The organism is Streptomyces sp. NPDC001781 (assembly GCF_053596035.1).
The window spans coordinates 57167-114230 of the sequence record NZ_JBSFFI010000016.1 but is presented as its reverse complement, the minus strand read 5'-3'; the positions used below and the strand labels follow the sequence as shown (position 1 = coordinate 114230).

At 72.4% G+C, this 57064-nt stretch carries 49 protein-coding genes, 1 tRNA gene and 1 riboswitch (1 of these 51 only partly in view); of the genes, 35 read left to right on the top strand and 15 right to left on the bottom strand.

All coding sequences use genetic code 11. The features are described 5' to 3' along the window. Together ACWCV3_RS17185 and ACWCV3_RS17180 are read left to right on the top strand one after the other, a co-directional pair. On the top strand, nt 1-448 hold the 3' portion of the coding sequence (locus ACWCV3_RS17185) for a cysteine hydrolase family protein (protein ID WP_451224098.1). It extends 218 nt beyond the left edge of the window; only the last 448 of its 666 coding nucleotides appear in the window; its start codon lies off the left edge, out of view; the stop codon is at nt 446-448. Further along, entirely contained in the window at nt 433-1314 is an 882-nt protein-coding gene (locus tag ACWCV3_RS17180) for an SAM-dependent methyltransferase (protein WP_451224095.1), read from the top strand. Before ACWCV3_RS17185 ends, ACWCV3_RS17180 begins: the two co-directional genes overlap by 16 nt. Here ACWCV3_RS17180 and ACWCV3_RS17175 read toward each other — a convergent pair. Both ACWCV3_RS17175 and ACWCV3_RS17170 read right to left on the bottom strand, forming a co-directional pair. Next, nucleotides 1301-1834, bottom strand: coding sequence for an SUKH-3 domain-containing protein (locus tag ACWCV3_RS17175; RefSeq protein ID WP_451224092.1), 534 nt, complete (start codon nt 1832-1834; stop codon nt 1301-1303). The genes ACWCV3_RS17180 and ACWCV3_RS17175 overlap by 14 nt on opposite strands. Before the next feature lie 62 nt (nt 1835-1896). After that, entirely contained in the window at nt 1897-2412 is a 516-nt protein-coding gene (locus ACWCV3_RS17170) for a YwqJ-related putative deaminase (protein ID WP_451224089.1), read from the bottom strand. A gap of 333 nt (nt 2413-2745) precedes the next feature. Between ACWCV3_RS17170 and ACWCV3_RS17165 the strand changes: the two genes are divergently transcribed. The 6 genes from ACWCV3_RS17165 (at nt 2746) to mfd (ending at nt 14702) form a co-directional block, all read left to right on the top strand. Next, nucleotides 2746-3747 carry an SMI1/KNR4 family protein gene (locus tag ACWCV3_RS17165; RefSeq protein ID WP_451224087.1) on the top strand — a complete coding sequence of 334 codons (1002 nt, stop codon included), beginning with the start codon at nt 2746-2748 and terminating at the stop codon, nt 3745-3747. A 10-nt stretch (nt 3748-3757) separates the two neighbouring features. Beyond that, the gene (locus ACWCV3_RS17160) at nt 3758-6130 is read left to right on the top strand and encodes an SUKH-4 family immunity protein (protein ID WP_451224084.1); all 2373 of its coding nucleotides are present in this window, start codon (nt 3758-3760) and stop codon (nt 6128-6130) included. A gap of 183 nt (nt 6131-6313) precedes the next feature. Further along, nucleotides 6314-7177, top strand: coding sequence for a cellulose-binding protein (locus tag ACWCV3_RS17155; RefSeq protein ID WP_451224082.1), 864 nt, complete (start codon nt 6314-6316; stop codon nt 7175-7177). A gap of 404 nt (nt 7178-7581) precedes the next feature. Then, a complete protein-coding gene (locus ACWCV3_RS17150; protein ID WP_451224079.1) occupies nt 7582-8370 on the top strand; it encodes an ABC transporter ATP-binding protein in 789 nt (262 codons plus the stop codon). Further along, nucleotides 8367-10946, top strand: a complete 2580-nt coding sequence (locus ACWCV3_RS17145) for an ABC transporter permease (RefSeq protein ID WP_451224076.1) — start codon at nt 8367-8369, stop codon at nt 10944-10946. Before ACWCV3_RS17150 ends, ACWCV3_RS17145 begins: the two co-directional genes overlap by 4 nt. A gap of 222 nt (nt 10947-11168) precedes the next feature. After that, complete coding sequence (mfd, locus tag ACWCV3_RS17140) at nt 11169-14702, top strand: transcription-repair coupling factor (protein WP_451224073.1); 3534 nt, start codon at nt 11169-11171, stop codon at nt 14700-14702. 66 nt (nt 14703-14768) lie between these two features. Here mfd and ACWCV3_RS17135 read toward each other — a convergent pair whose 3' ends face one another. Further along, nucleotides 14769-15362, bottom strand: coding sequence for a TetR/AcrR family transcriptional regulator (locus tag ACWCV3_RS17135; protein ID WP_451224070.1), 594 nt, complete (start codon nt 15360-15362; stop codon nt 14769-14771). A gap of 114 nt (nt 15363-15476) precedes the next feature. Between ACWCV3_RS17135 and ACWCV3_RS17130 the strand changes: the two genes are divergently transcribed. Continuing rightward, on the top strand, nt 15477-16361 hold the full coding sequence (locus ACWCV3_RS17130; RefSeq protein WP_451224067.1) for an SCO6745 family protein: 885 nt from the start codon (nt 15477-15479) through the stop codon (nt 16359-16361). 153 nt (nt 16362-16514) lie between these two features. Then, nucleotides 16515-17231, top strand: a complete 717-nt coding sequence (locus tag ACWCV3_RS17125; RefSeq protein ID WP_451224064.1) for an HNH endonuclease family protein — start codon at nt 16515-16517, stop codon at nt 17229-17231. A 34-nt stretch (nt 17232-17265) separates the two neighbouring features. On the opposite strand, the gene ACWCV3_RS17120 is transcribed toward ACWCV3_RS17125, so the two are convergent. Continuing rightward, nucleotides 17266-17982 carry a hypothetical protein gene (locus ACWCV3_RS17120; protein WP_451224062.1) on the bottom strand — a complete coding sequence of 239 codons (717 nt, stop codon included), beginning with the start codon at nt 17980-17982 and terminating at the stop codon, nt 17266-17268. A 132-nt stretch (nt 17983-18114) separates the two neighbouring features. Beyond that, nucleotides 18115-18543, bottom strand: coding sequence for a hypothetical protein (locus ACWCV3_RS17115; protein ID WP_451224174.1), 429 nt, complete (start codon nt 18541-18543; stop codon nt 18115-18117). A 199-nt stretch (nt 18544-18742) separates the two neighbouring features. Here ACWCV3_RS17115 and ACWCV3_RS17110 point away from each other — a divergent pair, with 199 nt between their 5' ends. The 3 genes from ACWCV3_RS17110 (at nt 18743) to ACWCV3_RS17100 (ending at nt 23061) form a co-directional block, all read left to right on the top strand. Next, a complete protein-coding gene (locus ACWCV3_RS17110; protein ID WP_451224059.1) occupies nt 18743-20845 on the top strand; it encodes an N-6 DNA methylase in 2103 nt (700 codons plus the stop codon). Between the two features lie 96 nt (nt 20846-20941). Continuing rightward, the gene (locus ACWCV3_RS17105) at nt 20942-21532 is read left to right on the top strand and encodes a hypothetical protein (protein ID WP_451224056.1); all 591 of its coding nucleotides are present in this window, start codon (nt 20942-20944) and stop codon (nt 21530-21532) included. A gap of 38 nt (nt 21533-21570) precedes the next feature. Beyond that, complete coding sequence (locus ACWCV3_RS17100) at nt 21571-23061, top strand: protein kinase domain-containing protein (protein ID WP_451224171.1); 1491 nt, start codon at nt 21571-21573, stop codon at nt 23059-23061. Between the two features lie 5 nt (nt 23062-23066). On the opposite strand, the gene ACWCV3_RS17095 is transcribed toward ACWCV3_RS17100, so the two are convergent. Continuing rightward, a complete protein-coding gene (locus ACWCV3_RS17095) occupies nt 23067-23510 on the bottom strand; it encodes a hypothetical protein (protein ID WP_451224053.1) in 444 nt (147 codons plus the stop codon). A 133-nt stretch (nt 23511-23643) separates the two neighbouring features. Between ACWCV3_RS17095 and ACWCV3_RS17090 the strand changes: the two genes are divergently transcribed. From ACWCV3_RS17090 to ACWCV3_RS17030, 13 genes are all read left to right on the top strand, one after another. Beyond that, complete coding sequence (locus ACWCV3_RS17090; RefSeq protein ID WP_451224050.1) at nt 23644-24600, top strand: hypothetical protein; 957 nt, start codon at nt 23644-23646, stop codon at nt 24598-24600. Between the two features lie 25 nt (nt 24601-24625). After that, on the top strand, nt 24626-26365 hold the full coding sequence (locus ACWCV3_RS17085; RefSeq protein ID WP_451224047.1) for a M16 family metallopeptidase: 1740 nt from the start codon (nt 24626-24628) through the stop codon (nt 26363-26365). A 163-nt stretch (nt 26366-26528) separates the two neighbouring features. Then, nucleotides 26529-27164, top strand: coding sequence for a SurA N-terminal domain-containing protein (locus ACWCV3_RS17080; protein ID WP_451224044.1), 636 nt, complete (start codon nt 26529-26531; stop codon nt 27162-27164). Between the two features lie 138 nt (nt 27165-27302). Next, nucleotides 27303-28298: a nucleoside triphosphate pyrophosphohydrolase gene (locus ACWCV3_RS17075; RefSeq protein ID WP_451224041.1), complete on the top strand. Its 996-nt coding sequence runs from the start codon at nt 27303-27305 to the stop codon at nt 28296-28298. Nucleotides 28299-28417: 119 nt separating this feature from the next. Then, nucleotides 28418-29761 (top strand): cytochrome P450 family protein, encoded by a 1344-nt coding sequence (locus tag ACWCV3_RS17070; protein WP_451224038.1) that lies wholly within the window; start codon nt 28418-28420, stop codon nt 29759-29761. Nucleotides 29762-29884: 123 nt separating this feature from the next. Beyond that, on the top strand, nt 29885-30922 hold the full coding sequence (locus ACWCV3_RS17065) for a transglycosylase family protein (RefSeq protein ID WP_451224035.1): 1038 nt from the start codon (nt 29885-29887) through the stop codon (nt 30920-30922). Between the two features lie 182 nt (nt 30923-31104). After that, a riboswitch (cyclic di-AMP (ydaO/yuaA leader) is annotated at nt 31105-31283 on the top strand. 4 nt (nt 31284-31287) lie between these two features. After that, a complete protein-coding gene (locus ACWCV3_RS17060) occupies nt 31288-31989 on the top strand; it encodes a transglycosylase family protein (RefSeq protein WP_451224032.1) in 702 nt (233 codons plus the stop codon). A gap of 329 nt (nt 31990-32318) precedes the next feature. Further along, nucleotides 32319-33605, top strand: a complete 1287-nt coding sequence (gene eno / locus ACWCV3_RS17055; protein ID WP_451224168.1) for a phosphopyruvate hydratase — start codon at nt 32319-32321, stop codon at nt 33603-33605. 151 nt (nt 33606-33756) lie between these two features. Continuing rightward, a complete protein-coding gene (locus ACWCV3_RS17050; RefSeq protein ID WP_130338602.1) occupies nt 33757-34233 on the top strand; it encodes an FtsB family cell division protein in 477 nt (158 codons plus the stop codon). Between the two features lie 46 nt (nt 34234-34279). Further along, nucleotides 34280-34837, top strand: a complete 558-nt coding sequence (locus ACWCV3_RS17045) for a DUF501 domain-containing protein (protein WP_451224029.1) — start codon at nt 34280-34282, stop codon at nt 34835-34837. Then, nucleotides 34834-35775 carry a Ppx/GppA phosphatase family protein gene (locus ACWCV3_RS17040; RefSeq protein ID WP_451224026.1) on the top strand — a complete coding sequence of 314 codons (942 nt, stop codon included), beginning with the start codon at nt 34834-34836 and terminating at the stop codon, nt 35773-35775. Before ACWCV3_RS17045 ends, ACWCV3_RS17040 begins: the two co-directional genes overlap by 4 nt. Nucleotides 35776-36250: 475 nt before the next feature. After that, nucleotides 36251-37633: an NAD(P)/FAD-dependent oxidoreductase gene (locus tag ACWCV3_RS17035; RefSeq protein ID WP_078858577.1), complete on the top strand. Its 1383-nt coding sequence runs from the start codon at nt 36251-36253 to the stop codon at nt 37631-37633. A 208-nt stretch (nt 37634-37841) separates the two neighbouring features. After that, the gene (locus tag ACWCV3_RS17030; protein ID WP_451224022.1) at nt 37842-39146 is read left to right on the top strand and encodes a class I SAM-dependent methyltransferase; all 1305 of its coding nucleotides are present in this window, start codon (nt 37842-37844) and stop codon (nt 39144-39146) included. 57 nt (nt 39147-39203) lie between these two features. On the opposite strand, the gene ACWCV3_RS17025 is transcribed toward ACWCV3_RS17030, so the two are convergent. Together ACWCV3_RS17025 and ACWCV3_RS17020 are read right to left on the bottom strand one after the other, a co-directional pair. After that, nucleotides 39204-41732 carry an ABC transporter permease gene (locus ACWCV3_RS17025; protein WP_451224019.1) on the bottom strand — a complete coding sequence of 843 codons (2529 nt, stop codon included), beginning with the start codon at nt 41730-41732 and terminating at the stop codon, nt 39204-39206. Beyond that, a complete protein-coding gene (locus tag ACWCV3_RS17020) occupies nt 41732-42502 on the bottom strand; it encodes an ABC transporter ATP-binding protein (protein WP_451224016.1) in 771 nt (256 codons plus the stop codon). Before ACWCV3_RS17020 ends, ACWCV3_RS17025 begins: the two co-directional genes overlap by 1 nt. Before the next feature lie 389 nt (nt 42503-42891). Here ACWCV3_RS17020 and ACWCV3_RS17015 point away from each other — a divergent pair. Further along, nucleotides 42892-42975, top strand: a tRNA-Leu gene (locus ACWCV3_RS17015). A gap of 95 nt (nt 42976-43070) precedes the next feature. Here the strand turns inward: ACWCV3_RS17015 and ACWCV3_RS17010 are convergent. After that, nucleotides 43071-43322: a hypothetical protein gene (locus ACWCV3_RS17010; RefSeq protein ID WP_451224013.1), complete on the bottom strand. Its 252-nt coding sequence runs from the start codon at nt 43320-43322 to the stop codon at nt 43071-43073. Between the two features lie 178 nt (nt 43323-43500). Then, complete coding sequence (locus ACWCV3_RS17005) at nt 43501-43908, bottom strand: helix-turn-helix transcriptional regulator (RefSeq protein ID WP_451224010.1); 408 nt, start codon at nt 43906-43908, stop codon at nt 43501-43503. Nucleotides 43909-44146: 238 nt separating this feature from the next. Between ACWCV3_RS17005 and ACWCV3_RS17000 the strand changes: the two genes are divergently transcribed. From ACWCV3_RS17000 to ACWCV3_RS16980, 5 genes are all read left to right on the top strand, one after another. Beyond that, on the top strand, nt 44147-44362 hold the full coding sequence (locus ACWCV3_RS17000) for a hypothetical protein (protein WP_451224007.1): 216 nt from the start codon (nt 44147-44149) through the stop codon (nt 44360-44362). A gap of 56 nt (nt 44363-44418) precedes the next feature. Further along, a complete protein-coding gene (locus ACWCV3_RS16995; RefSeq protein WP_451224004.1) occupies nt 44419-44637 on the top strand; it encodes a hypothetical protein in 219 nt (72 codons plus the stop codon). 144 nt (nt 44638-44781) lie between these two features. Then, nucleotides 44782-46725 carry a hypothetical protein gene (locus ACWCV3_RS16990; RefSeq protein ID WP_451224001.1) on the top strand — a complete coding sequence of 648 codons (1944 nt, stop codon included), beginning with the start codon at nt 44782-44784 and terminating at the stop codon, nt 46723-46725. 103 nt (nt 46726-46828) lie between these two features. Beyond that, the gene (locus ACWCV3_RS16985) at nt 46829-47500 is read left to right on the top strand and encodes a hypothetical protein (protein ID WP_451223998.1); all 672 of its coding nucleotides are present in this window, start codon (nt 46829-46831) and stop codon (nt 47498-47500) included. Nucleotides 47501-47765: 265 nt separating this feature from the next. Continuing rightward, complete coding sequence (locus ACWCV3_RS16980; protein WP_451223995.1) at nt 47766-48626, top strand: Bax inhibitor-1/YccA family protein; 861 nt, start codon at nt 47766-47768, stop codon at nt 48624-48626. 71 nt (nt 48627-48697) lie between these two features. Here the strand turns inward: ACWCV3_RS16980 and ACWCV3_RS16975 are convergent, their stop codons facing one another. Beyond that, nucleotides 48698-48928, bottom strand: a complete 231-nt coding sequence (locus ACWCV3_RS16975) for a DUF4287 domain-containing protein (protein ID WP_451223992.1) — start codon at nt 48926-48928, stop codon at nt 48698-48700. Nucleotides 48929-49026: 98 nt separating this feature from the next. Between ACWCV3_RS16975 and ACWCV3_RS16970 the strand changes: the two genes are divergently transcribed. Then, complete coding sequence (locus ACWCV3_RS16970; RefSeq protein WP_451223989.1) at nt 49027-49338, top strand: hypothetical protein; 312 nt, start codon at nt 49027-49029, stop codon at nt 49336-49338. Between the two features lie 17 nt (nt 49339-49355). On the opposite strand, the gene ACWCV3_RS16965 is transcribed toward ACWCV3_RS16970, so the two are convergent. From ACWCV3_RS16965 to ACWCV3_RS16955, 3 genes are all read right to left on the bottom strand, one after another. Then, complete coding sequence (locus ACWCV3_RS16965; RefSeq protein ID WP_451223986.1) at nt 49356-50138, bottom strand: hypothetical protein; 783 nt, start codon at nt 50136-50138, stop codon at nt 49356-49358. Between the two features lie 295 nt (nt 50139-50433). After that, on the bottom strand, nt 50434-51654 hold the full coding sequence (locus tag ACWCV3_RS16960) for an acetyl-CoA C-acetyltransferase (protein WP_366569122.1): 1221 nt from the start codon (nt 51652-51654) through the stop codon (nt 50434-50436). A 155-nt stretch (nt 51655-51809) separates the two neighbouring features. After that, nucleotides 51810-52829, bottom strand: a complete 1020-nt coding sequence (locus tag ACWCV3_RS16955; RefSeq protein ID WP_451223983.1) for an SGNH/GDSL hydrolase family protein — start codon at nt 52827-52829, stop codon at nt 51810-51812. 161 nt (nt 52830-52990) lie between these two features. Between ACWCV3_RS16955 and ACWCV3_RS16950 the strand changes: the two genes are divergently transcribed. Next, on the top strand, nt 52991-54382 hold the full coding sequence (locus ACWCV3_RS16950; protein ID WP_451223980.1) for a cystathionine beta-synthase: 1392 nt from the start codon (nt 52991-52993) through the stop codon (nt 54380-54382). A gap of 319 nt (nt 54383-54701) precedes the next feature. Here ACWCV3_RS16950 and ACWCV3_RS16945 read toward each other — a convergent pair whose 3' ends face one another. Continuing rightward, nucleotides 54702-55352, bottom strand: a complete 651-nt coding sequence (locus ACWCV3_RS16945; RefSeq protein ID WP_451223977.1) for a LysE family translocator — start codon at nt 55350-55352, stop codon at nt 54702-54704. A 114-nt stretch (nt 55353-55466) separates the two neighbouring features. On the opposite strand from ACWCV3_RS16945, the gene ACWCV3_RS16940 reads away from it, so the two are divergent. Beyond that, nucleotides 55467-56807 carry an aminotransferase-like domain-containing protein gene (locus ACWCV3_RS16940; protein ID WP_451223974.1) on the top strand — a complete coding sequence of 447 codons (1341 nt, stop codon included), beginning with the start codon at nt 55467-55469 and terminating at the stop codon, nt 56805-56807. The last annotated feature ends 257 nt before the right edge of the window (nt 56808-57064 follow it).

The following is a 57064-nucleotide window of genomic DNA, read 5'->3' as shown; positions in this document are numbered from 1 at the left end:
GGCGCTGGGCAAGCGGGCGAAGTGTGTGTCGGGCAGTGGGGGCGCCGAGTTCCACGGGGTGGTGCCGGCCGCGGGGGAGCGGGTGTTCACCAAGTACGCGTGTTTCGACGCGTTCCTGGCGGAGGGGTTCGAGGGGTATTTGAGGGAGCGGGGGGTGGTGCGGCTGGTGTTCGCGGGGGTGTTCACCGATGTGTGTGTGGATTCGACGGCGCGGACGGCGTTCCAGAAGGGGTTCGAGGTGTCGGTGCTGACCGACTGCACGACGCCGTTGCATCTGCCGGAGCCGGTGGTTCTCTCCTTCATGCGGCGCGTGTACGGGGCCCGGCTGACGACGCGTGCGGACCCGGAGTTGTGGGCCGCGTATCCCTCGACCGAGGAGGAATCATCACGACCGTCGGTTCGGCCGGCCGTTCCGGTGCCGGTGACTTCGGGGTGGACGCGGGGGTAGGGGTGACCGCGCTGCTGGTGGCGGCGGCGCGGGCGATCGAGGCGCGCCGTCCGGACGCGCTGGCGCGTGATCCGTACGCGGAGTGTTTCGTGCGGGCGGCGCCGGTGTCGGCGCGGTGGCCGGTGTCCTTGGAGGAGGTGCCGCGGGGGGACGCCGATCCGGTGTGGGGGCGTTTGGCGCGGTACTTCGGTTTGCGGACGCGGGTGCTGGACGATGCGCTGCGGTCGGCGGGGCGGGCCGGGACCCGGCAGTTCGTGCTGCTGGGGGCGGGTCTGGACACGCGGGCGTTCCGTCTGGCCTGGCCGCCGGGCAGCACGGTGTGGGAGGTGGACCGTGCCGGTGTGCTCGGCTTCAAGGACCGGGTGCTGGCGGAGGCGGGTGCGGTGCCGTCGGCCGGCCGGGTCCCGGTGCCGGTGGATCTGCGGGGCGACTGGGCGGGGGCGCTGCTGGGTGCCGGTCTGCGGCCGGGGCTGCCGACGGCGTGGCTGGCGGAGGGGCTGCTGCTGTATCTCCCCGCGGCCGTGGAACGCCGCCTCGTGGCGGTCGTGGACGGGTTGAGCGCGCCCGGCAGCATGCTCGGTTACGAGGTGAAGCTGCTGCGGGAGGCCCGTGCGGTGCGGGAGAGCCCGGTGTACGCGGAGGCGCGGGAGCGGCTCGGGGTGGATCTGCCGGCGTTGTTCGACGGTGATCCGCGTCCGGATTCGGCGGCGGATCTGGCGGGCCGGGGGTGGCGGACCGAGGTGGGGACGCCGTACGACCATGTCCGCCGGTACGGGCGGGGGCCGCGGCCGGAGCCGGTCGACGCGCTGGCGGCCAACCGGTGGGTGTTCGCGGTGAAGGGTGCGGCGGGGGTCAGCCGGTGGTGAGGCGGACGGGCTGGGTGCCGGCGACGAGTGCGGTCAGCGCGTGGTCGATGTCGGGGCCGAGGTACCAGTCGCCGGTGTGGTCGAGGGTGTAGACGCGGCCCTGGGTGTCGATGGCGAGGAGGGCGGCGGTGTCGGTCTCCTCGCCCAGCGGGCTGAGCTCGGTGCCGAGGGCGCGGCCGAGGTCGCCGAGGGTGCGGGCGAGGTGCAGGCCCTGGAGCGGGTCGAGGTGGAGGTTGGCGGGGGCGATCTGGCGGCCGGTGCCGGTGGGGGTGACGCGGAGTGCGCCGAACTCGGCCCAGGCTTCGACGGCGGCGGGGAAGACGGCGTGCCGGTGGCCCGCGGGGGAGAGGTGTTCGCGCAGGGTGTCCGCCCAGATCTCGGCCTGCTTCATGTCCCAGCGGCCGGGGTGCCAGCCCGCGGTGCGCAGCGCGTTGTCTACGGCGCCGGGGAAGCGGGGTGTGGTGCCGCCGGGCCCGTGGGGTGCGGTGAGCCTGGGGGATGAGGTGCGGTCTGGGTGCATCTGCCCTGTCGATATCGGTCGTCGTGCTGGTGAGCTTGGCTTCGGGGCCCGGCGGGGCGGGGTCAGCCGCCGGTGGTGGCCGGGTCGACGACGCGGACGCCGAAGTGGGCGCTGAGGGCGGCGCAGGCGCGGCAGGGGGTGGCGAAGCTGCCGTGCAGCGGGTCGCCGTCCTCGCGTATGCGGCGGGCGGTGAGCTTGGCGTGCTTCAGGGACCTGCGGGCTTCGCCGTTGGTCATGGGGCGGCGGGCGGAGCGCCTGCTGCGGGCGGCGTCGACGGCGGTGAGGTGCCGGGAGATGAGGATGGTCTCGGCGCACCGGCCGGTGAAGCGGTCGCGCTGGCCGCTGGTGAGGGTGTCGAGGAAGTCCTGCACGAGGTGGTGCAGGGGGGTGGGCTGGTCGCCGCGGGCGGCGGTGCCGGTGAGGGTGGTGCCGCGTACGGAGAGGGCGGCGGCCACGGCGGGCAGGATGCCGTCGCGGCGGTGCAGCAGGACGGGGGCGGGAGGTTCGGTGCTGTCGCTCCAGCCGATGCGGGGGTCGCCGGCCCGCACGTCGGTACCTCCGGTCGGCATCGTGTTCATGATCGTCTTCCCTCCCCCTGGGCCCTCGCCCGGAGGACACAGAGTGCCAAATGCCGTGGCGGCTGCGGAAGCTGGGGCGGTGCGACACGCCAGGGCAGGGTTGCGCCGTCACGTGCGGTGACGATTGGTCACACACCTGACGCTCTCTCGCGGGAGCGTTCGAGGGGGCGGGGCGGAGGGCCGGGGTCCGGTGGGCCGGTGACCGCCACACGTGTACCGCATAGGCTGTCGGCACCGCGCCGGGCGCGGACAAGGGCGTCGGTGACGTTGAAGACAGTCGGATACGGGTCGGGGCGTCCCGGCTCGTACAGAGTGCCGCAGGGGGCAACCGCCATGACGACAGGTCGGCTCGGGCAGGAAGCCGCGCCGCCGAACGCGGCCTATGCCGGGCAGGTCGTGCACTTCCCGGACCCGGTGCGGGCGGCCCGCCATCCGCGCGGGGTGCGGATCGACGAGCACGGTCATCCCGACTTCGCGCCGTACGCGCGCGCGGCGGCCGAGATCGCGGAGCCTCCGGAGGGGTTCGGCGTCGACGAGCTGCGGCTCACGGACTACGTGTCGGCGAACGCGGTGCTCGCGGCGTCCGGGCACGAGCTGTGGGACACGGTGCCGGAGGTGGCGACGCCGCACGGCTGGACGTGGCACCACGTGGCGAACTCCCGGCGGCTGGAGCTGATCCCGGTCGAGGTGAAGGCGCTGCTGCGGCACCACGGCGGGGTGGCGACGGCGGTGGTGGACCACGCCAAGCGCGGCACCCGCCCGCTGAACGAGACGCGCCCGGCGCACTTCGCGCTCCCCAAGTCCGGGATCGCGGTGACGGAGTCGCAGGTCCAGGGCATCGAGGAGGACCTCGGCTACCGGCTGCCGGGCGCCTACCGCTCGTTCCTGAAGGCGGCCGGCGGCTGTGCCCCGGTGGGTGCCGCGCTCGACGCGGAGCTGGGCCTGCTGCTGGACCAGCCGTTCTTCACCGTCCGCGACGAGGCCGCGGTCAACGACCTCGTGTACGTGAACAAGTGCCTGCGCGACCACCTGACCAAGGACTACCTGGGCGTCGTGTTCGTCCAGGGCGGTCTGGTCGCGGTGAAGGTGAAGGGCGAGCGGGCCGGTTCGGTGTGGTTCTGCGCCTACGACGACGTGCGGGACACCGACCCGTCGTGGTCGGCGGCGGAGCGCGTGGAGCGGCTGCTGCTGCCCTGCGGAGACGACTTCGACGCGTTCCTGTCCCGGCTGGCCGGTGATCCGCCGGAGCTGGACGCGGTGGCGAGTCTGATGGTGGACGGCGGTTTCGCGCACGCCGTCCCGGTGTCCGCGGCGTCGGCGCCGGCGGGGGAGTGAGGTCCGGGTCATGGTGACGTTTGCGCGCGCGCAGGAGCGCGGCGAGGAGTGGATCAACGGGGACGTCCCGGCGTACCAGCACCGTGAGGTGCGGGTGCGGGAGTTCGACCTCGGGTTCGTGGTGTGGGGCGAGGACCGGGCCGACGGCCCGCGTTCCGACGCGGGCGGGCAGCGGCTGGTCATCGCGCGCGACAGCGGAGAGGCCACGCTGTGGCCCGCGCTGCCGGTCGGCGAGGTCATCCGCCGGTACGAGGAGCTGTACGGCCGCCCCGACGACGTCGAGGACGCGGCACCGGTGCCGCCCGCCGCCCGGGTGGACCTCAACCAGACCTCGTTCCTGCTGAGTCCGCCGGAGTGGCTGCAGGAGGCCGCGGACAAGCTGGGCATCCCGGACCGGCGTCAGGGTGCGGACACGGAAGCCGGCCAGGGTGCGTCCCCGGTGCCGGCTCAGGGTTCTTCCCCGGGGCTCGCCCGGACGCAGGCCGGCATGCCCGCCGCCCCGGACAGCGGGGCCGCCTGGCCCGCCGCCAAGGGCGAGGCGGAGGAGGAACGCCGCGACGGGGACACCCCGTGGTCCGGTACGGACACCAACGCCGACGGCGAGGACCGCTCGGTGCCGCTGCCCGCGACGGTGTTCGCACCGCCGGTGCACGACCGCACCCCCCCTCCGCCCGCGGCCGCGCCGGACGCCAAGACGGCGCTGATGTCGGGCGGCAGCCAACTCCCGCCCACGGCCGTCGCACCCGCGGTGGACGACACCAGGAAGCCCGCCCCGGGCCCCGGTGCGCCCCCGGCCCGGCCGCTGCCGCCGCACGCCGGGGACATCGCCGACGCCGCGACCAGCAAGGCCGCCCCGCCGCCCCGCAGGCCGCGCGGTGGTTCTGGTGCCCTCCCGCACCCGCCGGGCGCCCCCGGCACTCCGGGCGCGGGCGCCCAGCCGGGCGGGGCCGCCGAGGGGTACGTACCGACGCAGTTGGTGTCCTCGCTCGACGACCTCCCCGGCCCCCAGGCGGCACCGCAGCCGCCGGGCGCCCCGGCTCCGCCCCGGCCCGCCCGCGCGCCCGGTGCCGTGCACCACGCGGAGACCGTGCTGTCCCCGCCCTCGCCCGGCGGGCCCGGTGTTCCCCCGCCGCCGTCCGCCCCCGGTACGCCCTCCGCGCCCGGTACCCAGCCGAAGGCCGGGATGCCGCCGGTACCCGGTATGCCGCCCGGCCCGCCGCCCGCGCCGCAGCCGCTTCCGCACGCGGGCCGGCCGCCGCAGGGCGTGCCGGCGCCGCCGCCCGGTGCCATGCCGCCGCCGGGAGCGATGCCGCCCCCGGCCGGTGCCGTGCCTCCCCCCGGCGCGATGCCTCCGCCCGCCGCGCCGGTGCCGGGGCAGCCGGGCGCGTACGGGTATCCGCCGCAGGGACAGCCCATGGTGGGCCCCGGCTACCAGGCGGTGCTGCGCTACCGCGCCCACGACGGCTCGGAACAGCAGCTCATCCGGCGCTCCGCACCCGGCACCCCGCACCCGGAATGGCAGATCTTCCACGAGCTGCGCGCGATGAACGTGCCGCCGGACCAGGTGCTGGAGCTGCATACCGAGCTGGAGTCCTGCGAACTGCCGGGCGCCTACTGCGCGCGGATGATCCGGGAGCAGTGGCCGCAGGCGCGGATCGCGTCCATCGCGCCCTACGGCACGGACCACGCGAGCCGGCAGGAGGGCATGCAGGAGCTGCTGGCTCACCAGGGTGAGCTGCACCAGGTCGCGGACGGTCCCGCGCGGCCCGGGCCGGTGCGGGCGCCGCTGCCTCAGGTGCAGCCCGTGCAGCCGATCCCGCCCGAGGGCGTGGCGCAGGAGCTCGCGGCGGTGTTCGGTCCGGGCGTGTACCGGTTCGAGCAGCAGGCGGTGGCCCGGCAGGGCGTGCCGCCGGTCGTCGCGCACACCTTGGTGGTGGCCGGACTCCCGCTGGACATGGGCCCGTTCTTCTGGGCGCAGGCACAGCCGGGCCGTCCGGTACCGACGCTGGCGGAACTGGCGGCCGAGCGCGGGGTGGCCCCGGCCTCGGACGCGGGTTCCTACCTGGTGATGGGCACCGACTTCGGCAAGGCGATCTGCGTGCAGTACGGCACCGCGAACATCGTGGCCGTGCCCGTGGAGAGCGGGCCGGGCGGGGCGCCGGTGCCGCCGCAGTTCGTCAACTCCGGGCTGCCGGAGTTCGCCCGCTGCCTGGCGCTGCTGGGCCGCATGTGGCGGCTGCGGTACGGACTGAACCAGGAGCAGGCGGCCCGCTGGACCGTCGACTTCCAGGCCCAGCTGGCAGCCCTGGACCCGGCCGCGCTGGCGTCGCCGGAGAGCTGGTGGTCGGTGCTGCTGGAGCAGATGTGGGACGGCCTGCTCTAGTGGACGCCGCCTGACGGACAAGGGGCCCTTCACCGGTTCGGGTGAAGGGCTTCTTGGCGTTTCCCGTTCGTATCCGCCCAAGCGATGTCCGCGGAGTGTCACGTTATGAGCAGGTGTGATGCGACTGGCAAGATATGCGGGAAATCGTCCTGTCGGGCAGGTCCGGCGGAGAGGGGTCCGAAGGTGAGCGGCACAGCGAGGACACCGCGCGGCTACCGCCCCGACCAGGTCGACGCGTTCCTGGCGGCGCTCTCCTGCGACCGGGACGCCGCCTGGGAGCGCGTGGCCCGGCTGACCGTCCTGGCCGCACGGATGGAGACCGACACCGCGCGGCTCCGGGAGACGGCCGCGGGACTCGCCCCGCAGGAGTACGGCACCCTCGGCGAACGCGCCCGGTACGCCTTCGGGCTGCTGCGCGAGGAGGCCCGCGCGGTGCGCGAGGCGGCGCACGAGGGGGCCCGGCACGAGGTGGCGCGGGCCGAGCAGGACGCGGCCGCCGCCGTACGGGCCGTGCGGGAGGCCGCGCGGGCGCGCTGCGCGCAGGCGGAGGACGAGGCCGCAGGGCTGCTGCTCGAAGCGCGTGCCGAGGCCGACCGGGTGCGGGTGGGCGCCCGGCGCGAGGTGCGGGAACTGCGCGGGCAGGCCCTCGCGCTCCTGCGCGAGGCGCGCGCCCGCGCCGCCGCGCTGCCCGCCGTGCTGGAGGCCGAACAGGCGGAGCGCCGGGCGGCGGCCGAACACGCTCGCGCAAAGCGGGAGTCGGCCGCCGAGGCCCGCCTCGCCCGGCGGACCGCCCGCGCGGAGGCCGGACTCGCGGCCGCCGGACGGGCGCTGGAGGAGGCGGCCGTCCGGACGCGGCACCGCCAGGACGAGGCACGCGCGCGTGCCGCCGAGATCGTCGCCGGGGCCCGCCTCCGCGCGGAGTGCATCGCCCGCGAGACCGAGTGCGTCCTGCGCGAACACAGCGACACCTGGGACGACGTGCAGGACCAGACGAGCCGGGTGCGCGACCGGCTGACCGAGCTGACGGGGCGTGCCGCCGCGCAGTGACGTGGGTGGTGCCTAGGGGCCGGCAGGGAGGCCTGACGCGGCGTCAAGGGTGGAGGCCGGCCGGGGCCGGGGGTGGACACGACCCTGAGAAGGACTCCACCCGTCGGTGGAGCACCCCTAGGGGTACCTCCGTAGAAGGGCTCGGGGAGGGTTCGTCCCCGCGGAGGACGAGGGCGGGCGCACCCCGTCCTTAGTCTTTTCTTACGGCGCCAGGGGGGGGCGGCCGGCCGACGCCGGGGGTAGGGATTTCCCCCCGGGAAACGGGGGCTCGCACCAGCGTGCGGAACCCCCCGCCACGGCCAGACTTCAGGCGTAGCGCACGGACGTACCGGCCCGCACCACTCCACTCACGCATCGCACCGCGATCCGGGGTGCCCGCGATCGACCCGCATAGGAGACATACCGTGACATCGGCTGTGACCATTCCCAGGCACGGGGGCACTGGAGGGCCTACGGCCGTCGCCGCACGAGCGCGGCAGGTCGTGAAGGCCTACGGGGCCGGGGAGACCCGCGTCCTCGCCCTCGACCACGTCGACGTGGACATCGCCCGCGGCCAGTTCACCGCGATCATGGGCCCCTCCGGGTCCGGCAAGTCCACCCTGATGCACTGCCTCGCCGGTCTGGACACCGTGACCAGCGGTCAGATCCACCTGGACGAGACCGAGATCACCGGCCTCAAGGACAAGAAGCTCACCCGGCTGCGCCGCGACCGGATCGGCTTCATCTTCCAGGCGTTCAACCTGCTGCCGACGCTCAACGCGCTGGAGAACATCACGCTGCCCATGGACATCGCCGGCCGCAAGCCCGACAGGGCGTGGCTGGACCGGGTCGTTGAGACCGTCGGGCTGGCGGACCGGCTCAGGCACCGGCCCACCCAGCTCTCCGGCGGCCAGCAGCAGCGCGTCGCCGTGGCCCGCGCGCTCGCCGCACGGCCGGAGATCATCTTCGGCGACGAGCCGACCGGAAACCTCGACTCCCGCGCCGGCGCCGAGGTCCTCGGCTTCCTGCGCCGCTCGGTCGACGAGCTGGGCCAGACCATCGTCATGGTCACCCACGACCCCGTCGCCGCCTCCTACGCGGACCGCGTGCTCTACCTGGCCGACGGCCGGATCGTGGACGAGATGCTGAGGCCCACCGCCGAGCAGGTCCTGGACCGGATGAAGGACTTCGACGCGCGGGGGCGCACCTCATGACTGTCCTGAAGACCTCGCTGCGCAACTTCCTCGCGCACAAGGGCCGGATGGCGCTCTCCGCGATCGCGGTCCTGCTCTCGGTGGCGTTCGTCTGCGGCACCCTGGTGTTCACCGACACCATGAACACCACCTTCGACAAGCTCTTCCAGGTGACGTCCGCCGACGTCACGGTGAGCGCCAGGGGTGCCTCCGACACCGGGGAGACCACCTCCGACACGGGCAAGCCGCCGGTCCTTCCCGCCGCCGTGCTCGGCACGATCGAGCGGGCGCCGGGCGTGAAGTCGGCCGAGGGCACCGTGTTCTCCACCTCGGTCACCGTGGTCGACGGCGACAAGGACAAGCTGTCACCCACCAGCGGCGCCCCGACCATCGTCGGCAACTGGAACGCCAACGACGCCCGCACCATGAAGATCACCACCGGTGCGGCGCCCAAGGGGCCGGACCAGATCATGGTCGACGCCGACACCGCGAAGAAGCACCACCTGAAGCTCGGCGACGGCATCGGGGTCATCACCGCCGTCGGAACCCACCGGGCGCGCGTGTCCGGCATCGCCACCTTCACCGTCACCAACCCCGGCGCGGCCATCTTCTACCTGGACACCAAGACCGCCCAGCAGACCCTCGTGGGGCGCACCGGTGTCTTCACCAACGTCAACGTCACCGCCGCCCGGGGCGTCACCGACGCCCGCCTCGAGCGCGACGTGAGCGCCGCCCTGGGCACCGGCTACAAGGTGCAGACCGCCAAGGAGGTCGCCGACGCCAACCAGCAGGACGTCAAGAGCTCCCTCGACGTCATGCGGTACGCGATGCTCGGCTTCGCCGGGATCGCCTTCCTGGTCGGCATCTTCCTGATCATCAACACCTTCTCGATGCTGGTCGCCCAGCGCACCCGCGAGATCGGCCTGATGCGGGCCATCGGCTCCTCCCGCCGCCAGGTCAACCGGTCGGTGCTGATCGAGGCCCTGCTCCTCGGCGTCGTCGGCTCCGTGCTCGGCGTGGGCGCCGGGGTGGGCATCGCCGTCGGCCTGATGAAGCTCATGGGCCAGATCGGCATGCACCTGTCCACGGACGACCTGACGGTCGCCTGGACCACCCCGGTCGCCGGTGTGGTGCTCGGCGTCGTCGTCACCGTCCTCGCCGCCTACCTGCCGGCCCGCCGCGCGGGCAGGATCTCCCCGATGGCCGCCCTGCGCGACGCCGGCGCCCCGGCCGACGCCCGGGCCGGCGCGATCCGCGCGGTCATCGGCCTGGTCCTCACCGGCGCCGGCGCCGCCGGTCTGGCCATGGCCGCCGGCAGCGACCACGCCACGACCGGCTCCGCCTGGCTGAGCCTCGGCATCGTGCTCTCCCTGATCGGCTTCGTGGTGATCGGCCCGCTGCTCGCCTCCGGCGTGGTGCGTGTCCTCGGCGCGATCGTCCTCAGGGTGTTCGGCCCCGTCGGCCGCATGGCCGAGCGCAACGCGCTGCGCAACCCGCGCCGCACCGGCGCGACCGGTGCCGCACTGATGATCGGCCTCGCCCTGGTCGCCTGTCTGTCCGTGGTCGGCTCGTCCATGGTGGCCTCCGCCACCGACCAGCTCGACAAGACGGTCGGCGCCGACTTCATCGTCCAGAGCGACAACGGCTCCGTCATCACCCCGCAGGCCGTCGACGCACTCAGGAGCACCCCGGGGCTGGAGCGGGTCACCGAGTACAAGATCCTCCCGGTGACCATGACCACGCCGGACGGCGAGGTGTCCAGGAACGAGACCCTCAACGCCGCCGACCCCGGCTATGCCGAGGACCTGCGCACCGAGACCGTGCGGGGCGACCTCGCCGACGCCTACGGCGCCGACTCCATGTCCGTCTTCGCCGGCTTCGCCAAGGACCACGGCATCAAGCTCGGCTCCCGGGTCGAGGTCGCCTTCAAGCACGGCCGCACCGCGAGGCTGACGGTCCGCGCGATCACCAGCGACGAGGTCGTCGTCGACAAGGGCGCCATGTACGTCTCCATCGCCACCGCGAAGAAGTACGTACCGGCCGACAGGATGCCGCTCGACCTGCTCGTCTTCGCCACCGCCGAGCAGGGGCAGCAGGACGCCGCGTACAAGGCGCTCAAGGCGTCGCTGCACGACTACCCGCAGTACACCGTCCGCGACCAGACCGACTACAAGCAGGCCCTCAAGGACCAGGTCGGGCAGTTCCTCAACCTGATCTACGGCCTCCTGGCCCTGGCCATCATCGTCGCCGTCCTCGGCGTGGTGAACACCCTCGCCCTGTCGGTGGTGGAACGCACCCGCGAGATCGGCCTCATGCGGGCCATCGGCCTCTCCCGCCGCCAGCTGCGCCGCATGATCCGCCTGGAGTCGGTGGTGATCGCCCTCTTCGGCGCGCTGCTGGGCCTGGGGCTGGGCATGGGCTGGGGCGCCACCGCCCAGAAGCTGCTGGCCCTCCAGGGGCTGAAGGTGCTGGACATCCCCTGGTCGACGATCATCACGGTCTTCGTCGCCTCCGCCTTCGTGGGGCTCTTCGCGGCGCTGATCCCGGCGTTCCGGGCGGGGCGGATGAACGTGCTGAGCGCCGTCGCCACGGAATAGAGGGGACCGACGGGGATACGGTGCCGGGAGCCCGGGGGCTCCCGGCACCGGCGTGTCCGGGGCGGAGCCCCTGCCACGGAAGCCGCGGCACGGCCCCGGGAAGCAGACGTTGTCCACAGCCCCCGCCAAGCCGGACCGCGGCGTCGTACGCTGGAAGACCCCCGGCCCGTACGACGAGTCGGGCGGTTCGCGTTCCCACCCCCAGGACGGAAAAGCCCTCCCATGAGCCTGCACGGTCTGCTCGACGCCGTCGTCAAGGACCCCGCCCTCGCGGAAGCGATCACCGCGGCCACGGACGGCAACCGCCCCCACATCGACCTCGTGGGCCCCCCGGCGGCCCGCCCCCTGGCGATCGCCGCCCTCGCCCGCGACACCGCCCGCCCGGTACTCGCGGTGACCGCGACCGGCCGCGAGGCGGAAGACCTGGCAGCGGCACTCCGCTCCCTGCTGCCCCCCGAGGCCGTCGTCGAGTACCCCTCCTGGGAGACGCTCCCGCACGAACGCCTCAGCCCCCGCAGCGACACCGTCGGCCGCCGCCTGGCCGTACTGCGCCGCCTGACCCACCCCCGCCCCGACGACCCCGAGACCGGCCCGGTCTCCGTCGTGGTCGCCCCCGTGCGCTCCGTACTCCAGCCCCAGGTCAAGGGCCTGGGCGACCTGGAGCCCGTATCCCTGCGCACCGGCCGGAGCGCCGACCTGAACGAGGTCGTGGAAGCCCTCGCCGCCGCGGCGTACGCGCGCGTGGAGCTGGTCGAGAAGCGCGGCGAGTTCGCCGTACGCGGCGGCATCCTGGACGTGTTCCCGCCCACCGAGGAACACCCCCTGCGCATCGAGTTCTGGGGCGACGACGTAGAGGAGATCCGCTACTTCAAGGTCGCCGACCAGCGCTCCCTGGAGGTCGCCGACCACGGCCTGTGGGCCCCGCCCTGCCGCGAACTGCTCCTCACCGACGACGTACGCGACCGCGCGCGTGCCCTCGCCGAGGAGCACCCCGAGCTGGGTGAACTGCTCGGCAGGATCGCCGAGGGCATCGCCGTGGAGGGCATGGAGTCCCTCGCCCCCGTCCTCGTCGACGACATGGAACTGCTCCTCGACGTGCTCCCGGAGAACGCGATGGCCGTCGTCTGCGACCCGGAGCGGGTCCGTACCCGCGCCTCCGACCTCGTCGCCACCTCGCAGGAGTTCCTCCAGGCGTCCTGGGCGGCCAGCGCGGGCGGCGGCGAGGCCCCCATCGACGTCGGCGCGGCCTCCCTGTGGTCCATCGCGGACGTGCGGGACCGCGCGCGCGAGCTGGACATGATGTGGTGGTCCGTCTCGCCGTTCGCAGCCGACGAGGAGCTGGGCGGCGACACCCTCAAGCTGGGCATGCGCGCCGCCGAGACCTACCGCGGCGACACCGCCCGCGCCCTCGCCGACACCAAGGGCTGGCTCGCCGACGGCTGGCGCACGGTGTTCCTCACCGAGGGCCACGGCCCGGCCTCCCGCACCGTCGAGGTGCTCGGCGGCGAGGGCATCGCGGCCCGGCTGGACGCCGATCTCGACGAGCTGAGCCCGTCCCTGGTCCACGTCTCCTGCGGCTCGATCGACCACGGCTTCGTGGACCCGGCGCTCAGGCTGGCCGTCCTCACCGAGACCGACCTGACCGGGCAGAAGGCCGCCGGCCGCGAGGGCGCCCGCATGCCCGCCCGCCGCCGTAAGGCCATCGACCCGCTCACCCTCGAATCGGGCGACTACATCGTCCACGAGCAGCACGGCGTCGGCCGCTACATCGAGATGGTGCAGCGCACCGTCCAGGGCGCCACCCGCGAGTACCTGGTCGTGGAGTACGCCCCCGCCAAGCGCGGCCAGCCCGGCGACCGGCTGTACATCCCCACCGACCAGCTGGAGCAGATCACCAAGTACGTCGGCGGCGAGGCCCCCACCCTGCACCGCCTGGGCGGCGCCGACTGGACGAAGACCAAGGCGCGCGCCAAGAAGGCCGTCAAGGAGATCGCCGCCGACCTGATCCGGCTGTACAGCGCCCGCATGGCCGCCCCCGGCCACGCCTTCGGCGGTGACACCCCCTGGCAGAGGGAGCTGGAGGACGCCTTCCCGTACGCGGAGACCCCGGACCAGCTCACCACCATCGCCGAGGTCAAGGAGGACATGGAGAAGTCCGTCCCCATGGACCGGCTGATCTGCGGCGACGTCGGCTACGGCAAGACGGAGATCGCCGTCCGCGCCGCCTTCAAGGCGGTCCAGGACGGCAAGCAGGTCGCCGTCCTGGTGCCGACCACGCTGCTGGTGCAGCAGCACTTCGGCACGTTCTCCGAGCGGTACTCGCAGTTCCCGGTCAAGGTGCGCGCCCTGTCCCGCTTCCAGACCGAGACCGAGGCCAAGGCCGTCCTGGAGGGGCTCAAGGACGGCTCGGTGGACATCGTCATCGGCACCCACCGCCTGTTCTCCTCCGAGACCAAGTTCAAGGACCTCGGCCTCGTCATCGTCGACGAGGAACAGCGCTTCGGCGTCGAGCACAAGGAGCAGCTCAAGAAGCTGCGCGCCAACGTGGACGTCCTCACCATGTCCGCCACGCCCATCCCGCGCACCCTGGAGATGGCGGTCACCGGCATCCGCGAGATGTCCACCATCACCACCCCGCCCGAGGAGCGCCACCCGGTCCTCACCTTCGTCGGCCCCTACGAGGAGCGGCAGATCGGCGCCGCCATCCGCCGCGAACTCCTCCGCGAAGGCCAGGTCTTCTACATCCACAACCGGGTCGAGTCCATCGACCGCGCGGCCGCCAAGCTCCGCGAGATCGTCCCCGAGGCGCGTATCGCCACGGCCCACGGCCAGATGTCGGAACAGGCCCTGGAGCAGGTCGTGGTGGACTTCTGGGAGAAGAAGTTCGACGTCCTGGTCTCCACCACGATCGTGGAGTCCGGCATCGACATCTCCAACGCCAACACGCTGATCGTGGAGCGCGGCGACAACTTCGGCCTCTCCCAGCTGCACCAGCTGCGCGGCCGCGTCGGCCGAGGCCGCGAGCGCGGCTACGCCTACTTCCTGTACCCGCCGGAGAAGCCGCTCACCGAGACCGCGCACGAACGGCTCGCCACCATCGCCCAGCACACCGAGATGGGCGCCGGCATGTACGTGGCCATGAAGGACCTGGAGATCCGGGGCGCGGGCAACCTGCTCGGCGGCGAGCAGTCCGGCCACATCGCGGGTGTCGGCTTCGACCTGTACATGCGCATGGTGGGCGAGGCGGTGGCCGACTACCGGCGCCAGCTGGAGACCGGCGAGATCGAGGAGGAGGCACCCCTCGAGGTCAAGATCGAGCTTCCGGTCGACGCGCACGTCCCGCACGACTACGCGCCGGGCGAGCGGCTGCGCCTCCAGGCGTACCGGTCCATCGCCTCCGCCAACTCGGAGGACGACATCAAGGCCGTCCGCGAGGAACTCACCGACCGCTACGGCAAGCTGCCCGAACCGGTGGAGAACCTGCTGCTCGTCGCCGGTCTGCGCATGCTCGCGCGGGCCTGCGGTGTCGGCGAGATCGTCCTCCAGGGCAACAACATCCGCTTCGCGCCGGTGGAGTTGCGCGAGTCGCAGGAGCTGCGGCTGCAGCGGCTGTACCCCGGCTCGGTCATCAAGCCGACCGCGCACCAGGTACTGGTGCCACGTCCCAAGACGGCCAAGGTCGGCGGCAAGCCGCTGGTCGGCCGTGAACTCCTGGGCTGGGTGGGGGAGTTCCTGGCGTCGATCCTGGGGTCCTGAGCAAGGCCTTCAGCGGGCCGGGGGAGCGCTGGTTCCCTCGGCCCGTTCTGCTGCCCGGGTCCGGCGTCAGTCGGCCGCCGAATGGAACAGCATCGCGGTGAGTGCGCGGAACGTGTCCTCCGGGTCCTCCTCTCCCAGCTGCTCGTCGAGGTTGTGGCCGAGGAGCAGCGTGGCGTAGCCGTGGGCCAGTGACCAGGCGGCCGTCCCGGCGAGCCGGGCGTCGGGGCCCCGGTCGCCGGAATCGACGCCCGCGACGGCCCGGCTCAGGGCGTCACCGGCCAGGGCGCGGGCCGTGCTCAGTTCCAGGTCCCCGGCGCGCAGCAGCTCCGGGCCGAACATGATCTGGAAGTACGCGGGGTGTTCCCGAGCGAAGCGGACGTACCGCACACCGGCCTCGCGCAGGCCGGGGGCCTCCCGCAGGGCGTCCGCGAGCAGGCCGAACCCCTCGGCGGCTATCGCGGTGAGCAGTCCGGTGCGGTCCTTGAAGTGGTGCGCGGGCGCCGCGTGCGAGACCCCGGCGCGGCGGGCGAGATCACGCAGGCTCAGTGCGCCGGGTCCTTCGGCGGCGATGACGTCGAGCGCGGCGGACAGCACGGCCCGCCGCAGATCGCCGTGGTGGTACGTCCGCCGGTCCGCGGACGTGGAGTTCGAGGGGCTCATGGAACCAGAATACGCAGAATCTAGTCATTGACAAGTTCCTTTCGCTCCCGCAATCTAGTCAGTGTCAAGTCGAGGGCGGCCGGCCGACGGCCGTATCCGGGGGAGGGGACCGGCATGTCCGGAAAGACGATGGAAACGGTGGAGACAGCCCGCGTGCGCCAGCTCTGGCACCTGCTGGAGCCGTTCCACGCTCTGCTCTATTACGCACCCGAGGTGGAAGAGGAGGCGGCCGCGCTCGGGTACGGCACGGAGGACCGCTGGCCCGCGTACTTCCCGCTGCGCGCGGCCCCGTTGGGAGAGGTCGGCGCCGAGCGGGTGACCTCCGCCTTCTACAGCTTCAGCCCCCGCCTGGTCGCCCGGCACATGAAGGGGGCGTGGGGCATCGCCGGACCCGGTGAAGTCCTGGCGGCCCGCCTGCGCGGCATCGACCGCGCCCACCGCGCCATACTCGGGGACGCCGTGGAGGGGCCCGGCCTGGCCGAGGCCGCCGCCCTGGCCCGTCGCGCGGCGGAGTCGGCCGGCACCGAGGGCCGCCCCCTCGCGGCGGCCAATGCCGAACTCCCGTGGCCCGAGCCCCCGCACCTCCAGCTGTGGCACGCGGCCACCATCCTGCGGGAGCACCGCGGTGACGGCCACCTGTCCGCCCTGCTCGTCGCCGGACTCGACCCCGTGGAGTCCCTGGTGTCCTTCGCGGCGACAGGCGCCGCGTCCGTGGAACGTTTCGAGAGCCGGGGCTGGAGCCGGCAGGAATGGGTGGCCGCCCGCGAACGCCTCGCGGTGCGCGGCCTCGTGGAGCCGGACGGCACGGCCACGCAGGAGGGCCGCGTCCTGCGCCGCCGCGTCGAGGAGCACACCGACCGGCTGGCCGCCGCCCCTTGGCAGTCCCTCGGCCGGACGGGCGCGGACCGCCTGGGCGACCTGCTCGGCGACCACTGGGTCGCGGTCCTCTCCTCCGGTCTGCTGCCCTCCGAGTCGACCCTGGGGACAGGCAGGATCTGAGCGAGGGAACCGGACCGGAGTACGCCCAAGGCCCCCGATGCCCCTGTACACCCCTTCTGTACCCATCCACCAAGCGCGGTGGGGCCGTTACGGTGGAGGGCGGATCTCTCCGCCCGCGCCCGCGGACGGACCAGGGCGAACGAGGGGGCGCACGTGAAGCGTCTGTGGGGCGGGGCGGTCACCGCCATAGCCGTGATGACCGCCGTGACGGGCTGCAAGGCCGAAGAGGTCGACGGCTCCTCCGGCGCGGAGCCGACGGGGGCCAGGGGTGCGGCCCTCACCGCCGTCGACTCACTGGACGTCAAGGGCCGTGCACCGAAAACCGGTTACTCCCGTGAGCGCTTCGGCAGCGCCTGGGCCGACACCGACTCCAACTCCTGCGACACCCGTGACGACATCCTCAGGCGCGACCTGAAGGAGGTGAGGTTCAGCGGAGGCAAGTGCAAGGTCACCTTCGGCGTGCTGAAGCCCGACCCCTACTCCGGCAAGACGGTCACCTACCGGCGCGGCCGCAGCCTGGTCGACATCGACCATGTGGTCGCCCTGTCGGACGCCTGGCAGAAGGGCGCCAAGTACTGGGACAGCAGCAAGCGCATAGCCCTCGCCAACGACCCCCTGAACCTCATCGCGGTCGACGCGGGCACCAACCGGGGCAAGGGCGACGGCGACACCGCGAGCTGGGTCCCCCCGGAGAAGGGGTACCGCTGCACCTACGTCGCCGCCCAGGTCGCCGTGAAGAAGAAGTACGACCTCTGGGTCACCTCGGCCGAGAAGTCCGCGATGAAGAAGATCCTCACCTCCTGCCCCGGCCAGAAACTCCCCACAGGCGGCAACCCCACCAACGCCCCGTCCCGCTTCCGGGCGCGCTGACCGGCGGCCGCCCGGCGGATCACCCTCCGTCGGTTCAGCCCTCGGCGCCGGCGGCCTTCAGCGAGTCCACGAGACGCCCCGCCAGCCTGGCCGCGTTGGCGGCGCCGTTGTCCTTGCCTGCCGTGGAGGTCACGGTGACCACGGCGTTGCCCACGCGCGCGGCCACCAGGGTCGTGCCGCTCTCCCAGTGACCGCTGGTCATCGTCATGGTGGAGGCGTCATCACCGAGCCCGGAGGTGGTGCTGCCGGACAGCTTCACCTTCGAGTGGTCGTTGAGGTCGGTGAACGTGGCGCAGGCGCCGGCGGCCGCACGTATCCGCCGCATCACCGTGCCGGCCGTCTTGCCCTGGAACACATCGATCTCCTGGACCATCTCCTCGGTCTCGTCCTTGTTGGCGTACTCGCCCTGTGCGAACGACACGCCTCCCTTGAATCCGGAGACGTCCAGCCACGTCGTGTTCTCGAACTTGGTGCAGTCCGGCTTGGCGGTGTCCGGGCTTGCGGGGGACGCGAACTCCTCGCCGCTGTCCGAGAAGCCGTCGGCGACCGCGCTCAGGTTGGAGGGGAACACCGACGCCGGTGCCAGTGCCTTCTTCAGCCGGGTGCCCGTCATCAGGCCGGCGTCCGAATCGTTCGCCTGGGGCTTTTTGGCCGGGGCGGCGGAGTCGGACGAGCTGGGCGAGCAGGCGGCCAGAGCCAGCGGAAGCGCGGCGACGGCGACGAGCTGGGCGAAGCGGGGCGGAATGCGCATGAGAGTTCCTACTGAGGAGTCGTGAGAGGAGATACGGAGAAGTGAGGTGCCGGTCCGGGTGTGAGTGCGCCGGACGGCGCAGAGGTCCCGTGAAGGGGATCTCGCCAAAGGGGAACTGGTGCCCGGCTCGGGTCAGCCGGTCCTCTCCCAGCCCCCGCAGCCGGCCGACCTGAAGTAGGCGTCCGTGGAGCGGATGGTGACGACGGCGGTGCCCGTGGTGTGGCCGTTGGCGATCACCGAGCGCAAGGGATGCTCGGCATCCCTGACGCGTTCCCAGCGGCAGGAGCGGTGGGCGTTGCCGATGGACCGGTAGGTGCCCGGTGCGATGTCCGTACCGACCCGGAAATCAGCGTCACCGGACAGTGCGCCCTTCGCCGCGCCCGACCCGGCGCCCTCCGAGGCACCATCACCGCCCGGCACCTGACGGGACCCGCTTCCGGCGGTGGTGGAAGCCTCCCCGCTCGAGCTCCCGGCGTCGAGATCGCCCGCGTGACCGGCGTTCGCGGAGATGGCGCCGATGACGACGAGTCCGGTGGCTGCGTTGAGCGCGATCCTGCCCATCAGGCCCACGGCGCGTCCCTCCCCCGATGTCTGCGGCCAACCTCCTTCGGCGAGCCGCTCGTTCGCTGAGTCAATGAAAACAGAGCATGTGAACCGAGTCAACAAGCTTTTCAGGAAATAGGGAGTGCACAGTGTGAGTCCGAAGGTCGTGTGTGCGTCGGTATGCTCGTGCACACATGGGACGAGGGGAGCGGGGTCGGTGCAGGACAACGCGACAGAAGTGACCGCAGCCGGGATCGCGCGGCTCGCCGGGGTGGGCCGGGCCGCCGTCAGCAACTGGCGCCGTCGGCACCCCGACTTCCCCAAGCCGGTCGGCGGTACCGACACCAGCCCCTCCTTCGCGCTCGCCGAGGTTGAGGAATGGCTGCGTGAGCAGGGGAAACTCGCCGAGGTGCCGTTGCGGGAGCGGGTCTGGCAGCAGCTCGCCGGCCACCCCGAGGGGCCAGCCGTGGCTCTGGTGCACGTGGGCTGCGTCCTGCTGCTCGTCCAGGAACGGCCGACCGTCTGGCTCGACATCGGCGCCGGCTCGGACGAGCGGCTCGGCGCGAAGCTGCCCGGTGTGCTTGACGGGGTGATCGCGTCGCGGTTCGGCTGCAAGCCTGTGAACGCTTCGGCCCCCGTGACCACCTCAGGCTCTGTGAACACCGCGACGCCGGTTCACACGCCGTCCGGTCCGCAGCTCCTTTCCTCCGCCCCCCTGCTGCGCGGGGCCGTCGAACTCGCCGGGGAGCTTGGAGCGCGGCAGACCTTCGAGTTCCTGCTGGGCCGTTACCTGGACGCGCACTCCCGCCAGTACACGCCCACCCCGGTCGAGCCGGCCGGGCTCATGGCGGAGTTGGCAGGTCCCGCACTGACCGTGCTCGACCCCGCCTGCGGCACCGGCGCCCTGCTGCGGGCCGTCGAAGCCCGCCCCGACCAGACGCTGTACGCCCAGGACAGCGCCCCCGACCTCGTCGCGCTCACCGCGCTGCGACTCTCGCTGCACACCCGCGCGGCCGTGCGCGGCGCGGCGGGGGACACCCTGCGTGCGGAGGCGTACCCGGAACTGCGGGTTGACGCGGTGCTGTGCCACCCGCCGTTCAACGAGCGCAACTGGGGACACGACGAGCTTGCCTACGACGTACGTTGGGAGTACGGCTTCCCGGCGCGCAACGAGTCCGAGCTGGCCTGGGTGCAGCACGCGCTGGCTCGGCTGGCCGACGGCGGCACCGCGGTGCTGCTCATGCCGCCGGCCGCGGCCTCCCGGCGCTCCGGGCGCCGTATCCGGGCCGACCTGCTCCGCCGGGGCGCGCTCAGAGCCGTGATCGCCTTGCCGGTCGGGGCGGCGCCGCCGTACAACCTGCCGCTCCACCTCTGGTTGCTGCGCCGCCCCGACCGGACGCCGGTGGCGCCGGAGGTGCTGCTCGTGGACACGGGGGCGTTCGCCGGGGAGACGCGCGGCGGACCGGACTGGCCGGCGGTGCGGGACGCGGCGCTCGACGCCTGGCGCACCTTCGCCCGGGAGGGGAAGCTCGCTGAGCGGCCCGGCCGCGCGCGGTCCGTGCCGGTCATCGAACTCCTCGACGACGACGTGGACCTCGCCCCCGCCCGCCACCTCCCGCCGCCCGCCGCGGCCGACGGCGTGGAGCAGCTCGCCACCGTCCGGGACGACCTGGCCGCCACCCTCCGCCTCACCGCCGGCCTCACCCCGCCGCCCGCCGTTCCGGCCCCGCCCGCCCGCTGGCCGCTCACCACGGTCGGCGAACTCGCCCGGGGCGGGGCCCTGATGCTGCGCACCGGCGCCACGCCGGGCACCCCGGGGAGCACGGCCGGCGCCCCACGCGCGCGCGTGCCCGTCCTCACCGACCACGACGTGCTCGCCGGATCACCCCCCTCCGGCACGCTCCCGGAGAGCGACGAGGAGGCCGTGCTGACCGAGCCCGGCGACGTCGTCGTACCGGTGCTCGGCGGCGGTTCGGTGGCCCGTGTGGTGGACGAGGCGACGGCGGGCGCCGCGCTCGGCCGCAACCTGGTCCTGCTGCGCACGGACGCCGGCGCGCTCGACGCGTGGTTCCTCGCCGGGTTCCTGCGCGGCACCGCCAACAACCGCCAGGCCAGCAGCTACGCATCCACCGCCACCCGTCTCGACGTGCGCCGCCTGCAACTGCCCCGCCTCCCGCTGGACGAACAGCGCCGCTACGGCGCCCGTTTCCGGGCCCTGGACGAGTTCGAGCAGGCGCTGCGCCGAGCGGGCAGGCTGGGGGAGCAGTTGCTGCGCGGCATGTACGACGGGCTCACGGACGGCACGGTCGAGCCGCACTGAGCGGAACCCCGGGCAACGGTTCGGTACAACGGGTAACACCCTGTCGGCGCGGGCCTATACGCTCGAACCCCGATACCGAACCGTCCAGGAGCAGTCATGCACGGCCAGGGGCAGCCGCCGCCCGCCCGCAGCGCGGGGACCGTCATCACCCTGCGCGTGCTGATGGTCGCCTGCGCCCTGCTGTCGTGCGGCGTCTTCGCCTGCGTGCCGCTGTTCAGGGTCGCGTTCCTGCGGGGGCGCTGGTACGACTGGCTGGCGTCCTGGATCAGTCTGGTGCTGTCCGTCGGCTGTTTCGTGGCAATCGGTGAGCTGCCGGAGGACGACCCGTGGAGTGACGTCGTGGTGATCGCGATCCTGTTCGTCGCCCTGGGCGCGGCCGTCCACTTCCTGGTCGCCGACATCCGGTTCCACAGCAAGGTCGCCTCACCGGCCGGCTACACGTCACCGCACGGCCAGACGCTGCCTGTCGCCTACGGCTACCCGCAGCCCGCCGCGCACTACAGTGACACGCCGGTCCGGATGCCGCCCCCGCCCCGGCCGGAACACCCCACCCCCCACGCCGTCCCGCCCCAGCCTTCCACCCCGCCCCGCCCCGCGCCCGCCCGTATCGACCAGGTGCGCGCCGAACTGGACGAGCTGAGCGCCTACCTGCGCCGGCAGGACGGCAAGTCCGAGGGCGGCCGGTGAGCGTGGCGCAGGGACGCGTCGTCGCCGACCGGTACGAGCTGTCCACGCTGATCGGGCAGGGCGGCATGGGCCAGGTGTGGACGGCGTACGACCGCAGGCTCGACCGGCGGGTCGCGGTGAAGCTGCTCCGCCCCGACAAGGTGGCCGGTCTCGAGGCGGACGAGCTGCGCCGCAGGTTCCTGCGCGAGTGCCGGGTCACCGCGCAGGTGGACCACCCCGGCCTCGTCACCGTGCACGACGCGGGCAGCGAGGGCGAGGAGTTGTTCCTCGTCATGCAGTACGTGGACGGCGCCGACCTCTCCGACCACCTCGCGGAGCACGACCCGTACCCGTGGCACTGGACGGTCTCGGTGGCCGCGCAGTTGTGCGCGGTGCTGAGCGCGGTGCACGCGGTGCCGATCGTGCACCGGGACCTCAAGCCGCGCAACGTGATGGTGAAGCAGGACGGCACCGTCACCGTGCTCGACCTGGGAGTGGCGTCCGTCATGGACACCGACACCACCCGCCTCACGCACACCGGTTCACCGATCGGCTCGCCCGCCTACATGGCGCCGGAGCAGGCGATGGGCGGCGCGGTCGGCCCGTACACCGACCTGTACGCCCTGGGCGTGCTGATGCACGAACTGCTCAGTGGAGACGTGCCGTTCACCGGCTCCACCGCGCTCGGCGTACTGCACCGGCACCTGTACGAGCCTCCGCTCCCGGTGCGCCGGCTGCGCCCCGAGGTGCCGGCCGCGCTGGAGGCGCTGGTGCTGCGCCTGCTCGCCAAGGACCCGCAGGCCCGCCCGGCCTCGGCGCAGGAGGTGTACGAACAGCTCGCGCCGCTCCTGCCCGCGCGCGGCACGCCCACCAGCGCGCCGCTCGACCCCACACGTCCCTTCCTGCGTCCGCACGCCCCCTGGCCGGACCGCGCCCGCACTCCCGCGCCGCAGCCCGCACCGGTCGCCCCGGCGCCCCCGGTGGACGACAAGCCGGACGTCGCGGCCGCCGTGGACGAGGTCAAGCGGCTGCTCGGGGAAGGGCGCATCACCCAGGCCGTGGACATCCTCGGCGCGATCCTGCCCACCGCGGCCGAACAGCACGGCGAGCACTCGGCGGTCGTGCGTACCCTGCGCAAGCAGTACGCGGCCACGCTGCTCGACGACGGCCAGTACCGGCGTGCCCTGCCCGAGCTGCGCCGTCTCGCCGACGAACGGGCCGCGGAGGCGGGCCGGGCCGACCAGCAGTCCCTGCGTTTCCGCTACGAAGCCGCGCAGTGCCTTGAGCAACTGGGTGAACCGGCCGCCGCGCTCGCGGAGTACCGCGCGCTGCTGCCCTACTACGAGAACCGGTACGCCTTCGAGGACCCCGGTCTCGCCCACGACGTCCGGCGCCGCACAGGTCATCTGCTGCTGGCCCTCGGCGACCGCCCGGCAGCGCACGACACGCTGGCGCGGCTGCTGATGGACGTGGAGCGGGTGCACGGCCCCGGACATCCGACGGCGATGGAGATCCGGCGGACCCTGCAATGGCTGGGCCAGGTGCGCTGAAGCGCTCAGCGCGTCACCGGCAGCCCCGCGACGAAGCGCGGCCCGTCCGACTTGTGCTGGACCGGGAACGTCACCTTCAGCCCGTGCTCCTCGCCGGCCAGCGAGAGGACGGTGGCGAACTGCAGGCCGAGGAACACCTTCTTCGAGTTGCCCGCGGAGAGGTGGGGACGGGGCAGGTTCAGCACCAGCCTGCCGGGCTTGCGGCCCTGGTTGCCGTCGAAGAAGAGCAGACGCTGATCGGTGAGCACCAGGTAGAGCGGGCGGGGCGTGACCGTGGCCATCACCGTCCCGGCGCTCAGCACCCCGACCACCGCCGCGGTGAGCGCCTGCCTGCGCACCGACACCGAGCCGACCCCGGCCAGCGAGGTGAACTCCACCCGCTCACCCTGGAGCAGCAAGGGGGCGGTGGCTTCGAGCAGTTGCCGGTTGCGGCGGGCATTGAGGGACATCTGGGACTCCGGGGAAGCGCTGCTGGAACGTAGGGCCCCAAGGAGACCCGCGCCGGGCCGCGATGGTTGTACTGAAGTTCCGTAAGGCGCCCCGTGCGCGGGGTCGCCGCTGGTCTCACCTAGTATCCGCCGCATGTCGTTCGCTTCCGGATCTTCCCTGCCGCCACCCGACTTCGAGGTCGCGTCCGCCTTCCCCGAGGTCGCCTGGCTCCGGCAGGCTGCCGCCGCGGGCGACCTGGAGGCGCTGTGGCGGTACTTCCACGGGCTGCCGCACGGCACCGACCGGGCGTTCCCCGTCCGGATCGTCAGCGAGGTGGACGGTGTCGAACACGCCCTGCGCGCCCGGATCGAGGCCTTCCCCGACGACGTACTGGGCCTGACGCTGCTCGGCGCCCGGGAGGTGGAGATCGGCTGGGCGGTGCGCACCGCGGCCCGCGCCGAGCACGTCGACCGGGAGCAGTTCGCCGCCTTCCACGCACATCTGCGGACCGCCGAGCAGTACCTCATACGCGCCACCGCCCTCGACCCGGCCGCCGACGCGGCCTGGGCCGCCCGGCTCAACACCGCACGAGGGCTGCAACTCGGCCAGAACGAGGCCCGGCGCCGCTACCGGCAGTTGGCCAAGCACCACCCGCACCACTTCACCGGCCAGGCCCGGCTGCTCCAGCAGCTGTGCCCCAAGTGGAGCGGCACCTGGGAGGACGCGCACGGCTTCGCCCGCGAGTGCATGCTCGCCGCCCCCGAGGGCGCCCTGAACGGCGGCCTGGTGGCGGAGGTCCACCTCGAACACTGGCTGGAACTCGACGCCGGCCGGGAGCGCACCGAGTATCTGCGCCGCCCCCACGTCCACACCGAACTCGTGGAGAGCGCCGGGCGCTCGGTGGCCCACCCCGACTTCGCGCGCGGCTACGGCTGGGTCGGCGTCGAGGGCACGTACGCCGCCCTGTTCTCCCTGATGGGGGACACCGCCCGGGCCGCCCACCACTTCCGTGCCCTCGGCAACCTGGCGTCCGAGTTCCCCTGGAGCTACCTCGGCAAGCCCGCCGAGGCGTACGTCCAGCACCGCGACGCGGCGCTCGCCCGACGATGACCACCATGCCGAACAGAGGCCGAGGATGAACCCGCACGCCGCCGTCCACCACACCCAGGTCGACGGCATACCCACGCTCTTCGTCCAGGCGGCCGGGCCGATGCGCGCCGGGCTCGTCTTCCGGGTCGGGATCGCCGACGAGACCCTCGGCCGGGCGGGGCTCACCCATCTCGTCGAGCACCTCGCGCTGTACCGCCAGGGCGTGGCGGACTACCACTACAACGGCGCGACCAAGGCCGCGTTCACCCACTTCCACGTGGAGGGCGCCGAGCACGAGATCGCCGCCTACCTCACCGGTGTCTGCGCCTCCCTGACCGACCTGCCCATGGACCGGCTGGAGACGGAGAAGGAGATCCTGCGCACCGAGGAGTCCCGCCGCGACTCCGGCCTGCTCCCGTTGTGGCGGTACGGCGCCCAGGGGTACGGCCTGGTCAGCTACCCGGAGTGGGGTGTGCGCAACGCGAGCGCGCAGGACGTGTGGCAGTGGGCGCGGAGCTGGTTCACGGCGGACAACGCGGTGCTGTGGATCGCCGGTGAGCACATCCCGGCCGGTCTCTCCCTCAAGCTCCCCGCGGGCGACCGGCGTGCGATGCCCGCGGTGACCTCGGCCCTGCCCGCCACCCCGGCGTACTTCTCGGACGGCACCGGCGGGGTCCTGCTGGACGCCGTGGTCGCCGACACGACCGCCGCCTGGCTGTACTCGGGCGTCCTGGAGCGCGAACTGACCCGCTCGCTGCGGCAGGAGGGCGGTTACTCGTACACCGCCGCGAGCGACTTCACCTCCCGCCGGGACGGCCACGCCCTCGTCACCGCGTTCGCGGACAGCCTGCCCGCCAAGCAGGACGCGGTGCTCGGCGGATTCGTCGACGTGCTCGCCGGTTTCCAGGCGGGCCGCATCACCCAGGCCGACCTCGACGCTGTGCGCGGCCGCATCGACGGCGCCCTGGGCGCCCCCGACGCGGCGGCCCGCAGACTGCCGGGCCTGGCGGAGGACCTGCTCGCCGGGCGCCCGCTGCGCACCGTCGACGAACTGCGCGCCGAGATGCGCGGGGTGACCCCGGCCCATCTGCACCAGGTGGCCGTGGAAGCGGCGGGCACCGCCCTGCTCCAGGTGCCCGGCGGTCACCGCGCCGACTGGGCCGGATACACCGCCGCCCCCGTCGACTCCCCGTACGCGGTCACCGGCCGGCGCTTCGACGCCCGCGGCGGCGACACGGCGCTGATCATGGGCGCCGACGGCGTCAGCCTGACCGGGCGGACGGCCGACGGCTCCGAGCGCGCAGTCACGGTCCACTACCGCGCCTGCGCCGCCGTGCTGAGCTGGCCCGACGGCGGCCGGCGGCTGGTCGGCGCCGACGGTCTGACCGTCGAGGTGGAGCCGGGCCTCCACGGCATCGACGCCCACACGATGGCCGCCCTGGACGCCGCCGTGCCGCCGCACGCGGTCGTGCACCTGCCGCCCCGGCAGCAGCCCGCGGCCAGGCCCGCTTCCTCGGCCGCCCGGCAGGAGGGCGGCGGTGCTCAGGGGGCCGCGGGCGCCCGTACGCCCACGCGGCGGACCGTCGTACAGTCCATCGGGCTGGTCGTCCTCGTGATCCTCGCCGTGCTCGGTGGCTTCGTGGCCCTCTCCTTCACGGTGTTCGAGGCCGAGGACCCGGAGCTGACCATGGGGGAGTGGCTCGCCCTCTCGGGCTTCCTCTGGGGCGTCACCGGTCTGCTGGTGTGGCCCGCGGTGCGGATCGTGCGGACCACCCGGCGGGCGTGAGACGGCCGCCGCCCCCGCCGCGCCCCTCGGCGGAGTGACGCGGCGGTGCCCGAACTCGTGGTGAATCGTTGGTCCAATGGGTTGGCCGGAGCAGCACGGCTGCCTAACATCGATCACCGCAAGACTTTGTGCACCGTCGCACAATCTCCTCAGGAGGTTCCCCTTGCTCCGCCGCCGTCGCACCACGCTGGTCCTCACCGCCGCGATCGCCGCGGCCCCGCTCCTGACCGCCTGCGGAAACGACGCGCATCCGGGCGCCGCGGCCGTCGTCGGCGGGCAGCGGATCACGGTGTCGCAGCTGGAGAGCCGGGTGAACGAGGTACGGGCGGCGCAGCGGGCCGAGGTGACCGACCAGGCCCAGTACCAGCAGGTCCTCGCCTCCACCGGCAGCCTCACCCGCGACACCCTGCACAACATGGTCCTGGACCGGGTGCTGCACCGCGCCGCGCGCGACCAGGGCGTCACGGTCACCCGCAAGGAGATCCAGCGGATGCGCGCCGACCTGCAGAAGCAGGCGGGCGGCGCCGAGCAGCTCCGGTCCGCCTGGCTCCAGAAGTACGGCATCGCCCCCGAGCGCCTCGACGACAACCTCGGTCTCCAGATCGAGGCGCGGAAGCTCGCCGCCAAGCTCGGCACCGACACCAGCCAGCCCCCGTTCTGGGCCGCCCTCTCCAAGGCGTCCAAGGCGCTCCGCATCGACGTCAACCCCCGCTACGGCGCCTGGGACGTGGCCAAGAGCAGCCGGGTCGACGCCCGTACGCCCTGGCTGCGGGACGCCTCGGCGACACAGAGCACCTGAGTGCTGCACGTCCGGTGCGGTGCGGACGACCTGCGGGTTCCCGGCCCCGCGCGGCGTTCCGGGCATACGATCACAGGACTCCTGCACCCCTGTGGATAACCCGGCCCGCCATTGCGCGTCCTGGGTTACGTTCGGATCGTGAACGCAAACAGCTCCGCATCCGCCCCCGGCCGCATCGTCCTGCTCACCACCAGCCACCGCGTCGCCCCCGGCCTGCTGTCCTGGCCCGCCTGGCAGGCGCTGCGCTCCGCCGACGCCGTGCTGTGCGCGGACGGCGCGCATCCGCAGGTGCCGTATCTGCGCGAGGCCGGGACAGCTGTGACGGAGGCGTCGCCGACCGCCGAGGAACTGGTGGACGCCTGCGCGGGCGGCCGCACGGTGGTCGTCGTCGCCACCGGTGAGGGAGAGCCCGCCCTCACCGACGGCCTCGCCCGGCTCGCCGGCTCCGGCCGCGTGCGGATGCCCGAACTGGAGCTGCTGCCCGCCTCCTACGACCTGCCCGGCGCCCGCCTGCTCGATCTCGTCCAGGTCATGGACCGCATCCGCGCCGAGTGCCCCTGGTCCTCCCGGCAGACCCACGAGGGCCTGGCCAAGTACGGCATCGAGGAGGCGTACGAACTGGTCGAGGCCATCGAGGCGGGCGACCGCGAGGAGCTGCGGGAGGAACTGGGCGACGTGCTGCTCCAGGTCGTCTTCCACTCCCGCATCGCCGAGGAGGACGCGCAGGCACCCTTCTCCGTCGACGACGTCGCCGGGGGCATCGTCGCCAAGCTGATCCACCGCCACCCGCACGTCTTCGGTGACGAGGATGCCGAGACCCCCGAGGACGTCAAGGCGCACTGGCTGCGCACCAAGGCCGAGGAGAAGCAGCGCAGCTCCGTCACCGAGGGCGTCCCCCTCGGCCAGCCCGGCCTCGCCCTCGCCGCCAAGCTGGCCTCCCGCGTCCGCACCGCCGGCCTGGACGTGCCCCTGCCCCAGGGCGACGGCATCGGATACGAACTGCTGGACCTGGCCGCCCGCGCCGAACAGGCGGGCGTCGACCCGGAAGCCGCCCTGAGAGCGGCTGCCCGCACCTACCGGGACGCGATACGCACCGCGGAGGGCGTACCCGCCCCGGACACCGGCACCGAGTAACCCCGCCGGCCCGGCCCGCACCGGCGCGGGCTCCCCACCAGCACAGAGCCCCCCTCCCGCAGACCCGAGGGAAAGGAGCCGACCCGCCTCCACCCCGGCCCGCCGGATACCGTCGGGGAGTGACCCAGCCGCACCAGCCCACCCCCGACGACCCCACCTCCGGAGCTCCCTCCCAGGCCCCGGCCCCGGACCTCTTCACCTGGGAGTTCGCCGCCGACCCCTATCCCGCCTACGCCTGGCTGAGGGAGCACGCTCCCGTGCACTGGACCAAGCTGCCCAGCGGGGTGGACGCGTGGCTGGTCACCCGGTACGCCGATGCCAAGCAGGCCCTGGCCGACCAGCGGCTCAGCAAGAACCCGGCGCACCACGCCGAGACCGCGCAGGCCAAGGGGAAGACCGGTATCCCCGGTGAGCGCAAGGCCGACCTGATGACCCACCTGCTGAACATCGATCCGCCGGACCACACCCGGCTGCGCCGGCTGGTCAGCAAGGCGTTCACCCCGCGCCGGGTGGCCGAGTTCGAGGGCCGGGTGCAGGAGCTGACGGACGACCTCATCGACCGGTTCGCCGAGCGGGGCTCGGCAGACCTCATCCACGAGTTCGCCTTCCCGCTGCCCATCTACGCCATCTGCGACCTGCTCGGCGTCCCGCGCGAGGACCAGGACGACTTCCGGGACTGGGCGGGGATGATGATCCGGCACGGCGGCGGGCCCAGGGGCGGGGTGGCGCGTTCGGTGAAGAGGATGCGGGGCTATCTCGCGGACCTCATCCACCGCAAGCGCCAGGCACTCCCCGCCGAGCCGGCGCCCGGCGAGGATCTCATCTCGGCGCTCATCCGGGCCTCCGACCACGGCGAGCACCTCACCGAGAACGAGGCCGCCGCCATGGCCTTCATCCTGCTGTTCGCGGGCTTCGAGACCACCGTCAACCTGATCGGCAACGGCACCTACGCGCTGCTCACCCACCCCGACGAGCGCCGCCGCCTCCAGCTCTCGCTGGCCGCCGGGGAGACGGGCCTGCTCCAGACCGGGGTGGAGGAACTCCTCCGCTACGACGGGCCGGTGGAGCTGGCGACCTGGCGTTACGCCACCGAGCCGCTCGCCATCGGCGGCCAGGACATCGCCGCCGGGGACCCGGTGCTGGTGGTCCTCGCGGCGGCGGACCGCGACCCGGAGCGCTTCACCGACCCCGACCTGCTGGACCTCGGCCGCCGCGACAACCAGCACCTGGGGTACGGACACGGCATCCACTACTGCCTGGGCGCCCCGCTCGCCAGGCTGGAGGGACAGACCGCGCTCGCCACCCTGCTCACCCGGCTGCCGGACCTCGCCCTCGCGGCCGATCCGGCCGACCTCCGCTGGCGCGGCGGGCTGATCATGCGTGGACTGCGCACCCTGCCGGTGGAGTTCACACCGGTCGGTCCCCGTCGTGAAACCACCTGTGACGGATGTTCAACTAAGTGATCTTCACGTGATCTCTGCGGCATGAACTTGTGACAAGTGTTCGTCTGACGCTACGTTCACCCATCAGCATGGCGCCGAGCACCACTCGCCACGCCGTACCGCTGTCGCACGAAAGGCAACCGCATGCTCTCCGGGAACGGTAGGCACCGTCGCCCCCGCCAGGCTCCGGCGCTCCTCGTCGCGGCCGGCGTCACCACGTCAGCCATCGCCATCCCGCTCCTCGGGGCGGCGAGCGCCGACGCGGCCGACGGCACCACCTGGGACAAGGTCGCCGAGTGCGAGAGCGGTGGCTCCTGGAGCGCCGACACCGGCAACGGTTATTACGGCGGCCTCCAGATATCCCAGGACGACTGGGACAAGTACGGCGGCACGCAGTACGCGGCCAGCGCCGACCAGGCCAGCCGTTCGCAGCAGATCTCGGTGGCCGAGAAGATCCTCGCCGACCAGGGCACCACCCACTGGGCCACCTGCGCCCTGCTCGCCGGACTGACCTCGAACTCCGGCTCGGTGGACGTCGACACGGGTGTGAGCGAGTCCCCCTCCGCCAGCCAGGGCGGTCCGGACGGGGGCGCCGGCAAGTCGAGCGAGACCCCTGGAGCGGGCGCTTCGTCCGATGGTTCCGACTCGTCCCGACCGGGCGACTCCTCCCCCTCGTCCCACTCGTCCGACTCCTCCGCCAAGGGCACCGGCAAGCCGTCCCCGAACGCGAGCGAGAAGGGTGCCTCGGGCGACGCCGGGAAGGATGCCGGTGCCGCCCGCTCCGACGCGTCCGCACCCCCGGCCGCCGGCCACGGGGACAAGGGGGTCGGTTCGCCCTCCACTGCCCCCGCGGCCGAGGACGACGAGTCGTGGGAGGACGGCGGCTCCTGGAGCCTCGTCGACACCGGCGACCTCGGCGGCGGCCGTCACCGCGGCGGCAGCGCCGACGAGAACGCGACGGAAGGTCAGCACACGGCCGGAACCGGTCGCCATGTCGCCGCCTCCGCGGGCACCTACACCGTCCGTGACGGCGACACCCTCGGCTCCATCGCCGACTCCCTTGACGTGGACGGCGGCTGGCAAGCCCTCTACTCCGCGAACAAGCAGGCCGTCGGTGCGGACCCGAACCATGTCGACCCGGGTCAGGCCCTGGAAGTGCCGGGCGAACAGGACTCCGAATAGCGGCATTTGACGCCCCGCTATACTGTTATATGTCCTATTTGGCGAAAGTGTGGGATGACTCTCAGAAGACCTGATCGTCTTTGAATTTCGCCGCGCGGCATGTCTACGGTCGGGACCGCTCGTCACCACGAGCCCCCGTGGCCGCAACGCCGAATCCTGCCAGCGGTCGTCGGGGACAGTCGTCGCGTCAAGCGCCGTAGGCAGGAGCGGGGGACCCAAGGTAGGTGCCCGGACCGGTGGCTGACACCGGAACGGGCTTGGGGTGGAGCCACGCCTTCCAGAAGTACCGGGGAGGGGTGGCCGGGCAACTCAACCGGCCCGAACCCGACAGCTCACCTCGCAGGCGTCGGTGAGGGGATCGATCCATGCTGTTCTCCAGCAAGGGCAAGCACCGTCGCCCGTCCAAGACCGTCCGTGTCCTCGCGCTCGCCGGTGTCGCCGGTGCCGCCGTCGCGGGCCCGGTGATGGCGTCGGGCAGCGCCTCCGCCGCCACCGGTTCCGAGTGGGACGCCGTCGCCCAGTGCGAGTCGGGCGGCAACTGGTCCATCAACACCGGCAACGGGTACTACGGCGGACTCCAGTTCTCCGCCTCCACCTGGGCCGCGTACGGCGGCACGCAGTACGCCGCCACCGCCGACAAGGCGGGCAAGGGGCAGCAGATCGCCGTCGCCGAGAAGGTGCTCTCCGCCCAGGGCAAGGGCGCCTGGCCGGTCTGCGGCACGGGCCTGTCCGGCGCGACGTACAGCGGTTCCGCCGCCCCGGCTCCCTCCACGGACGCCAAGACGGAGGACAAGGCCGCGGCCGGCACCTCCGACCGCGCCGCCGGCGGCCAGGCCGCCTCCCGGTCCACCGAGCGTCCGGACGTGAGCAGGACCGTCACCACGCCGACCGGTGGCAAGGTCAAGAAGGGCGACGGCGAGTACAAGGTCGTCAAGGGCGACACGCTCAGCTCCATCGCCGCCGAGCACAAGGTCGAGGGCGGCTGGAAGAAGCTGTACGACCTGAACAAGGACATCGTCGAGAAGGCCGACTTCATCTTCCCCGGCCAGATGCTGCACCTGAAGTAACCGCGACCCGCTCGGCGGACGGCCATCCTGCTGAGGCCGGCCCCGGGCTTCCGGTCCCGTCGACGGACCCCCCCCGCCCCGGTGCGCGTTCCCCCCGCGTGCCGGGGCGGTGCGCGTTCCATGCCGGTCCGGCGCGGCTGCCCGGCCGTCCGGAAGGTTTGCCCAGAACCCTTTGTTCCGGACGGGAACAATGGGTACCGTCTCCCTGTCCCACCCCGTCCACGAGGCGGTCGGTCGACGGCCGGCGCCCCTTGGACGGTTAGGCTCTAGACGCAAGGCATGCCATCCGGCGCACGCCCCGCACTCATCGCGTCACATCCATGAAGGAGATGCTCGTGCCGTCCATCGACGTCGTCGTAGCCCGGGAAATCCTGGACTCCCGAGGCAACCCCACGGTCGAGGTCGAGGTCGGCCTCGACGACGGCAGCACGGGTCGTGCCGCCGTCCCGTCCGGCGCCTCCACCGGTGCCTTCGAGGCCATCGAGCTGCGTGACGGTGACCCGAACCGCTACCAGGGCAAGGGTGTCGAGAAGGCCGTCCTCGCCGTCATCGAGCAGATCGGCCCCGAGCTGGTCGGCTACGACGCCACCGAGCAGCGCCTGATCGACCAGGCCATGTTCGACCTGGACGCCACCGACAACAAGGGCTCGCTCGGCGCCAACGCCATCCTCGGCGTCTCCCTCGCCGTCGCCCACGCCGCGTCCGAGGCCAGCGACCTGCCGCTCTTCCGCTACCTGGGCGGGCCCAACGCGCACCTGCTCCCGGTGCCGATGATGAACATCCTGAACGGCGGCTCGCACGCCGACTCCAACGTGGACATCCAGGAGTTCATGATCGCCCCGATCGGCGCGGAGTCCTTCTCCGAGGCCGTCCGCTGGGGCGCCGAGGTCTACCACACGCTCAAGAAGGTCCTGAAGCGCAAGGGCCTCGCCACCGGCCTCGGCGACGAGGGCGGCTTCGCGCCGAACCTCGGCTCCAACCGTGAGGCCCTCGACCTCATCCTCGAGGCCGTCAAGGAGGCCGGCTACGCCCCCGGCGAGCAGATCGCCCTCGCGCTCGACGTCGCCGCGTCCGAGTTCTACAAGGACGGCAAGTACCTCTTCGAGGGCAAGGAGCGCTCCGCCGCCGAGATGACGGAGTACTACGAGGAGCTGGTGGCGGCCTACCCGCTGGTCTCCATCGAGGACCCGCTGTTCGAGGACGACTGGGCGGGCTGGAAGGTCCTCACCGACCGCATCGGCGACAAGGTGCAGATCGTCGGCGACGACCTGTTCGTCACGAACCCCGAGCGTCTCGCCCGCGGCATCGAGGAGGGCGTCGCCAACGCCCTGCTGGTCAAGGTCAACCAGATCGGCTCGCTGACCGAGACCCTGGACGCCGTCGAGATGGCCCAGCGCAACGGCTACAAGTGCATGATGTCCCACCGCTCCGGTGAGACCGAGGACGTCACCATCGCCGACCTGGCCGTCGCCACCAACTGCGGCCAGATCAAGACCGGTGCCCCGGCCCGCTCCGAGCGCGTCGCCAAGTACAACCAGCTCCTGCGCATCGAGGAGATCCTCGACGACGCCGCGGTCTACGCCGGCCGCAGCGCCTTCCCGCGCTTCAAGGGCTGACCCCCGGCGGGTCCGCGCGAGCCGGCCCCGCCCCGTCGTACGTACGTCCCCGGACCCGGTCCCGTACCGTGTCCGGGGACGTACGCGCGTGTGAGCCCAGCGGCACGCGCACAGCACAAGACGCACAGGCACAGTGGAGGCGGAGAGCCAGATGGCCGCGAGGGACCGGGACCGTTTCTCCACCACGACCAGGCTGCGGCTGCTCGGTGAGCAGACGGCGGCCCGCGTCTACCGCTCCCAGACCAAGCGGCAGGCCCGCCGTTCCCGCCTCACCGGCCGCGCCGCCCTGCTGGCCCTGGTGCTGTGCTCGATGATCGTGGCGCTCGCCTACCCGATGCGGCAGTACGTCTCCCAGCGTGCCGAGATCGCGGACCTGAAGCACCGCCAGGAGCAGGCCCGGGCCCGCGTCGAGCAGCTCAGGGACGTCAAGGCCCGCTGGCAGGACGACGCCTACGCCGAACAGCAGATCCGGCGCAGGCTGCACTATGTGATGCCCGGTGAGACCGGATACGTCGTGATCGATCCGGGCGCGGCCCAGCAGTCCCGCACCGACCGCGGCGCCGCCCACCGGCCCTGGTACGCCAACGTCTGGGACGGCGTCGACAAGTCCGACGCCTCCGACCAGTGACCGGCACCCGCCGGTGACCGACGACAAGCCACTTACGGAAGCAGTCATGGAAACGCCCCCGCCCCACACCCCGCGCACCGAGCCCACCGAGGCGGACATCGCCGCCTTCGAGCTCCAGCTCGGCCGCCCGCCGCGCGGCCTGCGGGCCATCGCCCACCGCTGCCCCTGCGGCCAGCCGGACGTCGTGGAGACCGCGCCCCGGCTGCCCGACGGCACGCCCTTCCCGACGACGTACTACCTGACGTGCCCCCGTGCCGCCTCGGCCATCGGCACGCTGGAGGCCAACGGCGTCATGAAGGAGATGACCGAGCGGCTGCAGACCGACCCGGAGCTGGCCGCGGCCTACCGGGCCGCGCACGAGGACTACATCCGGCGCCGGGACGAGATCGAGGTGCTGGCGGGCTTCCCCAGCGCGGGCGGCATGCCCGACCGGGTGAAGTGCCTGCACGTCCTGGTCGCCCACTCGCTGGCCGCCGGACCGGGCGTGAACCCGCTGGGCGACGAGGCCGTCGCCATGCTGCCCGAGTGGTGGGCGAAGGGCCCCTGCGTGGTACCCGGCGCCTGCGCCGCGGAGGCCGCCTCCGGCACACAGGAGCAGCGATGACCCGTGTGGCCGCCGTGGACTGCGGCACCAACTCCATCCGCCTGCTGGTCGCCGACGCCGACCCGGAGACCGGTGAACTGACCGAGCTGGACCGCCGGATGACGATCGTCCGGCTCGGCCAGGGCGTCGACCGCACCGGCCGCCTCGCCCCCGAGGCACTCGAGCGCACCTTCGCCGCGTGCCGGGAGTACGCCGAGGTCATCCGCGGACTCGGCGCGAGCAGGGTACGGTTCGTCGCCACCTCCGCCTCACGCGACGCGGAGAACCGGGACGAGTTCGTGCGCGGGGTGGTGGACATCCTCGGCGTGGAGCCGGAGGTCATCACCGGCGACCAGGAGGCCGAGTTCTCCTTCACGGGCGCGACCAGGGAGCTGTCCGGCGGCGACCATCTGGAGAAGCCGTATCTCGTGGTGGACATCGGCGGCGGCTCCACCGAGTTCGTCGTGGGCGACGGCCACGTGGGCGCCGCGCGGTCGGTGGACATCGGCTGCGTACGGCTGACCGAGCGGCACCTGGTGCACGACGGCGAGGTCACCGACCCGCCGGCGCACGAGCAGGTCGCCGCCATGAGGGCCGACATCGCGGCGGCGCTGGACCTGGCCGCCGAGACCGTGCCGCTGGAGCGGGCCCGCACCCTGGTCGGGCTCGCGGGCTCGGTCACCACGGTGGCCGCCATCGCCCTGGAGCTGCCGGAGTACGACTCCGCACGCATCCACCACGCCCGGATCTCGCGCGGCCACGTCCGCCGGATCACCGAGTGGCTGCTCGGCTCCTCGCACGCCGAGCGTGCGGAGATCCCGTCCATGCACCCCGGCCGGGTGGACGTGATCGGCGCGGGTGCCCTCGTGCTGCTCTCGATCATGGAGCGGACCGGTGCGGAGGAGGTCGTGGTCAGCGAGCACGACATCCTCGACGGCATCGCGTGGTCCGTCGCCTGACGGCGCACGACCGCTCCGAGGCCCGCACCCGCACTACTTGTTACCGTCCAGTAGTGTGCGGCTGAGCAGCCTGGACGACGTTTGAGCGCCTCCGCGGGGCGGCCGGCACGCCGCTTCGCGGGACTCTCGGCACAACCTTCGTGAAGTTCTTCACAAGGAAATCGGCCCCCGCGGGGGACACAGGGGTCCGCATTGACCCGTTCGAGGCCCGGACGGCCCCTGGAGCATGATCACGACCGTATGGCGACGGGGTTTCGGGCGAGTGTCCGGAGGTCCCGGATGGGGTGCCGCAGGAGGGGTCGAAGGGGTCGGAAAGCCAGCTCAAGCGGCATTGACAACGGGTCAGGATCACGTGGGGTTCCCCCTTGTGAACATGACCTGCGTCACGCGGATGGCGGAGGATAACACACCCCCTCTTCATGCTTGTGAAGGGGCGCACGAGCCACCCCCCTTGGGCGGGTGGATACTCGATGGCATGAGCACCACGGAGCGTCCCAGGATCCTCGTAGTAGGCGGTGGGTACGTAGGCCTGTACGCAGCTCGGCGCATCCTCAAGAAGATGCGCTTCGGAGAGGCGACCGTCACGGTCGTCGATCCCCGGTCGTACATGACCTACCAGCCCTTCCTCCCCGAAACCGCCGCCGGCAACATCTCCCCTCGCCACGTCGTCGTACCGCTGCGACGCGTGCTGCCGAAGGCGGAGGTCCTCACCGGCCGGGTCACCACCATCGACCAGGACCGCAAGGTCGCCACGATCGCCCCCCTCGTGGGCGAGGCGTACGAGCTGCCGTTCGACTACCTGGTCATCGCCATGGGCGCGGTCTCGCGCACCTTCCCGATCCCCGGCCTCGCCGAGCAGGGCATCGGCATGAAGGGCATCGAGGAGGCCATCGGCCTGCGCAACCACGTCCTGGAGCAGCTCGACAAGGCCGACTCCACGACCGACGAGGAGATCCGCCGCAAGGCGCTCACCTTCGTCTTCATCGGCGGTGGCTTCGCGGGTGCGGAGACCATCGGCGAGGTCGAGGACATGGCCCGCGACGCCGCCAAGTACTACAAGAACGTGTCCCGCGAGGACATGCGCTTCGTCCTGGTCGACGCCGCCGACAAGATCCTCCCCGAGGTCGGCCCCAAGCTCGGCCAGTACGGCAAGGAGCACCTGGAGAGCCGCGGCGTGGAGATCTACCTCTCCACCTCGATGGACTCCTGCGTCGACGGCCACGTCGTGCTGAAGAACGGTCTCGAGGTCGACTCCGACACGATCGTCTGGACCGCGGGCGTCAAGCCCAACCCGGCCCTCACCCGCTTCGGCCTGCCCCTGGGCCCGCGCGGCCACGTCGACTGCCAGCCGACCCTCCAGGTCACCGGCACCGACTACATCTGGGCCGCGGGTGACAACGCCCAGGTGCCCGACCTCGTCGGCCGCAAGGCGGGCAACGAGAACGCCTGGTGCCCGCCGAACGCCCAGCACGCGCTGCGCCAGGCCAAGGTCCTCGGCGACAACGTGGTCTCCGGCATGCGGGGCTTCCCGCAGAAGGACTACGAGCACGCCAACAAGGGCGCCGTCGCCGGCCTCGGCCTGCACAAGGGCGTGGCGATGATCGTCATGGGCAAGATGAAGATCAAGCTCAAGGGCCGTCTCGCCTGGTACATGCACCGCGGTTACCACGGTCTGGCCATGCCGACCTTCAACCGCAAGATCCGCGTCTTCGCGGACTGGACCCTCGGCATGTTCCTCAAGCGCGAGGTCGTCGCCCTCGGCGCGATGGAGCACCCGCGCGAGGAGTTCTACGAGGCCGCCAAGCCCGCCCCGGTCGCCGCCGCGCCGAAGACCGAGGAGAAGGCCAAGGCGAGCTGACCTCCGGTCAGTTCCCTTCAAGCCTCCGGCCCTCACCCGGCTCGACCCGAAGGACCTTCCGCCATCCGTGGTGCGGGAGGTCCTTCGGCGTGTCCGGCCTCGCCCCCGGTTTTGCCCTGCCGTAACCCCAATGCGGGACTGTGCCGGGTACGGCGCGGTGTTTACGTGGTAACGGACATCCGGGATCGTCGTCTTGGAGGTGTGCGTCATGGCCGACGCCGCGTCACGCTTGGTGAGTGTCGCCGAACAACTGCTGGGAGCGCCCCTCCCGGTGCGGGTACGCGCCTGGGACGGCTCCCAGGCCGGGCCCCCCGGGGCTCCCGTGATCGTCGTACGCAACCGGCGCGCCCTGCGCCGCATGCTGTTCAAGCCGGGCGAACTGGGCATGGCCCGCGCCTGGGTGGCCGGGGACCTGGACATCGAGGGCGATCTGTACACCGCGCTCGGCGCCATGGCCGGCCTGCTCTGGGAGCACGACGACGAGGGCGGCGGCCGCTCCCTCGCCGACACGGTGCGCGACCCCGCCGCGCGGGCCGCCGTCCGCGACCTGGTCCGGCTGGTCGGGCCGCCGCTGCCGCCCGCCCCGCCGCGCGAGGAGGTCCGCAGGCGGCGCCACCTGCACACCCGCCGCACCGACAAGCGGGCCGTCAGCCACCACTACGACGTGGGCAACGACTTCTACGAACTCGTCCTCGGCCCGTCCATGGTGTACTCCTGCGCCTACTGGGAGGCCCCGGAACGAGGCGCCTCCCTGGAGACCGCCCAGCGCGACAAGCTGGAACTGGTCTGCGCCAAACTCGGCCTGAAGCCCGGTCAGCGGCTGCTGGACGTGGGCTGCGGGTGGGGCTCGATGGCCGTGCACGCCGCCCGCGAGCACGGAGTGAGCGTGGCCGGCGTCACCCTCTCCCAGGAGCAGGCCGCCTTCGCCCGCAAGCGCGTCGCCGAAGAGGGCCTCACCGACCGCGTCGAGATCCGCGTCCAGGACTACCGCGACGTCCGCGACGGACCCTACGACGCGATCTCCTCCATCGGCATGGCCGAACACGTCGGCGCCGAACGCTACCTGGACTACGCCCGCGACCTGTACGGCCTGCTGAAGCCCGGCGGACGCCTCCTCAACCACCAGATCGCCCGCCGCCCCCAGCAGGACGAGACGGCGTACGAAGTGGACGCCTTCATCGACTCCTACGTCTTCCCCGACGGCGAACTCGCCCCACTCGGCACCACCGTCACCATGCTGGAGCGCGCCGGGTTCGAGGTGCGGGACGTGGAGGCGCTGCGCGAGCACTACGCCCGCACCCTGCGCGCCTGGGTGAGCAACCTGGAGGGCGACTGGGCGCGGGCCACCCGGCTCGCCGGGTTCGGCCGGGCCCGCGTCTGGCGGCTGTACATGGCGGCCTCCGCGCTGGCCTTCGAGCGCAACCAGATCGGCGTCAACCAGGTCCTCGCCGTCCGCACCTCGCAGACCGGCACCTCGGGGCTCCCGGCCCGCACCCGCACCTGGAACGCCTGACGAACGTCCAAGGGCCCCGCTCCGATCCCGGAACGGGGCCCCACGACTGTCCGGGCGCTACTCGGCCTTGATCGCGCCGAGCACGTTCAGCCCGGCCGCGCGCCGGGCCGGCCACAGCGCCGCGAGCACGCCCACCAGGGCTGCCAGCAGCAGGAACAGCACCAGCCGGGACCAGGGCAGCACCAGTTCGTACGTCGCCATCTTCGCGCCCAGCAGCTCACCGGCCGCCCAGCCGAAGAACACGCCGAGCCCGATGCCCAGCACCCCGCCGAACAGCGAGATCACCAGGGACTCCAGCCGGACCATCCGCTTCACCGATCCGCGCTCCAGGCCGATCGCGCGCAGCATCCCGATCTCCTGGGAGCGCTCGAACACCGACATGGCCAGCGTGTTGATGACACCGAGCACCGCGACCACCACGGCCATGCCGAGCAGGCCGTAGACCAGGTTCAGCATCAGCGTGAAGACCTTGGCGATGCCGTCGGTGATGTCCTGCTTGTCCTGCACCTGGATCGCCGGGTTGGAGCCGAGGGCCTTGGCCAGCCGGTCCTTGGTCGCGTCCGAGGCGCCGTCCGCCGTGCGGACCAGGACCTGCATGTCGGCCGGGGCGCGCAGGTGCGGGGTGAGCACCTTGTCGTCGATCATGATGCCCTGGATCATCTCGTTGCCCTCGTACACCCCGGCGACGGTCAGCGTGGCCCGCTTGCCGTCCTCGAAGCGGGCGGTGAGCTTCGAACCGGCCTTCCAGCCGCGCTCCGCGGCCCGGTCGGCGTCCACCACGATCCGGTTGCCGGACACCTCGAACGTGCCCTGCTTCACCTTCAGGTCGGTCAGCTCGCCGATCGCCGAGCCGGTGACACCGGTGAGGAACTCGGTCTTGCCGCCGATGCGGGAGACGCCGTCGCGCAGCGGGCTGGAGGCGGTGACCCCGTCGGTGGCGGCCAGCCTGGTCGCCACGCCGGGGGAGAGCGGGGTGTGGTTGGCCATCGCGACGACGTAGTCCGCGCGGATCGAGGACGCGGCCATCTTGTCGATCGACTTCTGCAGGCTGCCCGCCATCACCGTCATGCCGGTGATCAGGGTGAGCCCGATCATCAGCGCGGACGCGGTGGCCGCCGTGCGGCGCGGGTTGCGCACTGCGTTCTGCCGGGCCAGGCGGCCCGAGACGCCGAACAGGCGCAGCAGCGGGGCGGCCACCGCGATCAGCGGACGGGACAGCAGCGGGGTCAGCACGAACACACCGATGATCAGCAGCACCGCGCCGAGACCCATCGCGCCCTGGCCGCTGTCGGTGTCCATGGTGGTGGCCGCGAACACCACGGCCGCGCCGGCCGCCGCGAACAGGATGCCGATGGTGTTGCGCACCACCAGCGAGCGGGTGGTCGCGGTCGCGTGCACGCTGCTCATCGCCGCGACCGGCGGGATCTTCGCGGCCCTGCGGCCGGGCAGCCAGGCGGCGAGCACGGTGATGACGATGCCCACGGTGAGCGCGGCGGCGACCGTGCCCGGGGTGACCACGAGCGGCCCGTCCGGCATGCTCGCGCCGAAGAAGTTCAGCAGGGCGCGCAGTCCGGCGCCGATGCCGACACCGGCGGCCAGGCCGGCGACGCCCGCCACCGTGCCGACCGCGAGTGCCTCGGTCAGCACCGAGCGGGTGACCTGGCCCCGCGAGGCGCCGACCGCGCGCAGCAGGGCGAGTTCCTTGGTGCGCTGGGCGACCAGCATGGTGAAGGTGTTGGCGATGATGAAGGTGCCGACGAACAGTGCGATGCCCGCGAACACCAGCAGCGTCTGGCGCAGACCGCTCATCGAGGCGGAGATCTGCTCGGCCTGGTCGGCGGCGAGATCCTCACCGGTGGTGGTGCTGATCCGGTCGGCCGGGAGCGCCTTGTCCAGCGCGGACTTGAGGGCGCTCTGGCTGGTGCCGGGGACCGCGGTCACGTCGATCTCGTCGTACGTGCCCTTCTTGCCGAGCAGGGCCTGCGCGGTGGGCGTGTCGAAGAGGGTGAGGCTGCCGCCCGCGGCCACGTTGCCGTCGTCGGTGGTGAAGACGCCGGCGACGCGCGGGGTGAGGACCGGGCCGTCGACGGAGAGGCGAACGGTGTCGCCGACGCCGTATCCGGTGCGGCGGGCGGTCTCGGAGTCGATGAGCAGCTCGCCGCTGCCGTGCGGGGCGTGGCCGGAGACGAGCTTGTACCGGGGGTCCTTGCCGCCCCAGTAGTTGCCGCCCATGGACTGCCAGCCGTCGCCGACCAGCTTGCCGTGCTTGTCGGCCAGCGCGGTGAAGCCGCTGACCACACCGGTGGCGGAGGCGGCGCCGGGCACCTTCTCCGCCTTGGCGAGCAGCGCCGGGGTCAGGTCGGGGGTGGAGCCGACCCGGTCGCCGCTGGCGGCCTGCTGCTTGGCCCGTACGGCCACGTCGACGCCGTCGAAGCCCTTGGCGGAGCTGTTCTCGAAGGCGCGGGAGAGGGTGTTGGTGAAGACCAGCGTCCCGGACACGAAGGCGACGCCGAGCATGACGGCGAGCACCGTCATCATCAGCCGGGCCTTGTGCGCGAGGACGTTGCGCAGCGCGGTGCGGAACATCAGCTCGTACGGCCCTTCGCGTCGAAGCGCTTCATCAGGTCGAGGACCGAGTCGGCCGTCGGGTGCTGGAGCTCGTCCACGATCCGGCCGTCGGCGAGGAAGACCACCCGGTCCGCGTAGGCGGCGGCGACCGGGTCGTGGGTCACCATGACCACCGTCTGGCCCAGTTCGCGCACCGAGTTGCGCAGGAAGCCCAGCACCTCGGCGCCGGAGCGGGAGTCGAGGTTCCCGGTCGGTTCGTCACCGAAGATGATCTCCGGCCTGGAGGCCAGGGCGCGGGCCACGGCGACGCGCTGCTGCTGGCCGCCGGAGAGCTGGGAGGGACGGTGCGTCAGGCGCCCGGAGAGGCCCACCATCTCGATGACGCGGTCCAGCCACTCCTTGTCGGGCTTGCGGCCCGCGATGTCCATCGGCAGCGTGATGTTCTCCAGCGCGGTCAGCGTGGGGAGGAGGTTGAACGCCTGGAAGATGAAGCCGATCTTGTCCCGGCGCAGCCGCGTGAGCTGCTTGTCCTTCAGCGAACCCAGCTCGGTCTCGCCGATGCGCACCGAGCCGGAGGAGAAGGAGTCCAGTCCGGCCACGCAGTGCATCAGTGTGGACTTGCCGGAGCCGGACGGGCCCATGATCGCGGTGAACTCGGCCTGCCGGAAGTCGACGGAGACCCGGTCCAGGGCGACCACTCGGGTCTCACCCTGCCCGTAGATCTTCGACAGCTCCGCGGCGCGCGCGGCCACGGCGGTGGTCCTGCCGGCGGTGGGTGTGGTGGTCACGGGGTGGGGCTCCTGTCGGACGGGTCTCGGGGGTCTGCTCCCATGCTCCCCGCTCCCGCAGGGCGAGCGGTCAGCCGCTGATCCCGTTCCCTACCGCGACTTTGGTCGGACTGAGCCGCTCCGTGTCATACCTGGGGAGGACGGCCGACCCTGAGGGGAGGTACCACCAGGAACAGGGGGCTTGCCCTTGTTCGGTAGGTGAAATTCCGTCATTCCACGTACGGACGCCCAGATGCCCCGGCAGGCTGTTGGCAAGTGCGGATGGCTCGTTCCGTGGTCTGATGCACCCTCAGACATCAATAAAATAAGACAACGTCGGTCCGTTCTATCCGCTGTCCGAGTGAGCCCTCCCGATAGGCTCTGGATCTCGAATGCGGAGCCCACGGCCTGCCCGGATGGTGGAATGCAGACACGGCGAGCTTAAACCTCGCTGCCCCTTCGCGGGCGTGCCGGTTCGAGTCCGGCTCCGGGCACTTCCCTCCTCGGAGGCTTGACCGCCGAAGAGGGCCGGCACGCGCGCCTCCGGTGCGTCCGCCGGACCGCCCGCCCCGGCCGGCGCACGCCCCTCTCAGCCCTCGTACACCGTCAGCACCGCGCCGTCGACCTCGATGATGCGGCCCGCCCGCATGCCGTTCGCGCGCAGGGCGTCCAGGCAGGTGCGGAAGAGGGCCAGTTCGGTGGCGCTCAGGATGGCCGCCGCGAGATCGAGGAGTTCACGGACCGCCTGGTCGGTGAGGACCTCGGGGAGTTCACCGGACAGCAGGACGACGGACTCGCCCTCCGGGCCCCGGACCACCGCGGTGGCCGGGCCGCCATGCACCAACAACACGTTCCCCCCAAGGGCCCGTGGTCGTGCGTCTCTCGCTCCTCGGGCAGGACGAGAGACTAGCGGGGGATCTCGGCCCGTTCGGGCGGACTTGCTTTATTTTTCCGAGTTGACGGAAGCGTTGCCGGGTGAGGGCGCCGCCGGACGCTCCGAGGCGCGCCCCGGCGGGGGCTCAGTCCCGCTGGTCCGGCTTCGCCGCACGGCCGAGCAGGGACTCCACCAGCGCGGTGACGTGTCTGCGGTCGTCGGACGACAGCCGCTGCACGCTGGCGATCAGCAGGTCCACCTCGGGGTCGCCCGAGCGGGGTGCGGCCGGGGTGCCGTCCTGGCCGGCCGGGGTGCCGTACACGTGGATGCCGCACGCCTCGGCGGCCGCCCGGCGGACGGAGTCCAGCGGGAGTCCGAGACCCTTGGCCAGGCCCTCCAGGGTGCCGGCCTGGGGCATGCGCACCACGCGCTCGGTGGTCGCCAGGTGGTGGACGGTGGAGCGGGGAACGCCGCCGCGACGTGCCACGTCGCCGTACGACCAGCCCTCACGGTCCAGGCGCTCGCGGATCAACCGCTGCAGTGCGTTGGCCACCGTTGGTCACCCCCTGCTCGTCCTGCTCGCCGCTCGGCCGCACGTCCCTGTCGGGAGGAGTCTACGGGCGAGTAGCTGAACCGCCGAAAGAGCGAATACCCGAAAGGGTTGCGGACAGCCGCCGCGAGGGCCTAATGTCCAATGTCGTTGGACAGCACGTCCGACCAAGTTGGACAGAGTCCGGGGGGAACCTGACTCGGTCCGACCGGAAATGCCCATTTCCTGAGGGGGAAACATCATGATGGACGCCCACGAGCTCGAGGCCGAGTCCGCCGAACTGCTGCCCGGCCGCGAGGCCCTCGGCAAGCTGAAGTTCAGCTTCGGCAAGACGGTGAACGTCACCAAGCACGTCGCCAACATCGGCGCCGCCAACCAGTCGGCCGCGCTCAACGACCACTCGGCGTGGTCCGTCGCCAGCTCCGGCGCCGCGCAGTGCATCAGCGTCAGCCAGTAGTCCGGGCCGCCGGGAAACAGCAAGCAAGCCAAGCAGGACAAGAGGGGAACACCACCATGAGCATGGACATGCGCGACCTGGACGCCGAGTCCGCGGAGCTGCTGCCGGGCCGCGAGGCACTGGGCAAGCTGAAGTTCAGCTTCAACAAGACGGTGAACATCACCAAGCACGTGGCCAACATCGAGGCCGCCAACCAGTCCGCCGCGGTCAACGACCACTCGCTGTGGTCGGACGCCCAGTCGCAGGCCGGACAGGCGATCAGCGTCAAGCAGTAGCACCACCGCCGCGACGGCGGTCACGGGGGCGGACCGCGCCCGAGTGCGGGGCGGTCCGCCCCCGCGGCCATGCCGGGGGAAGCGCGGCGGTGCGGCGGCATCGACGTGGCATCGGTGCGGCATCGATGTGGGGGGAGACCACGGATGACGGTGCTGGGGAACGGCACGACCACGCTGTACGACACCGGACCGCTGCCCGGCCCCGGTGGCTGGCCCGTGACGTACGAGCAGGTGGCGACCGGCAGCCTGCCGGTCGCCGGGATGCCGGCCCGGCCCGTCCCGCGGCTGAGCGCGGGGCTGCGGCTGCACGGTGAGTACCAGGGCTCGGGCTTCACCGAGCCCAAGTTCATCGCCCGTCGGGGGGACGGGCAGGTCGTGCAGCTCTCGCGCCTGCTGTACCTGGTGGCGTCGTCCGTCGACGGGGTCCGCGACGACGACACGATCGCCCACCGCGTCAGCGCGCGCTTCGGCCGCGAGGTCAGCGGGGAGAACATCCGCTACCTGGTGGAGAACAAGCTCGACCCGCTGGGCGTGACGGTCCCGGAGGGTCAGGAGAGCGACGAGGTCGACGCCCCGCGCTCCGACCTCCTGCTCGCCCTCAAGGGCCACCGGGTCATCTTCGACGAGCGGCGCACCGCCCGGATCGCCAGGTCGCTGGCCTGGCTGCACCGGCCGGTGGTGGTCGCGGCGGTGCTGCTGGCGGCCGTCGTCATGGACGTCTGGCTGTTCGGTTTCTTCGGCGCGATGGAACCGGTGCTGGAGGTGCTGGACCAGCCGGTGCTCATCCTGCTGGTCTTCGGGCTCACCGTGGCCTCGCTCGTCTTCCACGAGTTCGGCCACGCCTCCGCGTGCCGGTACGGCGGGGCGAGACCCGGCTGCATCGGCTGCGGGCTCTTCCTCATCTGGCCGTCGATGTACACCGACGTCACCGACGTCTACCGGATCAGCAGGGCCGGGCGCATCCGCACCGACTTCGGCGGGGTGTACTTCAACGTCGTCTTCATGCTGGCCATGGCCGGCGCCTACTTCGCCACCGGGAAGCAGTTCTTCCTCGCCGCGGTCTACCTCGGCCACTTCGAGATCCTGGAACAGCTCATGCCGGCCGTCCGCCTGGACGGCTACTACATCCTGGGTGACCTCGCGGGCGTCCCGGACCTGTACGGCAAGATCAGGCCGATCCTGCTCTCCCTGGTGCCGGGGAAGCGGGGCGAGCCGGCCCGCCAGGAGGTCGCGGGGCTGAAGAAGTCCGCGCGCACCATCGTCGCCACCTGGGTGCTGACCATGGTCCCGCTGATCATCGGCGAGCTGGGCTACGGGCTGTGGAACCTGCCCCGGATCATCAGCACGATGATCCGCTCGCTCACCGAGCAGGTCACCGGCACGGCGTCGGCGTTCGCGCAGGGCGACGTGCTGCCCGGCCTCGTCGGGGTGCTCGGCACGCTGATGCTGCTGTTCCCGATGGCCGGGGTCCTGTATCTCTCGGTGAAGATCGGCGGCCGGCTGTTCCGGCTCGCCAAGCGCTCCACGGCAGGGCGGCCCGCTCTGCGCGCGGCGCTGTGCGGGCTGCTGCTCGCCGGGCTGGGCGGGCTCGCCTACGCCTGGATGTCCGGGGTGACCCCGCAGCCGCTGCCGAAGAAGCCGCCCATCGCGCCGATCCTCCAGCCGGGTGTGCCCACCACCCCGCCGCCGTCCCCGGACGCCTCGGCACCGGACACCGGTCCGCGAAGCGCCCCCGGCGGGCCGGGCGCGGCCTCCGGCGAGCCCTCGGTCTCGCCGGGAGCATCGGCCAAGGGCAGGCCGGGGGACCCGAGCGCCGCGGCCTCGGCGGGTGCCTCCGCCTCCGCGACACAGCCGTCCGCCGCCTCTTCGACGGCACCGGACAAGCCGACACGCGGTGCGGACGGACCCGGGCAGAGCGAGAGCGGCAGCGGGCCGACGGCGGGCGGCGACCCGTCCCCGCAGCAGCCGCCGCCCCCGGTCACGGAGACGTCGTCGGTCCCGTCGGAGAGCGCCACGCCGAGTGCTTCGGGCCCGCCCACGACGGCGCCGGCCACCAGTGATCCTCCGGCCCCGGCGTCCACCTCCTGACCGGTGCCTTTGCCCAGATCCCGTCGCGGCTCCCCGCCCGGCCGCGTCCGTACGTGTGCCGGGCCCTGCATCAGCACGTCCTTCATCCAACGGGAGAGAACCCATGAGCAGCCACCGGAAACCACGCAGCAGTCCGTTCACCGGGCGGGCCGTCCGTACCGTCCTTCTCGCCGCCGGTGCCGCTGGGGTGGCCACCGCCGTTCCGGCGCAGGCCGCGACCGGGCCCGCGCGGTCCGCCGCGGTGGTGTCGGACGGCGTGTTCAGCAACGCCAACCGGCTCGACCACACCCAGGCCCGCGACTCCTTCACCATCCGCCAGTTCGGCCAGGTCAGTGCCACCTCCGTGCGCAACCAGGCGCGCGCGGTCTCCATGGGCTGCTCGGTGGACGACCACTGCCGCTCGGTCGCGCTGTCCTTCCAGATCGTCACGGTCGCCGGGGACGCGCACCACCTCAAGGCGGTCAACGTCAGCGACGCGGCCAACGAGTACTGCGACGGCTGCCAGACCCTGGCCGGCGCCTACCAGTTCGTCGTCTCCACGCCCCACGCGCTCACCCTGGACGCCGGGGCCCGACGCCATCTGGCCGATGTCCACCGCAGGCTGGACGCGCTGACCCGCTCCACGCTGCCCGCCACCGAGCTGCAGAAGCGGGTGGACGCCCTCGCGGCCGAGGTGAACGGCGTCCTCAAGGCGGCCGTGGCCAAGGCGCCCAGGGGCAGCGAGAAGCCGGACGTCACCCTGCACCGCCGGCTGGACGGCTGGCCGGGCCACTGACCCCGGCCCGACCGTCCCTCCCCGGCGGGCCGCCGGTCCCCCGCGACAGCCTCCCGCGGGGGACCGGCGGCCCGCCCCTTCCGCGTGGGCCCGCGCGTCACGTGGGCCCTGCGCATACAAAAGGACCGAGCCGGGAACATGGCTTCCGCGCGGTGCGTTGGTCAAGCACGGTGAAGGAAAGATCCTCCTTGAGGAGCACTGACGATCCTTTGCCAATCCATTACTCTTGAGCCAAGGCTGCGCACGGCAGCCATGGAGGAGTGAAATGAGGAGCAGCAACCCGGTCTTCTCGCGCCGAGGGTTCGGTCGCGACAACGGCTACGCAGGCTTCGACACCGCACCGCAGGCCGGGTACGCGCAGGGCAACCCGTACGGCCAGAACCCGTATGCGCAGAACCCCTACGCGCAGACCACCGTCGGCCAGGGCGCCCCGCCGCAGGCGCCGCCCGCGGCCGGCCGGATGACGATGGACGACGTGATCGTCCGCTCGGCGACCACGCTGGGCGTCGTCGTCCTCGGCGCGGTGCTCGCCTGGGCCCTGCTTCCGGTCTCCACGACCAGCTTCGGGCTGGCCTTCGGCTCCGCGATCATCGCCATGGTCCTGGGCCTGGTGCAGAGCTTCAAGCGCAAGCCGTCGCCCGCGCTGATCCTGGGATACGCGGCCTTCGAGGGCGTCTTCCTCGGTGTCATCAGCGAGATGTACAACAGCCGCTGGAGCGGCGCCCCCTTCCAGGCGGTCCTCGGCACCATGGCGGTCTCCGCCGCCACCCTGCTGGTCTACAAGGCCGGCTGGATCCGCGTCACCGCGCGGTACGCCCGGATCGGCATGGCCATCGCCATCGCGTTCGTGCTGGCCATGGTGGTGAACCTGCTGCTCGTCGCGTTCGGGGTCGCCCCGGACGGCGGTCTGCGCGGCATGGGCCCGCTGGGTGCGATCGTCGGTGTCATCGCCATCCTGCTCGGCGCGTTCTTCCTGACGCTGGACTTCAAGCAGATCGAGGACGGCGTCGCCTACGGCGCCCCCCGCGAGGAGTCCTGGCTCGCCGCGTTCGGTCTCACCGTGTCGCTGGTCTGGATCTACCTGGAGATGCTGCGCCTGGTCGCGATCTTCAGCAACAACGACTAGCGCCGCGGCGCGACGGAGGGCCCCCGGTGCACGGCACCGGGGGCCCTCCGTCATGTGCGGGGCCGGGGCGCTCAGCCCAGCTTCCGCGCGGCCCTCCTCAGGTCGTACTCGTGGACGATCGCCTTGGCGTGGCCGTACGCGAGGTTGTGCTCGTGCCGGAGCCAGTTGACCTTGTCCTCGAAGCGGAAGAGGGACGGCCCCTCGTCGACGGTGCGCAGCCAGTCCGTGACTTCACGGCCGGTGCAGTGCGGGATGCGGGCGAGCAGGTTGCGGTGGGTCTCCTCGGAGAAGACTTGGGACATCGGCGCCTCCGGGCGAAGGGGGAATCAAGGCCGGTCCTTCAGGTCACCGTGCCCGAGCGCGGGCCGCTTGGCAACAGTGCCCGCGTTACGCTCGGCCCGTGCTGGATACGACGCGCCTGACCAAAGCAGTGGAACTCTTCGCCGACCGGCTGCGGGCCGCCCCGCAGAGCCGGCTGCAGCGCGGCGCGGCCGCCGAGGCGCTGGCAGTGGCGCGGGAGCTGGCCCGGCGGGCGCAGGAGCTGGAGGAGCCGGGCAGTGAGCCGCGGGAGATGCCGGACGCCGGGATGTTCGCGGCGGCCGACCAGATCACGGTCGCCGGGCACGACCTGGCGCTCGCGCTGAAAGGCGAGGACCAGCTCGCGGAGGCGGTCGAGCTGGTCGAGGAGGCCCGCAAGCGGGCCGGTGTCTGAGGCGCGGGGTCGCCGGGCTACAGCGAGGCGATGACCCGGTCGGCGAGCACGTACACCGTCTCCTCGCCGCAGGCGAAGGTGAGGGTGAAGGCGCCGGAGATGCCCGAGCCGCCCAGCAGGCGGGGAGCCTCGCCCCGCTGGAGCGCCGCGGCCAGCCGTTCGGCGGTCTCGCGGTGGCCCGGCGTCATGCACAGCGTGGTGCCGTCGGCGAAGACGTAGACGTCGAGGGTGCCCAGCGGGCCGGGGCGGACGTCGGCGAGGGCGGTGTCCTCTTCGGAGAGCCGCTCCAGGACGGTCACGGCGCGGTCCTCCTCGTCGGCCGCAGGCGACTGCACGGGGACGAAGTCCGGGTGCGAGGGGTGGCGGCGGCGGGCCGCGGCCAGCTCGGGGGAGTCACCGGCGAACTCGTCCGGTTCCACCACCGGCTCCGACACGGGCTCCAGGCCCGCGAAGTCGGACGGGCGGGGCAGGAACGTATCGGCGTCCAGGCCGTACAGCGGGGGCGGCGCGTCCGAGAGGTCGCGGACCTCCTGCGCGGCCCAGAAGGCGCGGGCCTCGGCCAGCTCGCGCTCGCGCTCCTCGGCGAGTGCGGCGGTCACGGCCTCGCGTATCTCCTCCGCGTCGGCGGTGGTGCGGGCCGCGGGCAGCAGCGCGCGGATCCCGGCCGCCTGGTTCGCGGCGAGCCGGCTGTGCAGCTCCGCGATCTGGCGGCGCAGCCGCAGCACGGTGCACAGGACGGCGACGCCCACGGCGCCCGTGGCGGCCGTGGTGAGCAGCAGGGCGATGGACATGGCGCTCACTGACGTACTCCCAGGTTCAAAGTCGACCCCCGACTTCCTACCTCAGCTTGAAGGGTGGACTGACCGCCTGTCAGTGCGTAACGTCACGAAACGGACAGGGTTCCGGCCCCGGCGACCCCAGGCGCCCCTCAGGTCACGGCACTGACCTGCACCGTTCCCCCAACGAGCGAGATAGGTCACACCCTGGGGGAGATTGGATCACAAAACGGCCCAGAACCAGGGGGCTTTACCTGGTTCTGGGCCGTTCTCGACCGACCGTGCGGACCCGGTCACCGAGGGTCGATCAGGTGGGGGTTCAGCTCAGGCGCTCGATGACCATGGCCATGCCCTGGCCGCCGCCGACGCACATGGTCTCCAGACCGAACTGCTTGTCGTGGAACTGCAGGGAGTTGATCAGCGTGCCGGTGATGCGGGCGCCGGTCATGCCGAAGGGGTGGCCGACCGCGATGGCGCCGCCGTTGACGTTCAGCTTGTCCAGGTCGATGCCCAGCTCCTGGTAGGAGGGGATCACCTGGGCGGCGAACGCCTCGTTGATCTCGACCAGGTCGATGTCGCCGACCCCGAGCCCGGCGCGGCTCAGCGCCTGCTTGCTCGCCTCGACCGGGCCGAGGCCCATGATCTCGGGGGAGAGGCCGGAGACGCCGGTGGAGACGATGCGGGCGAGCGGGGTCAGGCCCAGCTCGCGGGCCTTGGTGTCGCTCATGATGACCAGGGCCGCGGCGCCGTCGTTCAGGGGGCAGCAGTTGGCCGCGGTGACCAGGCCGTCGGGGCGGAACACCGGCTTCAGGCCCTCGACGCCCTCCAGGCTGACGCCCGCGCGCGGGCCGTCGTCCTTGCCGACCACGGTGCCGTCGGGCAGCGTGACCGGGGTGATCTCGCGCTCCCAGAAGCCGTTCTTGATGGCCTCCTCGGCGAGGTTCTGCGAGCGGACGCCGAACTCGTCCATCTCCCGGCGGGTGATGCCCTTGAGCCGGGCCAGGTTCTCGGCGGTCTGGCCCATGGCGATGTACGCGTCCGGGACCAGGCCGTCCTCGCGCGGGTCGTGCCAGGTGGTGCCCTCCTGCTCGGCGACGGCCGCGGTGCGGGCCTCGGCCTCGGCGAAGAACGGGTTGCGCGTGTCCGGCAGGCTGTCGGAGTTGCCCTTGGCGAAGCGGGAGACCATCTCCACACCGGCGGAGATGAAGACGTCGCCCTCGCCCGCCTTGATGGCGTGCAGCGCCATCCGGGAGGTCTGCAGCGAGGAGGAGCAGTAGCGGGTGATGGTGCAGCCCGGCAGGTGGTCCATGCCCATCTGCACGGCCACGATCCGGCCGAGGTTGTTGCCCTGCTCACCGCCGGGCAGACCGCAGCCGAGCATCAGGTCGTCGATGTCCCTCGGGTCCAGCTCGGGGACCTTGGCGAGCGCCGCCTGGATGATCGTGGCGGTGAGGTCGTCGGGGCGCAGGTCCTTCAGGGAGCCCTTGAAGGCGCGGCCGATGGGGGAGCGGGCGGTCGACACGATGACGGCTTCGGGCATCACGGCTCCAGAGGCTTGCGGGAATTCGGGCAGGGCCGAGTCGGAAGTTACCCGTACGTATGGTCCGGGTCACCGGTGCGGCGGTGTGACACTGACCGCAATTGTCTAAGCGCTTGCTTGGTCCACGTCATTCCCTCCGGCGAGTGCCGCCCCGTTCAGGACGGTGTGACCGGTTCCGTCTCCCGCACCCGCCGGCGCCTGCGCCGCTTGAGCAGGGCCCAGGGGCCGCGCGGCCCGGTCGGCATCGCCGCCGCGACCTCGGTACCCGCCTCCGAGGCCGCCTCGGCGGCCGCGCGGGCCACCGGCAGGAAGCCCTCCCGGCGGGAGGCGTCCGGCTGCTCCTCGTCGGCCGGCCAGAGGCCGAGTGCCGCGCAGAGGGTGGGCAGCACCGCCATCGCCGCCGTCGCGTACCCCTCCGCCGAGGGGTGGTAGTGGTCCGGTCCGAACAGCTCGCGGGGGTTGGCCGCGAACTCCGGGCCCAGCAGGTCGCCCAGCGACACCGTCCGGCCGCCCTGCTCCACCACGCCGATGGTCTGCGCCGCCGCCAGCTGCCGCGAGGCGCGCTTGGCCAGCCAGCGCAGCGGCTGCCGCACCGGCTCGATGGTGCCGAGGTCGGGACAGGTGCCGACGACCACCTCGGCACCGGCCGAGCGCAGCCGCCGTACCGTCGCCGACAGGTGCCGCACCGAGCGGGTGGGCGGGATGCGGCGGGTGACGTCGTTCGCGCCGATCATGATCACGCAGATGTCGGGGGCGGTGACCGGGGCCGCCAGCACCAGCGCCACCTGCCGCTCCAGGTCGTCCGAGGTGGCGCCCGGCAGGGCCACGTTGCGCAACGACACCGGCCGCTCCGCCACCGCCGCCAGCCCGGCGGCCAGCAGCGCGCCCGGTGTCTGGCCCGCGCGGTGCACGCCCTGCCCGGCGGCCGTGGAGTCGCCGAGCATCGCCAGCCGCAGCGGGGGTTCGCCGAAGCGCCCGTACCCCGTGCCGTACAGACCGTCCGCCAGGGGTACCCGGCCGGTGGCGCCGCCGTTGCTCACATGGCGCCGTGCCATCCGCATCTCCGTCAGCAGCAGACCGACGGCGGCCGCGCCGACCAGTCCCACCCCGCCACCGCCGTACGCCGCCCCGGCCGCGATGCGCCGGGCCACTCTCGCCCTCGACATGCTCGTCATGCCTCGCCGCCACCTCCTCGTAGCCGTACCCACTCCTTGCCCCGTACCGCATGTGCGCCAATCTCCACACGGAGTGAAGGCCCGTCCGCATCTCCCCCCGCTGGCCGTAGGCTGGCACAACCACGACGACCGCAGTTTTTTGCAAGCAACCGGAGACAACGGTGCATTTCCACGACTCGATGATCAGCCTCGTCGGCAACACCCCGCTCGTGAGGCTCAACAACGTGACCGAGGGCATCCAGGCCACCGTCCTGGCCAAGGTGGAGTACTTCAACCCCGGCGGTTCAGTGAAGGACCGCATCGCGCTGCGCATGATCGAGGCGGCCGAGGCGAGCGGGGAGCTGAAGCCCGGGGGCACGATCGTCGAGCCGACCAGCGGCAACACCGGTGTCGGGCTCGCCATCGTGGCGCAGCAGAAGGGGTACAAGTGCATCTTCGTGTGCCCCGACAAGGTCAGCCTGGACAAGATCAACGTGCTCCGCGCGTACGGCGCCGAGGTCGTGGTCTGCCCGACCGCGGTCGACCCCGAGCACCCGGACTCGTACTACAACGTGTCCGACCGGCTGGTCCGTGAGACGCCGGGCGCGTGGAAGCCCGACCAGTACTCCAACCCGAACAACCCCGCCTCGCACTACCACTCGACCGGCCCCGAGCTGTGGGAGCAGACGGACGGGAAGATCACGCACTTCGTGGCGGGCGTCGGCACCGGCGGCACCATCTCCGGCACCGGCAACTACCTCAAGGAGGCCAGCGACGGCAGGGTCAAGGTCATCGGCGCCGACCCGGAGGGCTCCGTCTACTCCGGCGGCTCGGGCCGCCCGTACCTGATCGAGGGCGTCGGCGAGGACTTCTGGCCGACCGCCTACGACCGGAACGTGGCCGACGGGATCGTGGCGGTCTCCGACAAGGACGCCTTCCAGATGACCCGCCGCCTCGCCAAGGAGGAGGGCCTGCTGGTCGGCGGCTCCTGCGGCATGGCGGTCGTCGCCGCGCTGCGCGTCGCCGAGGACCTCGGCCCGGACGACGTGGTCGTGGTCCTGCTCCCGGACAGCGGCCGCGGCTACCTGTCGAAGATCTTCAACGACGAGTGGATGGCCGACTACGGCTTCCTGGAGGACGAGGGCCCCAGCGCCCGCGTCGCCGACGTGCTCAAGGACAAGGCCGGCGGTGTCATCCCGTCCCTGGTCCACATGCACCCGGAGGAGACCGTCGGCCAGGCCATCGAGGTGCTGCGCGAGTACGGCGTCTCGCAGATGCCGGTCGTGAAGCCGGGCGCCGGTCACCCGGACGTGATGGCCGCCGAGGTCGTCGGCTCGGTCGTGGAGCGCGAGCTGCTGGACGCGCTGTTCTCCCAGCGGGCCTCCCTCGGCGACCCCCTGGAGAAGCACATGTCGGCCCCGCTGCCGCAGGTCGGCTCCGGTGAGCCGGTGGGCGACCTGATGACGGTGCTCGGCGCGGCCGACGCGGCGATCGTCCTGGTCGAGGGCAAGCCCACCGGCGTCGTCAGCCGCCAGGACCTGCTGTCCTTCCTGGCGAAGGGCGCCCATCACTGACCAGCCTTGACCGGGCCGTGGCCCAAGCGGCACGAGCGTGTCACGTGCGCGCAGCACGTGCTTAACACGAGCCCGGCACAGTGGTGGATACCGGCAGGGCGGAGGGGGACCTCCCAGGCACTGAAGCCTGGGGGAGGCTCCCCGCCCCGGCCGGCGCCGAACGGCGCCCAGGAACCTCCGGAGCGGCTCCCGGACCTTCTCAGGCGCCCCGGACGCGTACGGGCCTGACCCGACCCGCGTCCCTCGCGGGGACCGCCGTCGTCCCGCCCCCCTTCACCGGGGGTGCGGCGGTCCCCGCGAAAGTCTTCTCACGGGGGTCTCAGCTCGTGGCGCTCGGCCCCGGCGTGTCCATCGCCAAGGTGACGGCCAGGGCGCCCAGTACCGTGCCCATCGCGTACCGCTGGATCTTCAGCCAGGACGGGCGTCGGGACAGGAAGGCGGCGGCGGTGCCGGCCGCGAGGACGATGGCGAGGTTCACCGCCACGCTCACGGCGATCTGGCACGCACCCAGCAGCAGGCCCTGGGTGAGGACATGACCCCGGTCCAGGTCGACGAACTGCGGGATCAGGGACAGGTACATGATGGCGATCTTCGGGTTGAGGAGGTTCGTCATCAGGCCCGTCGTGAACAGCCTGCGCGGGGAGTCCGGGGGCACCTCGCACGGGGCGAACACCGAGACGCCGCCCGGCCGGAGCGCCGACCAGGCCAGGTACGCGAGGTACCCCGCGCCGGCCAGCTGCACCGCGACGTACAGCTCCGGCACCGCGAGGAAGAGCACCGAGAGGCCGAGGTTGGCCGCCAGCAGATAGGCGACGAAGCCCAGGGCCACTCCGCCGAGGGAGATGAGCCCGGCGCGTCTGCCCTGGGTGATGCTGCGGGAGACCAGATAGATCATGTTCGGGCCCGGTGTGAGGACCATTCCGAGGGCCACCACCGTCACTCCGAGGGCAGCGCTGGGCTCGATGGGCATGGGAAGTCCCCCCGTCGGGTGCGTGAGCGGTATTGCCTCGAGGCTATGAACCGTCAATTCTCGGTGCAATAGCCGCTATTGTTCTCAGGGCAATGTCGGGGGGAGGGAGTCCGGGTGAGCGACTACCGGAGCGTGGCCGACGCGGTGGCAGAGGAGATCCGCAGTGGAGCCATCCGCCCCGGCGACCGGCTGCCCCCGCAGCGCACGTTCGCCCGGCGGCACGGCATCGCCGACTCCACCGCCACCCGCGTCTACCGCGAACTCGCCCGCCGCGGCCTCACCGTCGGCGAGGTCGGCCGGGGCACCTACGTCCGCGCCGCAGCTGAGGGCGCCGCCCCCGCCCTCACCGAACCGGCCGCCGCCCGCGTCGACCTGGAGCTGAACCACTCCGCCCTCCCCGGCCACGCCGCCCTGCTGGCCGAGGGCCTCTCCCCGCTCACCCGCCCCGACATCCTCGGTGACGCCCTGCGCCCGGTCGGCGCCGCCGGTACCCCCGCCGCCCGCGAAGCCGCCGCCGACCTGCTCGCCCGGGGCGGCTGGCGCCCCGGCCCCGGCCAGGTGCTGTTCGCCGGGAACGGCCGCCAGGCCGTCTCCGCCGCCGTCGCCGCCCTGGTCCCGCCCGGCGGCCGGCTCGGGGTGGAGGAGCTGACGTACCCCGTCATCCGTACCGTAGCCGCCCGTCTCGGCATCACCCTCGTACCGCTCGCCATGGACGACGAGGGGCTGCTGCCGGGCGCCGTCGAGCAGGCGCACCGGCGCGCCCCGCTGCACGCCGTCTACACGCAGCCGACCCTGCACAACCCGCTCTCGCTCACCGTCCCGCCCGCCCGGCTGGCCGCGCTCGCCGAGGTGCTGACCCGGCTGGACCTCACCGTGGTGGAGGACGCCGTCTGGGGCTTCCTGCACGGCGAACTCCCGCCCTTCGCAGCCCTGTTGCCCGAGCGGACCGTGCTGGTCGACAGCCTCTCCAAGCGCGTCGCCCCCGGCCTCACCCTCGGCTTCCTGATCGCACCCTCGGCCCGCACCGACGCCCTGGCCACCTCGCTGCGCTCCGGCGGCTGGACCCCGATGCGCTTCGCTCTCGAGGTCATGCGCCGCTGGCAGCGCGACGGCACCGCCGACCGGATCGTGGCCGACAAGCGCCGGGACGCGGCCGAACGCCAGGCGCTGGCAGCCCGGCGGCTCGGCGGATTCGACGTGCGCGGGGACCCCCGCGCCTACCACTGCTGGTGGCGGCTGCCCCAGGGCTGGCGCGCGGACACCTTCCTCGCCGCCGCCGCGCGGCACGGCATCGCTGTCGCCCCGGCCGCCGCCTTCGCCGTCCGCCGCGACAGCGCCCCCCACGCCGCCCGCCTCGCCCTCGCCTCCCCGCCCACCGACGTGCTCGCGACCGCCCTGGACACCCTGGCCGGCATCGCCCGGTCCACGCCGGAGGACCTTGTGAGCGGTTGCTGAAAGGTGAGAGTGGGCAAGCCGTCCCACCTGTCCGCCATCACTTGGATGAACGCAGCGACGCGCGCCCGAAAGGAGACTTCCGGACGCGCGCCGAGAACGCCGCGAGCTGCGAGGTGCCGTAGCCGTCGTCGCGCGCCCGCCAGGGAGTACGGGACAGCCCTTGAGGCAGGGATGACGTCCCGCCCCTCCGATGCCGCCGACTGCCTCATTGAAATCCACACATCTCTTGAGACGCTCATGTCATGGCCGCAGGCCGC

Excerpts from the sequence above, each read along its gene's own strand:
- ACWCV3_RS17175 (WP_451224092.1), bottom strand. The coding sequence starts at position 1,834 with ATGCACCCAGACCGCACCTCATCCCCCAGGCTCACCGCACCCCACGGG.
- ACWCV3_RS17170 (WP_451224089.1), bottom strand. The coding sequence starts at position 2,412 with ATGAACACGATGCCGACCGGAGGTACCGACGTGCGGGCCGGCGACCCC.
- ACWCV3_RS17165 (WP_451224087.1), top strand. The coding sequence starts at position 2,746 with ATGACGACAGGTCGGCTCGGGCAGGAAGCCGCGCCGCCGAACGCGGCC.
- ACWCV3_RS17160 (WP_451224084.1), top strand. The coding sequence starts at position 3,758 with ATGGTGACGTTTGCGCGCGCGCAGGAGCGCGGCGAGGAGTGGATCAAC.
- ACWCV3_RS17145 (WP_451224076.1), top strand. The coding sequence starts at position 8,367 with ATGACTGTCCTGAAGACCTCGCTGCGCAACTTCCTCGCGCACAAGGGC.
- mfd (WP_451224073.1), top strand. The coding sequence starts at position 11,169 with ATGAGCCTGCACGGTCTGCTCGACGCCGTCGTCAAGGACCCCGCCCTC.
- ACWCV3_RS17135 (WP_451224070.1), bottom strand. The coding sequence starts at position 15,362 with ATGAGCCCCTCGAACTCCACGTCCGCGGACCGGCGGACGTACCACCAC.
- ACWCV3_RS17130 (WP_451224067.1), top strand. The coding sequence starts at position 15,477 with ATGTCCGGAAAGACGATGGAAACGGTGGAGACAGCCCGCGTGCGCCAG.
- ACWCV3_RS17120 (WP_451224062.1), bottom strand. The coding sequence starts at position 17,982 with ATGCGCATTCCGCCCCGCTTCGCCCAGCTCGTCGCCGTCGCCGCGCTT.
- ACWCV3_RS17115 (WP_451224174.1), bottom strand. The coding sequence starts at position 18,543 with ATGGGCAGGATCGCGCTCAACGCAGCCACCGGACTCGTCGTCATCGGC.
- ACWCV3_RS17105 (WP_451224056.1), top strand. The coding sequence starts at position 20,942 with ATGCACGGCCAGGGGCAGCCGCCGCCCGCCCGCAGCGCGGGGACCGTC.
- ACWCV3_RS17095 (WP_451224053.1), bottom strand. The coding sequence starts at position 23,510 with ATGTCCCTCAATGCCCGCCGCAACCGGCAACTGCTCGAAGCCACCGCC.
- ACWCV3_RS17090 (WP_451224050.1), top strand. The coding sequence starts at position 23,644 with ATGTCGTTCGCTTCCGGATCTTCCCTGCCGCCACCCGACTTCGAGGTC.
- ACWCV3_RS17085 (WP_451224047.1), top strand. The coding sequence starts at position 24,626 with ATGAACCCGCACGCCGCCGTCCACCACACCCAGGTCGACGGCATACCC.
- ACWCV3_RS17065 (WP_451224035.1), top strand. The coding sequence starts at position 29,885 with ATGCTCTCCGGGAACGGTAGGCACCGTCGCCCCCGCCAGGCTCCGGCG.
- ACWCV3_RS17060 (WP_451224032.1), top strand. The coding sequence starts at position 31,288 with ATGCTGTTCTCCAGCAAGGGCAAGCACCGTCGCCCGTCCAAGACCGTC.
- eno (WP_451224168.1), top strand. The coding sequence starts at position 32,319 with ATGCTCGTGCCGTCCATCGACGTCGTCGTAGCCCGGGAAATCCTGGAC.
- ACWCV3_RS17050 (WP_130338602.1), top strand. The coding sequence starts at position 33,757 with ATGGCCGCGAGGGACCGGGACCGTTTCTCCACCACGACCAGGCTGCGG.
- ACWCV3_RS17045 (WP_451224029.1), top strand. The coding sequence starts at position 34,280 with ATGGAAACGCCCCCGCCCCACACCCCGCGCACCGAGCCCACCGAGGCG.
- ACWCV3_RS17040 (WP_451224026.1), top strand. The coding sequence starts at position 34,834 with ATGACCCGTGTGGCCGCCGTGGACTGCGGCACCAACTCCATCCGCCTG.
- ACWCV3_RS17035 (WP_078858577.1), top strand. The coding sequence starts at position 36,251 with ATGAGCACCACGGAGCGTCCCAGGATCCTCGTAGTAGGCGGTGGGTAC.
- ACWCV3_RS17030 (WP_451224022.1), top strand. The coding sequence starts at position 37,842 with ATGGCCGACGCCGCGTCACGCTTGGTGAGTGTCGCCGAACAACTGCTG.
- ACWCV3_RS17025 (WP_451224019.1), bottom strand. The coding sequence starts at position 41,732 with ATGTTCCGCACCGCGCTGCGCAACGTCCTCGCGCACAAGGCCCGGCTG.
- ACWCV3_RS17000 (WP_451224007.1), top strand. The coding sequence starts at position 44,147 with ATGATGGACGCCCACGAGCTCGAGGCCGAGTCCGCCGAACTGCTGCCC.
- ACWCV3_RS16995 (WP_451224004.1), top strand. The coding sequence starts at position 44,419 with ATGAGCATGGACATGCGCGACCTGGACGCCGAGTCCGCGGAGCTGCTG.
- ACWCV3_RS16990 (WP_451224001.1), top strand. The coding sequence starts at position 44,782 with ATGACGGTGCTGGGGAACGGCACGACCACGCTGTACGACACCGGACCG.
- ACWCV3_RS16985 (WP_451223998.1), top strand. The coding sequence starts at position 46,829 with ATGAGCAGCCACCGGAAACCACGCAGCAGTCCGTTCACCGGGCGGGCC.
- ACWCV3_RS16980 (WP_451223995.1), top strand. The coding sequence starts at position 47,766 with ATGAGGAGCAGCAACCCGGTCTTCTCGCGCCGAGGGTTCGGTCGCGAC.
- ACWCV3_RS16975 (WP_451223992.1), bottom strand. The coding sequence starts at position 48,928 with ATGTCCCAAGTCTTCTCCGAGGAGACCCACCGCAACCTGCTCGCCCGC.
- ACWCV3_RS16960 (WP_366569122.1), bottom strand. The coding sequence starts at position 51,654 with ATGCCCGAAGCCGTCATCGTGTCGACCGCCCGCTCCCCCATCGGCCGC.
- ACWCV3_RS16955 (WP_451223983.1), bottom strand. The coding sequence starts at position 52,829 with ATGACGAGCATGTCGAGGGCGAGAGTGGCCCGGCGCATCGCGGCCGGG.
- ACWCV3_RS16945 (WP_451223977.1), bottom strand. The coding sequence starts at position 55,352 with ATGCCCATCGAGCCCAGCGCTGCCCTCGGAGTGACGGTGGTGGCCCTC.